Source organism: Rossellomorea sp. y25 (assembly GCF_038049935.1).
Lineage (GTDB): Bacteria > Bacillota > Bacilli > Bacillales > Bacillaceae_B > Rossellomorea.
Genome location: NZ_CP145886.1, coordinates 2,005,780 through 2,063,450, shown reverse-complemented (window position 1 = coordinate 2,063,450; position 57,671 = coordinate 2,005,780). Strand labels below are relative to the sequence as shown.

The 57,671-nt window shown below is 40.6% G+C and carries 53 protein-coding genes (2 of these 53 only partly in view); all 53 read right to left on the bottom strand.

What is annotated here, in order from left to right:
• On the bottom strand, positions 1 to 1,359 hold the 5' portion of the coding sequence (gene rny, locus AAEM60_RS10290) for a ribonuclease Y (protein WP_341357873.1). 201 nt of this gene lie to the left of the window's left edge; 1,359 of the gene's 1,560 nt are visible here — the first part of the coding sequence; its start codon is at positions 1,357 to 1,359; the stop codon falls past the left edge of the window.
• A gap of 448 nt (positions 1,360 to 1,807) precedes the next feature.
• On the bottom strand, positions 1,808 to 2,845 hold the full coding sequence (gene recA, locus AAEM60_RS10285) for a recombinase RecA (RefSeq protein WP_044337332.1): 1,038 nt from the start codon (positions 2,843 to 2,845) through the stop codon (positions 1,808 to 1,810).
• Positions 2,846 to 3,144: 299 nt separating this feature from the next.
• Positions 3,145 to 4,380, bottom strand: coding sequence for a competence/damage-inducible protein A (locus AAEM60_RS10280; protein ID WP_299740990.1), 1,236 nt, complete (start codon positions 4,378 to 4,380; stop codon positions 3,145 to 3,147).
• 71 nt (positions 4,381 to 4,451) lie between these two features.
• Positions 4,452 to 5,030, bottom strand: a complete 579-nt coding sequence (pgsA, locus tag AAEM60_RS10275) for a CDP-diacylglycerol--glycerol-3-phosphate 3-phosphatidyltransferase (RefSeq protein ID WP_149155565.1) — start codon at positions 5,028 to 5,030, stop codon at positions 4,452 to 4,454.
• 82 nt (positions 5,031 to 5,112) lie between these two features.
• Positions 5,113 to 6,009 (bottom strand): helix-turn-helix domain-containing protein, encoded by an 897-nt coding sequence (locus AAEM60_RS10270; protein WP_299740986.1) that lies wholly within the window; start codon positions 6,007 to 6,009, stop codon positions 5,113 to 5,115.
• 16 nt (positions 6,010 to 6,025) lie between these two features.
• Positions 6,026 to 6,817, bottom strand: coding sequence for a DUF3388 domain-containing protein (locus AAEM60_RS10265; RefSeq protein ID WP_113968160.1), 792 nt, complete (start codon positions 6,815 to 6,817; stop codon positions 6,026 to 6,028).
• 263 nt (positions 6,818 to 7,080) lie between these two features.
• On the bottom strand, positions 7,081 to 7,338 hold the full coding sequence (locus AAEM60_RS10260; RefSeq protein WP_044337337.1) for a DUF3243 domain-containing protein: 258 nt from the start codon (positions 7,336 to 7,338) through the stop codon (positions 7,081 to 7,083).
• 89 nt (positions 7,339 to 7,427) lie between these two features.
• Positions 7,428 to 8,144 carry an SDR family oxidoreductase gene (locus tag AAEM60_RS10255; protein ID WP_299740980.1) on the bottom strand — a complete coding sequence of 239 codons (717 nt, stop codon included), beginning with the start codon at positions 8,142 to 8,144 and terminating at the stop codon, positions 7,428 to 7,430.
• A 61-nt stretch (positions 8,145 to 8,205) separates the two neighbouring features.
• Entirely contained in the window at positions 8,206 to 9,495 is a 1,290-nt protein-coding gene (locus AAEM60_RS10250) for a pitrilysin family protein (protein WP_299740978.1), read from the bottom strand.
• A 2-nt stretch (positions 9,496 to 9,497) separates the two neighbouring features.
• Entirely contained in the window at positions 9,498 to 10,772 is a 1,275-nt protein-coding gene (locus AAEM60_RS10245; RefSeq protein WP_299740976.1) for a pitrilysin family protein, read from the bottom strand.
• A 257-nt stretch (positions 10,773 to 11,029) separates the two neighbouring features.
• Entirely contained in the window at positions 11,030 to 11,989 is a 960-nt protein-coding gene (locus AAEM60_RS10240; RefSeq protein WP_299740974.1) for an ABC transporter permease, read from the bottom strand.
• Positions 11,990 to 13,039 carry an ABC transporter permease gene (locus AAEM60_RS10235; protein WP_299740972.1) on the bottom strand — a complete coding sequence of 350 codons (1,050 nt, stop codon included), beginning with the start codon at positions 13,037 to 13,039 and terminating at the stop codon, positions 11,990 to 11,992.
• The gene (locus AAEM60_RS10230) at positions 13,032 to 14,567 is read right to left on the bottom strand and encodes an ABC transporter ATP-binding protein (RefSeq protein WP_299740970.1); all 1,536 of its coding nucleotides are present in this window, start codon (positions 14,565 to 14,567) and stop codon (positions 13,032 to 13,034) included. Before AAEM60_RS10230 ends, AAEM60_RS10235 begins: the two co-directional genes overlap by 8 nt.
• A gap of 215 nt (positions 14,568 to 14,782) precedes the next feature.
• Positions 14,783 to 15,880 carry a BMP family protein gene (locus AAEM60_RS10225; RefSeq protein ID WP_299740968.1) on the bottom strand — a complete coding sequence of 366 codons (1,098 nt, stop codon included), beginning with the start codon at positions 15,878 to 15,880 and terminating at the stop codon, positions 14,783 to 14,785.
• Between the two features lie 49 nt (positions 15,881 to 15,929).
• Complete coding sequence (locus tag AAEM60_RS10220; RefSeq protein ID WP_299740966.1) at positions 15,930 to 16,655, bottom strand: GntR family transcriptional regulator; 726 nt, start codon at positions 16,653 to 16,655, stop codon at positions 15,930 to 15,932.
• A 425-nt stretch (positions 16,656 to 17,080) separates the two neighbouring features.
• Positions 17,081 to 19,444: a DNA translocase FtsK gene (locus AAEM60_RS10215; protein ID WP_299740965.1), complete on the bottom strand. Its 2,364-nt coding sequence runs from the start codon at positions 19,442 to 19,444 to the stop codon at positions 17,081 to 17,083.
• Between the two features lie 190 nt (positions 19,445 to 19,634).
• Complete coding sequence (locus tag AAEM60_RS10210) at positions 19,635 to 19,841, bottom strand: YlzJ-like family protein (RefSeq protein ID WP_299740963.1); 207 nt, start codon at positions 19,839 to 19,841, stop codon at positions 19,635 to 19,637.
• Complete coding sequence (locus AAEM60_RS10205) at positions 19,838 to 20,572, bottom strand: ATP-dependent Clp protease proteolytic subunit (protein WP_149156060.1); 735 nt, start codon at positions 20,570 to 20,572, stop codon at positions 19,838 to 19,840. Before AAEM60_RS10205 ends, AAEM60_RS10210 begins: the two co-directional genes overlap by 4 nt.
• A gap of 155 nt (positions 20,573 to 20,727) precedes the next feature.
• The gene (locus AAEM60_RS10200) at positions 20,728 to 22,395 is read right to left on the bottom strand and encodes a ribonuclease J (RefSeq protein ID WP_299740961.1); all 1,668 of its coding nucleotides are present in this window, start codon (positions 22,393 to 22,395) and stop codon (positions 20,728 to 20,730) included.
• 376 nt (positions 22,396 to 22,771) lie between these two features.
• Positions 22,772 to 23,644, bottom strand: a complete 873-nt coding sequence (gene dapA, locus AAEM60_RS10195) for a 4-hydroxy-tetrahydrodipicolinate synthase (RefSeq protein ID WP_299740959.1) — start codon at positions 23,642 to 23,644, stop codon at positions 22,772 to 22,774.
• Between the two features lie 22 nt (positions 23,645 to 23,666).
• Positions 23,667 to 24,905, bottom strand: a complete 1,239-nt coding sequence (dapG, locus tag AAEM60_RS10190; protein WP_299740957.1) for an aspartate kinase — start codon at positions 24,903 to 24,905, stop codon at positions 23,667 to 23,669.
• Positions 24,906 to 24,993: 88 nt separating this feature from the next.
• Positions 24,994 to 26,040 (bottom strand): aspartate-semialdehyde dehydrogenase, encoded by a 1,047-nt coding sequence (gene asd / locus AAEM60_RS10185; RefSeq protein WP_299740955.1) that lies wholly within the window; start codon positions 26,038 to 26,040, stop codon positions 24,994 to 24,996.
• A 215-nt stretch (positions 26,041 to 26,255) separates the two neighbouring features.
• Entirely contained in the window at positions 26,256 to 26,849 is a 594-nt protein-coding gene (gene dpaB / locus AAEM60_RS10180; protein ID WP_299740953.1) for a dipicolinate synthase subunit B, read from the bottom strand.
• Entirely contained in the window at positions 26,846 to 27,748 is a 903-nt protein-coding gene (gene dpaA, locus AAEM60_RS10175; protein ID WP_299740951.1) for a dipicolinic acid synthetase subunit A, read from the bottom strand. Before dpaA ends, dpaB begins: the two co-directional genes overlap by 4 nt.
• Before the next feature lie 229 nt (positions 27,749 to 27,977).
• On the bottom strand, positions 27,978 to 28,211 hold the full coding sequence (locus AAEM60_RS10170; RefSeq protein ID WP_299740949.1) for a YlmC/YmxH family sporulation protein: 234 nt from the start codon (positions 28,209 to 28,211) through the stop codon (positions 27,978 to 27,980).
• A gap of 136 nt (positions 28,212 to 28,347) precedes the next feature.
• Complete coding sequence (locus AAEM60_RS10165) at positions 28,348 to 29,589, bottom strand: pitrilysin family protein (protein WP_299740947.1); 1,242 nt, start codon at positions 29,587 to 29,589, stop codon at positions 28,348 to 28,350.
• Between the two features lie 45 nt (positions 29,590 to 29,634).
• Positions 29,635 to 30,624 carry a polysaccharide deacetylase family protein gene (locus tag AAEM60_RS10160; protein WP_299740945.1) on the bottom strand — a complete coding sequence of 330 codons (990 nt, stop codon included), beginning with the start codon at positions 30,622 to 30,624 and terminating at the stop codon, positions 29,635 to 29,637.
• 262 nt (positions 30,625 to 30,886) lie between these two features.
• Positions 30,887 to 33,010 carry a polyribonucleotide nucleotidyltransferase gene (gene pnp / locus AAEM60_RS10155; protein ID WP_299740943.1) on the bottom strand — a complete coding sequence of 708 codons (2,124 nt, stop codon included), beginning with the start codon at positions 33,008 to 33,010 and terminating at the stop codon, positions 30,887 to 30,889.
• A gap of 339 nt (positions 33,011 to 33,349) precedes the next feature.
• Positions 33,350 to 33,619, bottom strand: coding sequence for a 30S ribosomal protein S15 (gene rpsO / locus AAEM60_RS10150; RefSeq protein ID WP_034760125.1), 270 nt, complete (start codon positions 33,617 to 33,619; stop codon positions 33,350 to 33,352).
• A 135-nt stretch (positions 33,620 to 33,754) separates the two neighbouring features.
• Positions 33,755 to 34,699 (bottom strand): bifunctional riboflavin kinase/FAD synthetase, encoded by a 945-nt coding sequence (gene ribF / locus AAEM60_RS10145; RefSeq protein ID WP_299740938.1) that lies wholly within the window; start codon positions 34,697 to 34,699, stop codon positions 33,755 to 33,757.
• 18 nt (positions 34,700 to 34,717) lie between these two features.
• Complete coding sequence (gene truB, locus AAEM60_RS10140; protein WP_341357872.1) at positions 34,718 to 35,626, bottom strand: tRNA pseudouridine(55) synthase TruB; 909 nt, start codon at positions 35,624 to 35,626, stop codon at positions 34,718 to 34,720.
• Between the two features lie 99 nt (positions 35,627 to 35,725).
• Positions 35,726 to 36,094, bottom strand: a complete 369-nt coding sequence (gene rbfA, locus AAEM60_RS10135; RefSeq protein WP_044337361.1) for a 30S ribosome-binding factor RbfA — start codon at positions 36,092 to 36,094, stop codon at positions 35,726 to 35,728.
• Between the two features lie 55 nt (positions 36,095 to 36,149).
• Positions 36,150 to 36,428: a DUF503 family protein gene (locus tag AAEM60_RS10130; protein ID WP_299740933.1), complete on the bottom strand. Its 279-nt coding sequence runs from the start codon at positions 36,426 to 36,428 to the stop codon at positions 36,150 to 36,152.
• A complete protein-coding gene (infB, locus tag AAEM60_RS10125; RefSeq protein ID WP_299740931.1) occupies positions 36,425 to 38,596 on the bottom strand; it encodes a translation initiation factor IF-2 in 2,172 nt (723 codons plus the stop codon). Before infB ends, AAEM60_RS10130 begins: the two co-directional genes overlap by 4 nt.
• 4 nt (positions 38,597 to 38,600) lie before the next feature.
• Positions 38,601 to 38,918 (bottom strand): YlxQ family RNA-binding protein, encoded by a 318-nt coding sequence (locus AAEM60_RS10120; protein WP_299740929.1) that lies wholly within the window; start codon positions 38,916 to 38,918, stop codon positions 38,601 to 38,603.
• A 10-nt stretch (positions 38,919 to 38,928) separates the two neighbouring features.
• The gene (locus AAEM60_RS10115; RefSeq protein WP_299740927.1) at positions 38,929 to 39,198 is read right to left on the bottom strand and encodes a YlxR family protein; all 270 of its coding nucleotides are present in this window, start codon (positions 39,196 to 39,198) and stop codon (positions 38,929 to 38,931) included.
• 12 nt (positions 39,199 to 39,210) lie between these two features.
• Entirely contained in the window at positions 39,211 to 40,344 is a 1,134-nt protein-coding gene (gene nusA / locus AAEM60_RS10110; RefSeq protein ID WP_299740924.1) for a transcription termination factor NusA, read from the bottom strand.
• Between the two features lie 35 nt (positions 40,345 to 40,379).
• Positions 40,380 to 40,850: a ribosome maturation factor RimP gene (gene rimP, locus AAEM60_RS10105; protein ID WP_113968189.1), complete on the bottom strand. Its 471-nt coding sequence runs from the start codon at positions 40,848 to 40,850 to the stop codon at positions 40,380 to 40,382.
• A 186-nt stretch (positions 40,851 to 41,036) separates the two neighbouring features.
• Complete coding sequence (locus AAEM60_RS10100; RefSeq protein WP_299740919.1) at positions 41,037 to 45,356, bottom strand: PolC-type DNA polymerase III; 4,320 nt, start codon at positions 45,354 to 45,356, stop codon at positions 41,037 to 41,039.
• A 93-nt stretch (positions 45,357 to 45,449) separates the two neighbouring features.
• A complete protein-coding gene (locus AAEM60_RS10095) occupies positions 45,450 to 47,159 on the bottom strand; it encodes a proline--tRNA ligase (protein WP_341357871.1) in 1,710 nt (569 codons plus the stop codon).
• 147 nt (positions 47,160 to 47,306) lie between these two features.
• On the bottom strand, positions 47,307 to 48,563 hold the full coding sequence (gene rseP / locus AAEM60_RS10090) for an RIP metalloprotease RseP (RefSeq protein WP_299740915.1): 1,257 nt from the start codon (positions 48,561 to 48,563) through the stop codon (positions 47,307 to 47,309).
• A gap of 114 nt (positions 48,564 to 48,677) precedes the next feature.
• The gene (locus AAEM60_RS10085) at positions 48,678 to 49,820 is read right to left on the bottom strand and encodes a 1-deoxy-D-xylulose-5-phosphate reductoisomerase (RefSeq protein WP_341357870.1); all 1,143 of its coding nucleotides are present in this window, start codon (positions 49,818 to 49,820) and stop codon (positions 48,678 to 48,680) included.
• A gap of 36 nt (positions 49,821 to 49,856) precedes the next feature.
• Positions 49,857 to 50,642: a phosphatidate cytidylyltransferase gene (locus tag AAEM60_RS10080; RefSeq protein WP_299740911.1), complete on the bottom strand. Its 786-nt coding sequence runs from the start codon at positions 50,640 to 50,642 to the stop codon at positions 49,857 to 49,859.
• The gene (locus tag AAEM60_RS10075) at positions 50,642 to 51,433 is read right to left on the bottom strand and encodes an isoprenyl transferase (protein WP_299740909.1); all 792 of its coding nucleotides are present in this window, start codon (positions 51,431 to 51,433) and stop codon (positions 50,642 to 50,644) included. The genes AAEM60_RS10080 and AAEM60_RS10075 overlap by 1 nt, the downstream gene beginning before the upstream one ends.
• 284 nt (positions 51,434 to 51,717) lie before the next feature.
• Positions 51,718 to 52,275 (bottom strand): ribosome recycling factor, encoded by a 558-nt coding sequence (frr, locus tag AAEM60_RS10070; RefSeq protein ID WP_299740907.1) that lies wholly within the window; start codon positions 52,273 to 52,275, stop codon positions 51,718 to 51,720.
• Positions 52,275 to 53,000 (bottom strand): UMP kinase, encoded by a 726-nt coding sequence (gene pyrH / locus AAEM60_RS10065; RefSeq protein WP_299740905.1) that lies wholly within the window; start codon positions 52,998 to 53,000, stop codon positions 52,275 to 52,277. Before pyrH ends, frr begins: the two co-directional genes overlap by 1 nt.
• Positions 53,001 to 53,087: 87 nt before the next feature.
• A complete protein-coding gene (tsf, locus tag AAEM60_RS10060) occupies positions 53,088 to 53,969 on the bottom strand; it encodes a translation elongation factor Ts (protein WP_299740904.1) in 882 nt (293 codons plus the stop codon).
• A gap of 149 nt (positions 53,970 to 54,118) precedes the next feature.
• The gene (gene rpsB, locus AAEM60_RS10055) at positions 54,119 to 54,826 is read right to left on the bottom strand and encodes a 30S ribosomal protein S2 (RefSeq protein WP_044337376.1); all 708 of its coding nucleotides are present in this window, start codon (positions 54,824 to 54,826) and stop codon (positions 54,119 to 54,121) included.
• Between the two features lie 159 nt (positions 54,827 to 54,985).
• The gene (locus tag AAEM60_RS10050) at positions 54,986 to 55,510 is read right to left on the bottom strand and encodes a hypothetical protein (RefSeq protein WP_299740899.1); all 525 of its coding nucleotides are present in this window, start codon (positions 55,508 to 55,510) and stop codon (positions 54,986 to 54,988) included.
• A gap of 135 nt (positions 55,511 to 55,645) precedes the next feature.
• Complete coding sequence (locus tag AAEM60_RS10045) at positions 55,646 to 56,404, bottom strand: FliA/WhiG family RNA polymerase sigma factor (RefSeq protein WP_299740897.1); 759 nt, start codon at positions 56,402 to 56,404, stop codon at positions 55,646 to 55,648.
• 100 nt (positions 56,405 to 56,504) lie between these two features.
• Positions 56,505 to 57,002 (bottom strand): chemotaxis protein CheD, encoded by a 498-nt coding sequence (locus AAEM60_RS10040; RefSeq protein ID WP_299740895.1) that lies wholly within the window; start codon positions 57,000 to 57,002, stop codon positions 56,505 to 56,507.
• On the bottom strand, positions 56,999 to 57,634 hold the full coding sequence (locus tag AAEM60_RS10035; protein WP_299740893.1) for a chemotaxis protein CheC: 636 nt from the start codon (positions 57,632 to 57,634) through the stop codon (positions 56,999 to 57,001). The genes AAEM60_RS10040 and AAEM60_RS10035 overlap by 4 nt, the downstream gene beginning before the upstream one ends.
• Before the next feature lie 15 nt (positions 57,635 to 57,649).
• Positions 57,650 to 57,671, bottom strand: partial view of a chemotaxis protein CheW gene (locus tag AAEM60_RS10030; protein ID WP_341357987.1) — the final stretch only. The gene runs 404 nt beyond the window's last position; the window shows 22 of its 426 coding nt (coding positions 405-426); the start codon falls outside the window, past its right edge; the stop codon is at positions 57,650 to 57,652.

The window sequence follows — 57,671 nt, the reverse complement described above, 5'->3', positions numbered from 1 at the left end:
AGACTCTGAGATTTCTTCCAGCTTCTCCAATCGACGGATATAGTTCTCTAACGTCTCGCTTCTTGCTCCAGGTCTTGCAGCAGATAAAGCATCAGCTGCAGCTACCAGAACAGCAATGATTGACGTAGGCTCTGTATCTCCGTGGTGTGAAGCAATACTGTTAATGACCACAGGGTGTTCTTTATACTTCATTGCAAGTTCTACACCAATTTCTACGTGACTTCCTTCTACTTCATGGTCAATCGCTTTTCCGATATCGTGAAGTAATCCGGCACGTTTAGCGAGTCTTTCGTCTTCACCAAGCTCAGCTGCCAGTAGTCCAGAAAGAAACGCCACTTCCATTGAGTGTTTTAAAACGTTTTGACCATAACTAGTACGATACTTCAAACGTCCCAGGATTTTAATTAAATCCGGGTGAAGTCCGTGAACGCCAACTTCAAACGTTGTTTGTTCACCAATTTCACGAATGTATTCGTCCACTTCACGTCGAGATTTATCTACCATCTCTTCAATTCGTGCAGGGTGGATACGTCCATCCTGTACTAATTTCTCTAATGCAATTCGAGCCGTTTCTCTACGAATCGGATCAAAACCAGAAAGAATAACTGCTTCAGGAGTATCATCAATAATCAGATCAATTCCTGTTAAAGTTTCCAGCGTACGAATGTTACGTCCTTCTCGCCCAATAATTCGACCTTTCATCTCATCATTCGGTAGGTTCACAACACTAACCGTTGTTTCAGCCACATGTTCTGCAGCACAACGTTGTATAGCCAGTGAAAGGACTTCTTTCGCTTTCTTATCTGCCTCTTCTTTCGCACGTGTTTCATGCTCTCTGACCATAATGGCGATATCATGGGAGAGTTCATTCTCAACGCGGTCAAGAATAATTCCTTTCGCTTCGTCACGAGTCAAGCTCGAGATACGTTCTAGCTCAGTTTGCTGTGATCGTACCATCTCGTCCACTTTGCTTTCCATCTCTTCAATATGTTGTTGTCTCTCGTTAAGAGTTCCCTCTTTTCTTTCAAGTAAAGCTTCACGCTTATCAAGCGTTTCATCTTTCCGATCGAGGTTTTCCTCTTTTTGCATCAAACGATTTTCTTGTTTTTGCAATTCATTTCTTCGTTCACGAAGGTCATTTTCCATTTCAGTGCGAAGTTTATGATTTTCATCCTTTGCTTCCAAAAGTGCTTCTTTCTTCAGAGCATCTGCCTCGCGCTTCGCATCTTCTAAAATCTGCTCCGCTGAACCTTTAGCACCAGCAATCTTTGCTTCAGCAATGGACTTACGAATTAGGTATCCAACAACTACACCGACGATTAGGCCAAGCAAAATGAAGATGATTGTAATAGGTTGCATTATTTCACCTCCTCTTGCTATGAACTGTCATCATGTCTTTTACATGTCGGCTTGTACATTGCTCACTAGAACAAAATATACAGCGCTAGGCTTTCAAATATTCATTCGAAAAATTTGTAAAATATACATGTTAATTTTAAATCTCTGAAAATTTATTGTCAAGGGGTAGAGCCCTCTATCACTAGATTTCTCAAGGGATTTTTTCCAATCGACATGAATTGACACTGTCGCTCTGGGGTTATGAATGATTTTCAAGCAAAACCATCTTTTTCAATTTTTTTGTTTGGTTGTAAGTACTACTCCAAAAACCTGGATTCGCATTGGTTCATTAATACCAATCAAAAATAGTCTTTGTGAAAAGGGATAGTCACTATTTTCTACAAATAAGTTGTTTGACATACATAATAAAGAGAAGCAAACCAAAGTGGCTGCTTCTCTTATTTGTGGATCAGTCCTCTAAAAGACTTAATTCACTTTGATCATCCGTTTCGGCACGACCTGTGTCCAAACCGTAATGTTCACGGATTTTCAACATGATTTCACTGCGGATCTCAGGATTTTCTTTAAGGAAAATCTTCGCGTTCTCGCGACCTTGACCCAGACGCTCTTCGTTATAAGAGTACCAGGCACCACTCTTTTGAACAATGTCCAGCTCAGACCCAAGATCGACGATTTCACCTTCTTTAGAAATCCCCTCTCCGTACATGATATCTACTTCAGCTACACGGAAAGGTGGAGCTACTTTATTTTTAACGACTTTGATCTTCGTTTTATTCCCTACCATTTCATTCCCTTGCTTAAGTGTTTCAGCGCGACGGACTTCTAAACGTACAGATGAATAGAATTTCAGTGCGCGTCCACCAGGAGTCGTCTCAGGATTTCCAAACATGACTCCAACCTTTTCACGAATTTGGTTAATGAAAATCGCGATGGTTTTCGATTTGTTAATTGCACCTGAAAGCTTACGAAGAGCCTGTGACATTAAACGGGCTTGAAGACCTACGTGAGCATCTCCCATCTCTCCTTCAATTTCTGCTTTCGGTACAAGCGCCGCAACCGAGTCAATAACGATTGCGTCTACCGCTCCACTACGTACTAAAGCTTCAGCAATTTCCAGTGCCTGCTCACCTGTATCCGGTTGAGAAAGTAATAATTCATCTATGTTTACCCCAAGCTTTTGAGCATATTCAGGATCAAGTGCGTGCTCTGCATCGATAAATGCAGCCTGACCGCCTTGAGCTTGAACTTCTGCAATGGCATGAAGTGCTACTGTTGTTTTACCAGACGATTCCGGACCATATACCTCTATAATTCTTCCTCGAGGATATCCGCCAACTCCCAAAGCTGCGTCCAACGCTAATGAACCACTTGGGCATGTTACTACTTTTCTATCAGTTTGCTCCCCCAGTTTCATTATAGAGCCTTTACCAAACTGTTTTTCTATTTGTTTTAACGCCATATCTAAGGCTGCTTTACGATCGCTCACAAATCTTCCTCCTTTGAATATATAACTTGAGATAGACAATTTATCAGCTTGTCTCAAATCCAACCTATCTATACTATAAACGTTTTTTTAATAGAAAACAAGAAAAAAATCGAACATTCATTCGGTTTTTTTCAAGGGTCTATTCAATTGAATTGAGAGTGATTTCACTAGAATACTTGAAGGTGAATGGAGGTGGTCGGTATATGTTAAGCTTTGATATCCTATCCCGGGATATCAAAACTTTTCTCCACCCATAAAAAAACTGCCTTCCCTATGCTTGAAGACAGCCTGTCTTGCACCTAACTCAATTCCTTGATCAAATAATGCCACCCGTATTTCGCCGTTCTCTTTCGATTAGCATTCCTTCCACCGCCGAGATTTAATAGAAACGCTTTAGTTGGTTGATCTTTTATAGACAATCCAATCCACACGGTTCCTGCAGGCTGACCTTCGTGTGGTCCCGGGCCGGCTACTCCTGTAAAGCTGATTCCAATATCTGATGAGAATAGCGCCCTTACATTTTCAGCAAGTTCACGTGCACACTGTTCACTTACTGTTGTATGTTCGTTCAATGTACTCTCTTTCACGGATAAAATCGTCGTCTTAACTTCATCCTGGTAACAAACCACCCCTCCATTCAGGATAGAGGAAGCTCCAGGTAACGATGCTAATTGAGCTTGAAAGAGTCCACCGGTTAAGCTTTCTGCACAGGATAAGGTGAGACCTTTCTCTTTTAGCAACTTGAATCCTACCTCAACGAGAGAATCCTGATTATAGCCGTAGAAGTAATCTCCTGCAATAACCATAATTTTTTTTTCTACTGTATCCAAAAGGGAGGTGGCAATATCCTTTGACTCGTGCTTCGCCGTCAACCTCAGGGTCACTTCCCCATCGGCCGCCAATGGCGCGATGGTCGGATTGGTTTGTTTGTCAATCAAGTCTTCCAGTTCTGTTTCCAACTGAGCTTCCCCAATGCCGAAAAAGCGCAGTACCCGGGAATGGATGATTTCTCTCTTCTTTAATAAAGTAAAAATCGCTTGCTTGCCGTATTTACTAAACATAGGTTTCATTTCAGATGGGGGACCGGGTAAAAGCATGTATGCTTTACCATCCTTTTTCAATAACATGCCAGGAGCCATACCGTGTTCGTTCTTCAATACTCTGGAACCCGCTAAAATGAGAGCCTGCTTTTCATTGTTGGGGGTCATCTCCCGATTTACTTTGTTAAAGTAGCTTTTTATTGATTCCAACGCATCTTCGTCCATGGTCAATGTTGTACCTAATGACTTCGCTATTGTTTCTTTCGTTAAATCATCCTTCGTCGGTCCAAGTCCACCCGTGAAAATTAACAGGTCTGCTCTTTCTTGAGCTACTGTAATCGCATGATGCAACCGCTCTGGGTTGTCTCCCACACTAGTGTGGTAATAGACATTCACACCCATTTCAGCTAGTTGCTCTGATATGTATTGAGCATTAGAATTGACGATTTGACCTAATAGTAGTTCAGATCCGACCGCTATGATTTCTGCATTCATCCTTATTCCCCCTGTTGGTGATGTGAAGAAGGGAATGATTCTAGTTGAATCATTCCCCTTGTTAAAACGCCTTATTTCGAATTTACAAATGCTTTTTTGTTATGTTTGAAATAATCCCAGCCTGACCAAATAGTAAAGAACATGGCTACCCAAAGGGCAATAGTCGCAAATGGGAGGTTGATCAGTTCAAAAATGGCATTATGCAGAAGCAATGCTGAAATAGCGATAATCTGTGCCCATGTTTTGATTTTCCCTAGTTGGCCCGCAGCAACCACTTCCCCTTCACCGGCTAATACAAGGCGAAGGCCGGTTACAGCAAACTCCCGGCTGATAATGATAATAACAATCCATGAAGGAGCAAGACCGAGCTCAACAAGCACAATCAAGGCAGCGGATACAAGCAATTTGTCCGCTAATGGATCTAAGAATTTCCCAAGGTTAGTCACAAGGTCAAGCTTTCGGGCATAATAACCGTCGATCCAATCAGTTGTTGCTGCAATAATGAATATTAAAGCTCCTACAAAATGTTTGACTGGCATTTCTGCCCCAAGAAACATCATGTCACCCCAATTTAATGGAGCAAGCATAATGATTAAAAACAATGGAATTAAAAATATCCTTGAAACTGTAATCTTATTAGGTAAGTTCACCTTTCTACCTCCAATACTTAAAAAACACGTTCTACCTATAGTATGTAAGAAAAAGGAGTTATTAAAACTCCCTCCATCTTAATTATTGTGTTGCTTGCGGTTCATAGTTAATGACAATATCCTGCCTTACAACATCAGTGGCTGATACTTTATACTCAAGCTGTTTGCCGTTTACCAAAATGTCTGTGTTCGCAGCATTTCCAATTACAAGATAAGCAAGTTTATCCGATGAAAAATCAAAGTCCTTTTTATTTCCCTCTTTTAGTAAACCTTCGAACAATAATTCATCCTTGGTGTTATAAACCCCAATCCATGTATCGCCCTTAGCCGATAATTGCAACTTGAATTCATCAGCATTTTTAAGGTCATAGGTTGTTTTCTTACCAGCAGTATTAACTGCCTCCAGAGATTGTTCAGGCTTTTGCTCTTGTTCTTCATCAGCTTTTTCATCATCTGAAGGTTTGCTTTCTTCTTTATCTTCGGTTTCTTCTTCAGGCTTATCGCCTTCAGCGGTTTTATTTTCATCTACCGCTACTTGCTCTTGATTTTCAGACCCTTGTGTTTCCGGAGCTTTATCTCCTACTTTCCCTTGCCAAAACACCCATACTGCAATCAACGCACCAATGACGAATAATGCTATAAGGAGCTTAGGAAGGAAGTCAAACACCTTGGTAGAGCTTTCTGAAACAGACTTTCTCGATTGGACCCTGGAAAGTGAAACCGGTATTTCATCTTCATAAGTTGTCGGAATTTCATCTTTATGCTCCTCAAAAATCACTTCAGGAGGAAGACCGACCGCTTCACAATACTGTTTAATAAATGCACGCACATAGAACTTCCCAGGCATCGCATCATACGAGCCTTCTTCGATTCCAATCAAATAGCGTTTTTGAATCTTTGTTATCTTTTGCAAATCATCGAGGCTATAACCTTTAGATTCACGAGCTTCCTTTAAACGATTTCCTAATTCCGTCACCACTTAACACCTTCCAATATTAAAAATCAAAACCTCCAAAATCGGAATTTTGAAATAGATTATTTTGTTCTACTAGTTCGTATGTAATTTCTTCATCAGGATCGTTTCTAAGTTCAATGATATAATCAAAATCTTCAAGTGAATATTCAGAGTTTTGAACGAATACATCAGGATGTTCAATTACTTTCACTGCTGGTAATCTCATGATTTCCCTTACAAGCTGCCAGTGCTTCTCACTTGCACGGCGTGTTGAAACGATACCGTCGATAATAAATAAATTCTCGGATGAGTACTCGTCTTCAATCAGCTTACTTCTTATTGTTTGCTTCAATAATGTAGAGGAGACAAAGAGCCATTTCTTATTTGCACATACACTTGATGCCACGATGGATTCGGTCTTCCCTACCCGGGGCATCCCTCTGATCCCAACAAGCTTATGTCCCTCTTGCTTAAATAGCTCAGCCATAAAGTCTACTAATAAACCCAGTTCATCACGAACAAACCGAAACGTTTTCTTGTCATCGGCATCACGCTGAATATAACGGCCGTGACGAACGGCAAGACGATCCCTTAATTTCGGTTCTCTGAGCTTTGTCACATTAATTGTATCCATCGTTTGTAAAATGGACTCTAACCTTGTGATCTGTTCATCATTATTCGCAAGAAGAAGCATTCCCCTTCTTCCTTCATCTACTCCATTTATCGTCACTATATTTATAGAAAGCATTCCTAATAATGAGGAAATATCACCTAAGAGGCCAGGACGATTTTTTTGAATTTCATATTCTAAATACCATTCTTTGCGTTCCATTGGTTACCTCCTGAAAGATCCGTGACATTTCAATTCGATAAAAATTGACATAATTCGAAAAATCTTTTAAACATCTAGGTATTATAATAAATGATTTTCCGGTAATAGAAAAGCAAAACCTACATAAATATGTACAATTTCTCATTTTATGCCTTATAAGCTGATTATAGTTATGATGTATAAGTCTTCACGCGAAAAAATGACTCCAAGTGATTTTTTTGAAAGAGTATATATAAGAAAAAGGAGAGGAAAAATCCCTCTCCTTAACGAGTACCATTGTTATTTACAAGTTTAACCATCATGTTCGCAATGGCATGTTGTTCTTCAGGAGAAGCGACAGACCATAAATCCGCTAACACTTTTTCCTGATCGTTCTTAGCTTCGACTTGATTCGCTAAGTAGTCACCAATTTGGTAAGCTAAATCAGATACCGTTTCATTTTCCATCCCACCATGTTGAGCTTGGTGAAGACGATCGCCTAAGAAGTTTTTCCAATCAGACCAATTATCTAATACAGACATGTGTCATGACCTCCTTTATTGAAATACAACCTTAGTTTGTATCCCGGAAAGAAAATTATGCGCCCTAATCTTATGACTGAAAAAACTTTTTAAGTATGCCAACCACCATTGATGGAAAGTGTTTGACCTGTAATATAGGAAGCTTTAGGTGAAATAAGAAACTGGATTGAGTCAGCGATTTCTTCCGCTTGGGCGAGACGTCCCATTGGTATCTCTTCGGTCAGCGCTTTTAAATCTCCTTCAGAAAAAATGCTCATCATTGATGTATCGACGGCTCCTGGAGCAATTGCATTAATCCTTACCCCACTTAAGGCAAGCTCTTTACTTAATGATTTCACAAATGCCAATTGAGCACCCTTTACGGTTGAATATATAACCTCACAGGCTCCACCTATTTGTCCCCAAATGGAACTTATCATTACAATATTCCCCTTACGCTCAATAAGCTTAGGCAATAATTTTTGAACGAGAAGCAAAGGACTTTTCACATGCACGTTAATCATATAGTCCATCTCTTCTTCAGTCTGATCTTGAAACATCCCCCAGTTTGAATTTCCGCTGCAATAAATAATTGCATCAAGTTGAAAGATATTGTCTACAACATTCCCCACTTCTTCTGGGAGGGCAAGATTTGCTCGAATGGGGGTTGCCTCAACCCCATACTTTTCAATTTTATGTAGTAATTCTTTCATAGCTTCTTCATTCGAATAGTAATGTAAATATAAATTCCATCCCTCTTCTGCCAAGCTTAATGCCGTACTGCTTCCAATTCCCCCTGAAGCCCCCGTTATTAAAGCATATTTCATCTATTTCCACCTCAATGTCCACATAAAGAGAGGAACTACCCTAAAGCAGCTCCCTCCGATATTATGATTTTGGTACTACCTGACACACGGTAAAGCGCTCTTCACTGATAATGGTACTTGCAACGGTTTGAATATCATCATACTTCAATGATTCAAGTGTAGGTACAACTTCAAATAGATCCATTTCATTAAAAGCATAGCGTGTGAATTGATTTGCAATAAACTCTGGAGAATTAATGGCACGTAAAAACGCACCAATTTTCTTTTTCTTTGTTCTTTCTAATCCTTCTTCTGTAAAGAGTGATTCTTTCTTGGCTTTAAGTAACAGCGATTGTACCTTCTCGGCCAACTCATCCGGCTTTTCCGTATCCCCGCCGACGGTTAAGAACCCAAAGCCATTTTCTTGTGTATAGTCATAGTGGAATGTCTCATCGATCAATCCATCATTGTATAAGTCAGAATAATACGTTGAGCTTTTCCCAAATAACATATCCAGGAAAACGTTCATCGAAAGCTCTTGTCTAAGCATTTCCTTGCCTTGCTGATGCGGTTCAGGTGCTTTAAGACCTACCAGGCACTTAGGGCTTTGCACATTCATCTTAAGGACCTGCTTCTTCTCAGCAACCGTTTCTGGTTCATCATCAAATCTCCGCTTGATCTCAGGCATTTTTTCATAATCCTTCTTTTCTTGATTCGAACGAATTTGTTTCATGATTTGATCCGGGTCTACAGATCCCACTACAAAGAGAAGCATGTTGCTTGGATGGTAGAATGTGTTGTAGCACTGATACAACATGTCCTTCGTGATTGGTGTGATGGAATCAATCGTTCCTGCAATATCAATCTTCACAGGGTGATTTTTGTACATATTCTGGATCACACCAAAGTATAATCGCCAGTCAGGGTTATCATCATACATTGTGATTTCCTGTCCTATGATGCCTTTTTCTTTTTCGACTGTCTTTTCTGTAAAATATGGGTCTTGAACAAAATCTATAAGCGTTTCTAAATTTCGTTCTACATTGGTAGTACTTGAAAATAGATAGGCGGTTCGTGTAAATGATGTGAACGCATTAGCCGACGCTCCCTGGCGGCTGAATTGCTGGAATACATCACCGTCTTCCTTTTCAAACAATTTATGCTCCAAGAAGTGGGCGATTCCATCTGGTACCTTAACGAATTCTTCTTCGTTCAGAGGGACAAAATGATTGTCAATGCTTCCGTACTTCGTCGTAAACGTGGCATATGTCTTATTGAACCCTTTTTTCGGGAGTATATAGACGTCCAATCCATTTGACATTTTTTCATAATATAAGTTTTCCTGTAGTTGATCGAAGGAAATTTTCTTCATCTTTATCCCTCCATTCCTGTTAAAAAGTAGATGGTATCAAGCTCAACTTTATTTGCTGCTTTCACGATGTCTTCTTTCGTCGTCTTCTCTATTTCATCAAGCCAGTGTTTTAAATCTATTTCTTCATGGGCGACTGCATTATGATAGAGGACCTCAACCAAACCACGGGACGTATCAATGGTTTCAAGCAGTTGATTGCGGATGACCGCTTTCGTTTGTTCGATTTCACCATCCGTAAAGTCTCCATCCTTCATGGCTTGCAGCTGATCATTGATGATTCCGACTGCTTGATCATATTTCTCAAATTCTATTCCGGACATAACCATCAATAATCCTTTATGACTTTCCAGTCTACTTGCTGCATAGTAGGCTAAGCTCGCTTTTTCTCTCACATTTATGAACAATTTAGAATGAGAAAATCCACCGAATATGCCATTGAACACTTGGAGGGCAAAGTAATCATCATCGCCATATTGTGTATGAGTCCGGTATCCCATATTAAGCTTACCCTGCTTCACATCCTGCTTTTCTTTCACGACGTTTTCCCTTTCTTTTTGTTCCACTTCCGATGAATCGACTTCAAGAGGGGTACGTTCGTTTAATTGGAGGAGTTGATCACACAGAGTTTCAACTTCTGCAACATCTACATCGCCGATGACATAAAGATCAAATTGATCTTCATTCATGACTTTTTGATAATACTCATACAAACTCTTGGCCGTTATGGACTCTACTTCTTCACTAATTCCATTAACATGTAGGGCAAATCGCTCCCCCTTACACATTTCTTCTACAAGCCGTGAATTAGCATAGCGCATTTTATCGTCATAAACTGCCTGTATTCTTACCTTCTGGTTTCGTTTTTCTTTCTCGACTGTTTTCTGATCGAATTCGTTATTTTCAATATGTGGATTTTGAAGGACATCTGCTAAAAATTCTAATCCTTTTTGAAGTAAAGGATCTGAGTCCCTTAAAAATTTTTCGTTGGCGATTTCCACGGACATGCTGACCACGTGGTATTCACCTTTTTTACCTAAATCCGTAAAAAAGTTAGCACCATATAATTCATCCAGGTAGGACCTTAATTCCGTTGTACTCGGATAGGTCTTTGTACTGCTTTGCATCACATGAGGGAGTAATCCGCGTAAGGTCACTGTTTCTTGATCTAAAGGAGCTTTCATTTTCAAAATCAGACTGTTGGTTTTAAACTTATCCGTTTGAACGATATGTAGCGTGTACCCTTGTTTCTTTTTTACTATTTCATTTATGGCTGTCATCGTACCGTCCTCCTTAGTTCCACACTTCCGTCATTTTTGAAATCAATAAAAGATATAAACACCCTTATTGTGCGGTATTTATGTATAACTATACATGTACTGAGATGTTGATTTCAAGCATCTTCCTCTATTGGAAAAATACCCATAGAGTAAACTATTATATGTATGGAAAATATTCAATATGTCTCATTCTTTTGTTTCACCAAAAAAGGTACCTCGAATGCCGAGATACCTTTTTCGTGTATTGCTCATGAAAATTAACGATTTCCTTTGATGTACGGTGTGCCAAGCGCTTTTGGCGCATCTGCACGGCCGATGAAGCCGGTAAGTGCAAGGATTGTTAACACGTAAGGAGCGATTAACAGATATACACTTGGAATGTTCTCAAATAATGGAATGCTCGATCCGATGATACTTAAACTTTGAGCGAATCCAAAGAATAATGCTGCACCCATGGCACCTAATGGATGCCACTTACCGAAGATCAAAGCGGCTAAGGCCATGAAACCTTGTCCACTGATCGTGGCGTGACTAAAATCTGAAGAAATCGATTGAGCATATACTCCCCCGCCAATTCCTGCAAAAGCCCCAGAAATGATGACACCGATATAGCGCATTTTCGTAACGTTGATTCCCATTGTGTCTGCTGCCATTGGATGCTCACCGACTGAACGAAGTCTCAGCCCGAATGGTGTCTTAAACATAATGAACCAAACAATGATGGATACTAGAATGGCTACAAATGGTGGCCAGTATGTGTTAGAGAAGAAAATATTTCCAATCACCGGAATTTTATTCAGTAATGGCACATCCACTTTCCCGAATCCTTCAGAAATAATATCAGTTTGACCTTTCCCGTAAATACGTTTCACTAAGAAAAGGGTTAATCCAATAGCAAGCAGGTTGATTGCCACACCTGATACTACTTGATCAGCTCTAAAGGTGATAGAAGCAACTGCATGTAAGACAGCTAGTAACGCTCCCATTGCCATGGCTATAAGCAGTGCTACCCAAGGAGTTGCATCACCGAATACATCTGCGAAAGCAAGGTTGAAAACGATACTTGCGAAAGCGCCTATGACCATTAAACCTTCAAGTCCAATATTAACGACACCAGAACGTTCAGAGAATGCTCCGCCCAAAGCAGTGAAAATAAGTGGTGATGCCCACAATAATGTTGATGGAATAAGGATTGTCAAGATATCAATAAAGCCCACTTACTTCACCCCCTTTTTACTAAATCGTTGAATTAGATAACGAATCATATAACCAGATGCTACAAAGAAAATAATAAGGGCAATAATAATGTCTACTAGTTCATTTGGAATACCTGCTTCAAGAGGCATATTCAATGCACCGACTTTTAGCCCTCCAAATAATAGTGCTGCGAACACAACACCAATGGCAACATTTCCTCCCAATAGAGCTACAGCAATCCCGTCGAATCCGACCCCTGTAAATCCTCCTTTAATAGAAGCATAACCAAATGTCCCTAAACCTTCCATAGCACCAGCCAGTCCAGCAAACGCTCCTGAGATGACCATGGAAAGAATAATGTTTCCGTTTACGTTCATCCCGGCATATTGAGAAGCGTGCTGGTTAAAACCAACAGAACGCAGTTCATATCCACGTGTTGTTTTCTCTAATAGGAACCACATGATGAATACACAAAGAAGGGCAATGAAAACTCCCCAATGCAGGCGGGAGTAATCCGTTAAGCTTTCGAAGAACGGAGACTTAAGTGATGCCGTTTCAGCGATATAATCCGTACGATCTTTACGCTCAGTTAGGACATCACGGATAATCGCATTGGTGACGTGAAGAGCAATATAGTTCATCATGATTGTTACAATTACTTCGTGCACACGAAATCTTGCTTTAAGCAACCCAGGAATAAAGCCCCATAACGCTCCAGCTAGTGCTGCTGCAATGATGGCAAGGGGCAAATGAATGATTTTTGGTAACTCATCGAAAGCAACCCCCACCCATACAGCAGCAAGCCAGCCTACAATCAATTGTCCTTCGACCCCGATATTGAATAAACCGGTTCTAAAGGCAAAGGCCACAGCCAATCCCGCTAAAATGTACGGTGTAACTTGACGTACCGTTTCCCCTACATAGTAGATTTCGCCGAAAATACCTTGCCATAATGCAGAATATCCGGCAATCGGATCATACCCGCTTACAAGCATGATAATGGTTCCGACAATAATACCCAAAAGGACTGAAATAATCGGGATTAATATATTTGTTAATCGATTAGACATGTTCGTTTTCCCCCGTTTCCTTCCTCTTTGATCCAGCCATCAGCAGTCCAAGCTCTTGTTCGGTCGTTTCTTTCGGATTCACAATCGCTACGATTTGGCCTTCATAAATAACGGCGATACGATCACTTACATTCATGATTTCATCTAGTTCAAATGAAAGTAATAGCACGGCTTTCCCGTTATCCCGCTGCTCGATCAGACGTTTGTGGATGAACTCAATGGCCCCTACATCCAAACCACGAGTCGGTTGAGCTGCAATCAACAAGTCCGGGTCACGATCGACTTCCCTGCCGATAATCGCCTTTTGTTGATTACCACCGGACAATGCCCGGGCAAGAGTATATTCCGAAGGTGTTCTTACATCAAACTCTGAGATTAGCTTTCTCGCTTGATTGTAGATGTTTTTATAGCTTAATATCCCTTTATTTGAATAAGGCTTTTTGTAATAGGTTTGTAGAACCATATTTTCACCTATTGGAAAATCTAATACTAATCCGTGCTTGTGACGATCCTGAGGAATATGACCTACACCTGTTTCGTATATCTTACGCGGCTTCATATTGACTATATCTTTTCCATTCAGCTTAATCGAGCCACCATCGGTTTTGTGTAACCCTGTAATGGCTTCTATCAGTTCACTTTGCCCGTTGCCGTCGACCCCTGCAATACCCAGTATTTCCCCGGCCTTCACTTCAAGGTTCAATCCTTTTACTACTGGTACATTCCGATGATCTTTCACGTTTAAATCACGTATCTCAAGTACATTGCCTGCAGGATTTGCTTCTATTTTCTCAGTTTTGAAGGTTACTTCACGCCCTACCATCAGACTCGCAAGATGGTTCGGGTCAGTCTCTGATACTTTCACTGTCCCAATCCCTTTACCTTTTCTGATAACGGTTACATTATCACACACTTCCATAATCTCTTTAAGCTTATGGGTGATAAGAATAATAGACTTACCTTCTTGAATGAGAGTTTTCATAATTTGAATAAGTTCTTTGATTTCTTGAGGGGTCAGTACCGCCGTTGGCTCATCAAAGATCAAAATTTCCGCCCCGCGATAAAGTGTTTTCAAGATTTCCACACGCTGCTGCATACCTACTGAAATTTCAGAAATTTTAGCCGTCGGATCCACTTTTAAACCATATCTTTCTGATATTTCCAAAATATCCTTCTCTGCCTTTTTAATATCCACCGTTGCACCGGACTTAGGCTCTCTTCCGAGAATAATGTTTTCTGTTACTGTAAAAGTATCCACAAGCATAAAATGCTGATGGACCATTCCGATTCCCAAGTCGTTGGCGATATTGGGATTGGTGATGTTTACTTTCTGACCCTTTACACGAATTTCTCCTTGCTCAGGTTGGTAAAGTCCAAATAATACATTCATCAGTGTGGACTTACCTGCTCCATTTTCACCAAGAAGCGCATGAATTTCACCTTTTTTGAGCTGGAGGGTAATATTATCGTTTGCTACGATGCCTGGAAACTCTTTACGAATATTCAGCATCTCAATTACATAATCCATTGCTATTCACTCCTTGCGTAGGCTAGGGATATTTATCTAGTAGTTAGAGGTCAGACCTTAACTTGCTAGAAAAAAAGGGTTTCCCCGGATAAAAATCTAAATGAAAGATAGAAAAATATTTCTATACTTCAATTAGATTTTTAATTATTATGAATATTCCTTTTAAAAAAGGGATAAGAGACCGGCTATCCTTGGCCCGCTTATCCCATTTAAAATTAGTTAGCTGAGAAAGATTCCGCTTCTTTAACAGATTCTGGAACTGTCACATCTCCGCTATTAATTTTCTCTTTCCATTCATCAACTTTTTGCATTACTTCATCTTTGTTAGAAAGCTCTTCATTTAATTCAGCAAGTCCTACACCGTCTTCTTTAAGACCGTATAAGATTTGTTCTCCACCAGGGAAATTTCCGTCTTGAGCTTTTGTTGCAAGGTCTTTAACCGCGTTGTCAACTCGTTTCAATGCAGATGTCAGAACAATGTTATGGTCGCCAACTTTACCTTCTGCAGCTTGATCAGAGTCAACACCGATTGCCCAAAGCTCACGGGAAGGATCTTTTTCTTTTAAGTCACGCGCTTCTTTGAATAAGCCATTACCAGTACCACCAGCTGCATGGAAAATAACATCTACATCTTGAGAGTACATTTTAGAAGCGATCGTTTGACCAAGTTCAGCTTTATCAAAAGCTCCTGCATAGTCTGCAACGATTTCCGCATCCGGGTTAACTGATTTAACACCAGCGATGAAACCAGCATGGAAACGTTCGATTACCGGAATCTCCATACCACCGATGAATCCAATTTTATTCGTTTTTGTAGCTAATCCAGCTGCAACTCCAGCCAAGAAAGAAGCTTCTTGTTCTTTAAACATGATGCTTGCAACGTTTGGCTGATCTACAACAGCATCAACGATTGCAAAATGAGAATCTTTTTGTTGTTGTGCAATGTCATTGATTGCACCTTCCATAAGGAAGCCGATACCATATACTAAGTCAAAGTCTTGACGAGCTAATGTGTTTAAGTTAGTAGCATAGTCAGCATCAGATTGTGATTGAAGGTAGTCATATCCTTCTTTACCTTTTTCTAAGTCATTTTCTTCACCGAAAGCTTTTAAACCTTCCCAAGCCGATTGGTTGAAAGATTTGTCATCTACTCCACCGACATCTGTAACCATTGCTACTGTAAATTGATCTTCTTTCTTGTTACCTTCACCACTAGATGCACCTTCTTTGTCCTCGCTTGTTCCACAAGCACCTAATAATGTACCTGCAGCTAGAACAAATGACAACGCTAAACCAAATTTACGTTTTTTCACCTAGAGTACCCCCTAATATTGTAATAATTAGTAGAAAGATTGATTGTTGTTATACACGCTTTCTTAATACGTGGAAGCTAAATTTGTCGGATCTGAAATAGTTTACTGAGTACAGAATCGGCTCATCGTTTTCATCAAAATGCATTTGCTTTAAAACGAGTAGTGCCGTTTCTGGTTCACAATTTAGAATAGGGGAGATTTTATCGTGATACCCCATAGGTTCAATTTGTGCAACGGCATGGGTAATTCTCTTATTCTCTCGTTTTTCTAAAACAGTGAAAATAGAGTTATCTTCATGGGTGAAATTACGTGGCATAACCTTTTCAGGAATTTTGTCCACACAATACACAACCGGTTCCCCGTTTGCCGTACGAACCCGTTCAATCAGAATCACGTCGTCCTCTTCATTGCAAGTAAACCTCTTCACATCATCCTCAGTAGCTTCTTGAGTTGTTGAGCTTAAGAAAATGGTCCCTGGCTCCATACCAGCCTGCTTAATCATGTTCGTTACACTGTTCAGTTGCTCAATACCAGAAGTAAAGAGCGGTTTAGCATTTACAAATGTACCTACCCCATGACGTCTTACGATGACACTTTCTTCCTCAAGAATCCTGAGAGCTTCACGGAGAGTAGCCCTACTCACACCTAGTTGTTTGGAGAGATCGAATTCAGATGGAAGTTTTTCTTTTTCTTTGTAAACTCCCGCCTCAATGTCTTTCTTCAAACGGTCAATCACTTGTAAGTATAAATGTCGATTGTCTGTTTTTATTGTCACTGGAACCACCACCAAATTTTCTCAAGACATCAGACCTCTGATGTATATCTTTCCTACTAATCGAAAATACTATAACACTTTTCTTTTCATAAATAAATAGCATTGTGTGATTTTGTCGAAAAAAATGATTAGAAAGACAATTTAAAATCCTTTTTTGTTAATAAGTAGTAATTTCATTGTGATGAATAGGTTTACATGGTGTATTTTTACAAATATTTTACAATAGAGAGTGTGTTCATTTTCATTCTTTACAATAGTTATACAATGACATTACATTTGTAAACGCTTTTAATAGTATAACACATTGGTGGATAAACTAGAATAAGATAAAATGAATCGCATTCATTTTAAGCTTTCCCCCTTAATTACTTACAAAAAAAAGGTGTGTAACCCCATTTGTTTTTAATAGGGTAACACACCTTTTATTAAGAGCTTTGCTCTTCTGAAGGCTTACCGATTAAGACGGTTCTTGGCTTACTTCCTTCATAGGGTCCTACAACACCTCTTACTTCCATTTCATCAATCAACCTGGCAGCTCTCGTATAACCGATCCTAAATCTCCTTTGAAGCATGGATACGGATGCCGTCTGCATTTCAGCGATTAATTGAACTGCATCATTATATAGTTCGTCTTCTGCTTCGCCCGTTTTCTCATCTTCCTGAATTTCATCTGGAATCATTTCTTCCTGATACTGTGCCTTTTGTTGGGAGATAACAAAATCAACGATTTCTTCTACTTCTTCATCAGATAAGAAGGCGCCTTGAACCCTTGTTGGCTTTGAAGCCCCTACAGGCATGAAGAGCATGTCTCCTCTGCCCAATAGTTTTTCAGCACCCCCGGAATCCAGAATGGTTCTGGAGTCGGTCTGAGATGATACGGCAAACGCAATCCTTGATGGTATATTCGCTTTGATGACCCCTGTAATAACATCCACTGAAGGACGCTGTGTCGCAATGATCAAATGTATCCCTGCGGCACGGGCCATCTGTGCGAGTCTTGTGATGGCATCTTCAACATCGTTAGAAGCAACCATCATTAAGTCGGCTAATTCATCTACTATGACCACAATGTAAGGAAGCAGCGGCTGCTTTTCTTCGTTCTCGAGATTCTGTCTCTTGACGTAGTCGTTGTAGCCTTCAATATTTCTTGTTCCTGTGTGGGAGAACAATTCATATCTCCGTTCCATTTCGCTTACAACCTTTTTTAATGCCTGTGAAGCTTTCTTCGCATCCGTTACTACGGGAGCTAATAGGTGCGGCACCCCATTATATACATTTAGTTCCACCATTTTTGGATCAATCATCATGAGCTTGACTTCATGTGGTTTAGCTCTCATAAGTATACTGGTGATAATTCCATTAATACAGACACTCTTTCCACTTCCTGTGGCCCCGGCCACAAGTAAGTGAGGCATTTTATTCAGTTCTGCAAGTACGGCTTCACCCGTAATATCCCTTCCTAATCCAATTTGGAGCTTGGCATCCGGTTTATTATGTTCCTTGGCTTCAAGTACCTCTCGTAAAGAGACCATGGCAACCTCTGAGTTAGGAACTTCAATACCGATAGCCGATTTTCCTGGAATAGGAGCTTCGATTCGGATATCTTTAGCCGCAAGAGCCAAGGCTAAATCATCACTAAGATTCACGATGCGGCTTACTTTCACACCTACATCCGGGTGTACTTCATATTTGGTGACGGCTGGACCCAAGTGAACTTGTGTCACTTTCGCTTTTACTCCGAAGCTTTGGAAGGTTCTTTCAAGTTTGGCTGCGTTGGCATGAATCAGTTGATATTCATTACTCTGATCTGTTTTTCTAGGACTCTTTAATAACGAAATAGACGGTAGTTTATAATCCTTATTTTCTATTTCAGTAAATGTAATTGGTGGTGCAGAGTCCGCTTCCCCTTCTGAATCGGACTTTTCGTTAGCGGCAGCATCGTCTTTTTCACCATTCATTCCCGCTCCTGAAGAGGATGGTTCTTCTTTCGTCTGAGCCCCTCCGTATGCACGTTCCGCGAAGTTTGAGATAATCGGTTCACTTGTTTCCTCTTGCTGAGGCACCTGGGTTTCAACCGCTTTCTCCTGCTTCACTGGAGCTTCTTTCTTTTTCTTTTCTTTCACTTCTTTTTTCTTTAACTGATCTTCTCTCCAGTCATTCATATCCTGTTTGAATGCGGACCATTGTCCGCTTAAGAATGCACCAAAGCGCTTTCCTGCTCTTCCCAGCACATCCCCGATGGATTTACCTGTCACTAGTATGATTCCGATCAATATGAATGTTGCACTAACAATTCTTGCTCCTTGCGAGTCAAATAGAAAATAAGAAACGGCAAATAAAACGCTCCCTATCATTCCACCACCAAGATCAGATGTGCTCGTTTCCCCGCCTACATCCATCCAATACAAATCCCACGTATTCATGATGACACTTGGATTATCGAAAGAACCATCATTTGAGAGCAAATCAAATAATTTCACATGACTCAATAGTAAGAAGCTCGCAATGATGATATAAATCCCAATAAGCCTGCGACTAAATAACATAGGAGTCTCTCGTTTAATCATGAGGTACCCGGCCACATACAGCATCCACAGGAGGGCAACCATATACCATTCACCCAGAAAGAATCGATAGAAATATACCACTGCTTTCCCTACAGCTCCAAGCTCTATGATTGAAATCAAACTGAGGGCAGCAAGGATCATTCCTGTAATTTCATACTTGATGGTTTGTTTTAAGGTTGAACTTGTTGCAGATCGTTTTTTTCTTCTTTTTCGTTTTGCCAATCCAATTCACCTAAATTCTATTGAAGTCTTTCTTCTTATGTACATAAAGATGAAGAAAGGGCTGATCCTTTGGGGCAATCTATGTGCCTAAGGTGTCAGACCCTTCCCGTTAACTTAAAGTATCATTATGATTATCTCTTCCAGTAATATTATAGCATATCCACTATTTCGGGAAAATCCTCTTTCTCTCTTAATTGTTGATAAATTCACCCGGGCAAATCTGATTATCGAGATAATGTGCAGGGTCACTACTCATGACCCTCACAATTCGATACCGGTTCTCCTCCTGCTGAACGAGGACCGGAACACCCTGATATTCCATCATCATTTGACCACTGAATTCACTTGCATCTGTTGGAAATACAACATCATTGGGAACAACTGTATAAAGGATCATTGTACTAACCCTTCTTGTTGATCCGATTGCTTTTTCATCTCAATTAACTCGTTAATCTTTTTAATGGCTGTCCCAATGCCACCTATCCCATCTATCAGGCCGTATTCAACGGCATCGTCACCGACCACATTCGTACCGATATCCCGTGTAAGGTTACCTTTTGCAAACATCAGGTCTTTAAAATCTTCTTCCGAAATATTACTATGCTTCGTTACGAAACTAACTACCCTATCCTGCATTTTATCTAAGTACTCAAATGTCTGCGGAACCCCGATCACTAATCCCGTCAAGCGAACCGGGTGAATGGTCATTGTTGCAGTGCTCGCAATGTAGGAGAAATCGCAAGAGACGGCAATCGGTACACCAATACTATGCCCTCCTCCTAATACAACGGATACTGTAGGTTTAGAAAGGGAAGCGATCATTTCAGAAATGGCGAGTCCGGCTTCCACATCACCGCCTACCGTATTTAAAATCACTACCAAACCCTCTATTTTCGGGTTTTGTTCGATTGCTACAAGTTGAGGAATAACATGTTCATACTTCGTTGTTTTATTTTGAGGTGGAAGTTGCATATGCCCTTCTATTTGACCCACTATCGTTAAGCAATGGATATTGGAATCCTGAGAGAGTTGCGGGACATTGGTTTGCCCTAATTGCTGAATCTTTTCCATTAATCCTGATGGTTTATCTTTATTATCATCCTGGCCTTTATTTGGCTGATCCTGCATACGTTCATGATTTTCTTCCATGAAAACATCTCCTTTTCATTTCCATTCTCTTGTTATTATTTTAATAAGGGAGTGTTTTCATACTTTATAGTTTAGTCCAAATAATAAAAGTGAGGCTATTTGTTCAAACATACTCAAACAAATAGCCTCACGTATTATACTTCCATGATGATCGGTAAAATCATTGGTCTTCTCCGTGTTTTATTGAATAGATAGTAATTGAGTTGATCTCTGATATCTTGTTTGATGGTTGTCCATTCAAAAGAGCCTTTTTGTAAATAGGAATGTACCACATCAGTCACGATACCTCCTGCTCCTTCAATCAACTCTTCTGATTCCCTCACGTAAACGAAGCCGCGTGAAATGATTTCAGGACCGGACACAATCGATTTGGATCTGCGGTTGATCGTCACAACGACTGTAAATACACCGTCTTCTGATAATAGCTTACGGTCGCGAAGGACGATATTCCCTACGTCCCCTACACCAATTCCATCGATTAACACATTCCCTGCCTGTACCCGTCCGCTCATTCTCATCTTGCCGTCCTTGTATTGAAGCACATCTCCCTTATCCAAAATGAAAATTTGCTTATACGGAAGACCGATATCGTGTGCGATCTGGGTATGCGCCACCAGCATTTTATACTCACCTTGTATTGGAATGAAATACTTCGGCTTCATGATATTTAACATGAACTTTAGATCTTCCTGACTCCCATGCCCTGAAACATGAACCTTCTTATTAGCCGTCAAGACGTTTGCTCCTGCTCTGTAAAGCATGTCAATTGTCTTCCCTACAATGACTTCCATGCCAGGTGAAGGGGAGGCGGTAATAAGGACTGTATCACCTTCTTCGATATTCACAAGACGATGGGAGCGTTTTGACATCCGCTGCAGTGCTTCAAACGGTTCTCCTTGTGTCCCGGTTGCGATGATGACGACTTCATCTTTAGGATATTCACCAATCTCATCAATTCCGATGATCATCTCATCCCGTACGTGAAGATAGCCTAATTTTAATGCTACATCATATACTCTCTTCAAACTCTTACCCACTACGGCCACTTTACGATTATTTTGCTCTGCTGCATCAAAAACTTGCTGAAGCCGAATTAAATTAGATGCAAAGCAAGCTACAATCACTCTTCCGGATGCCTTCCGTAAAGCGTCTGTTATATGCTGTTCAATGACGGCCTCGGAAGTTGTGTAGCCGGGTCTCTCCGCTTCGGTGCTGTCAGACAATAAACAAAGTACACCTTTCTCACCGATTTGAGCCATTTTGCCTAAATCCGGGCGATAAAGGTGTTTAGCTGATTGATCAAATTTGAATTCCCCGGTATGGACGATGCCCCCTTCAGATGTATGTATACAAACACCAACAGAATCTGGAATACTATGTGTGGTTTTAAAGAACGTTACATTCACTCCATCAAAGGTGAGATGGCTATCAGAGTGAATCGTATAGAATTTCACATCTTCCCGGATATTATCATCCTTCAATCGTGCCTTTACGAGGGCATTGGTTAACCGTGTGCCATAAACAGGTGCCTTTATCTTATTAAGTACGTATGAAATTGCTCCAATGCTATCCTCATGCCCATGAGTCAAGAAGATTCCTTTCACACGTTCTTTATTTTCAATGAGGTATTGAATGTCAGGAATCACGATATCAATTCCGAGCATTTCATTTTCAGGGAACATCAGCCCGGCGTCAACCACGAAAATTTCATGATCCACTTCAATCACGTACATATTCTTACCAATTTCTCCCACTCCTCCGAGCGGAATGATCTTAATACTTTCATTCTTTGTCTTACTCACATTATGTCCTCCTATGCTGTGCCTTTCCCGATCTTCAATCAGTTACATTTATTATACTTGATAATATTTTGGGAGTACAACCAATTTTATCCTACCTATAACAAGATTAGGAAAAAGACTGCATTCATTTTTACTACATTACTATTTCGATACAATGTGACTAAATCCTTCTTCTTTAAAATAAATTAATCTATTACTGATTTTTGGGCATAATTTTCCTTTTTCATATGAAAAGACTGTGGGGGAATGGCCTCCACAGTCTTTTTCATTGGATATTTTGTAAACGGTGTTGATAAGCGAGCATTGGTTGATTTCGGCTCCAATCAACTTATACAAATTCACTTTCAGTAACAAAGGGCTTTCTGAAAAAAATTTTCTAAGATAATACGTTCAGCAGTTGAGACAGCTTTGCTCTTTCCACTTCAGTTAGTGGAATTAATGGTAAACGGACAGATCCAACGTCCATGCCCTTCATCTGCAGGGCTGTTTTTACTGGGGTAGGGTTTGGACTTGTGAATAACCCTTTCATGATCGGAAGAAGTTTTTGATGCAGACCGGCTGCCTGCATTGGATTTCCACCTATGAATGCAGTAACCATTTCCTGCATTTCGTTTCCGATGATATGTGAGGCAACAGACACGATACCAGTTCCACCTATAGACAATACAGGCAGGGTAAGACCGTCATCGCCACTATACAGCATAAAATCGTCTGGCGTATGTGAAATGATTTCAGTCATGCTATCTAAGTCACCGCTTGCTTCTTTAACAGCTACGATGTTTTCAATCTCTGACAATCGAATGATGGTTTCAGGAGAAACATTGACGCTTGAACGTCCAGGGATATTATACAGCATGACAGGTAAGCTTGTTGATTCGGCAATCGCCTTGAAATGCTGGAATAAGCCTTCCTGACTCGGCTTATTATAGTATGGAGTCACCAGCATGATGGCATCTACGCCTGCATCTACTGCCTTTTTGGTAAGCTCGATTGAGGCATGCGTGTTATTGCTTCCCGTCCCGGCAATCACAGGTACTCTTCCGTTTACTACTTTTACTACATGTCGAAATAAAGCAATCTTTTCTTCTTTTGTTAAAGTAGGAGACTCACCCGTCGTCCCGGCTACTACTAACGAATCTGATCCATTTTCAATCAAATACTGTATTAATTGGGTCGTCTTGATGAAATCAATATTTCCTTTACGGTCAAATGGGGTAACCATCGCCGTAGAAACGCGGCCAAAATTCAATCTTGTCACTCTCCTCTTATGTTTATCCTACCCTGAATGTAGCGGTTCTCTCTTGTAGTTGAAATGTATCATGAAGTGCATTAATCGCATTAATCAGGTCCATCTCTTTCACCAGAACCCAAATAGTCGTATGACTATCTGCTGACTGGAGGATTCGGATTCCTTCGTTGGAAAGCGACGATACAATGGCTGAAGTCACCCCAGGAACCCCTGTCATCCCCGCTCCCACTACTGAAATCTTAGCACATTCAGACTCTACAATCGGTTTATGACCTATATTTTTCAGAACGGTAATCGCTTCTTCTGCAACCGATGAGGCAACAGTGTAAACAACTCCCCGTGGTGAAATGTTAATGAAATCAACGCTTATTCCCTCTTTAGCCATCGCTTTAAAGACTTCGGCTTGAAGATTGTATTGATCTTCCTTAGCGAATACTTTAATTTGGGTAAGATTGGGAACATGAGCGATTCCTGTTACGGGATGACTCCGAAATTCTTTATGTGCTTTCGAATTTTCAAGTGTGGTCACAAGCGTGCCTTCACCATTTGAGTATGTGGAACGGATTCGAATTGGAACGTTCGAATTCATTGCAATTTCAACGGCTCTTGGATGAATCACCTTTGCTCCCTGATATGCCATATTACATACTTCATTATAGGAAACAACCGTTATCGGTCTTGCTTTCGATGAAATGCGGGGATCTGCAGTCATGACCCCTTCAACATCGGTAAAAATATCGATGAATTCAGCCTTTAATGCCACTCCTAAAGCAGAAGCGGAAGTATCACTCCCCCCTCTGCCTATCGTGGTGACATCACCATCTTTCGTTGCACCTTGAAACCCGGCAACGACCACTGCATCGTGAATTTCCAGCTCTTTTACCAAACGGCTGCATTTCATTTCCATAATCTTCGCATTGTTAAAATCATTATTTGTTCGGAACCCAGCTTGAGCACCCGTTAAAGCGGTAGATCGGATTCCATGTTCAAGCAGCATGTTAGAGAAGACCAGGCTAGAAATGATTTCTCCACAAGATAATAATAAGTCTTGCTCTCTCTTACTAATTGAAGTATTTCTGCCACCGATTAAGGATAACAGGGAGTCAGTAGCGTAAGGTTCGCCTTTTCTACCCATAGCTGAAACAACTACCACCACTTTATATCCCTTATCAATCGCTTGCTTTGTGTGGGCAAGTGCCTTTAAGCGACTTGCCTCATCACGTACAGACGTTCCACCAAATTTTTGAACGATCACTTTCATGACTACACCTCATTGTCATATGTTCAAGAGGTATGTGAGAACGAATAGTGGAAATATACAGATCAATTGCTGGCATGGTCCCTCTTAGTTACTTAATTAAACCAAGTTTCATTAAACTTTCTGCGATTTGAACAGAGTTCCAAGCCGCTCCCTTAAGTAAGTTGTCAGACACAACCCACATATGGAAACCCTTGTCTTCGTCAAGATCCTTACGCACTCTACCTACAAATACATCCGGTTTTCCTACAGCATGTGCAGGCATCGGATAAATTTGTTCATCCGGGGCGTCTTCCAAGGTTACCCCGGGAGCATCTTTTAACAGTGAGTGTATATCTTTCACTGAAACAGAATCCTTCTCAATTTCAATATATACACTTTCAGAGTGACCTGTTACAACAGGTAATCTAACACATGTTGCAGACACCTTTAAAGATGGCATGTGCATAATTTTTTTCGTTTCATTGATCATTTTCATTTCTTCAAATGTAAAGCCGTTCTCCTGGAATTTATCAATTTGTGGTATGGCATTATAAGCAATTTGATAATGCTTTTTATCCCCTTTTACAGGCAGGACACTTGGCTCAAATGATTCACCTGACAGTATGGCTTGTGATTGCGCGTGAAGCTCATCGATTGCCACTGCACCTGCCCCTGAAACTGCCTGATAAGTTGACACGATAACTTTCGATAAGCCATATTTTTTACGAATCGGTTCAAGTGCTGCCACCATCTGAATAGTAGAACAGTTAGGATTCGCAATGATTCCGTTATGAAGTTTGATATCTTCTTCATTCACTTCTGGAACAACTAGAGGAACATCTGGATCCATTCGGTATGCACTTGTGTTGTCGACGACAATCGCCCCACGTTTAACGGCTTCAGGAGCAAGAAGTTTGGATACACTCCCACCTGCACTAAATAAAGCAATGTCGACTCCTTCAAAACTTTCAGGCTTCGCTTCTTCAACCGTCCATTCTTTCCCTTTGAAGCTAACTGTAGACCCGGCAGAGCGTGCTGAAGATAATAATGTTAATTGTTTTATTGGAAAATCCCTTTTTTCTAATGTTTGTAGCATTTGCTGTCCCACTGCACCAGTAGCACCGACAACCGCTACATGAAATCCCGTTGTATTCAAATTCTTCTCTCCTTCCAACCATTCAGTATTCTCATAGTAGGTATAACCTTTTAGTCTATTACTATAATAAAGAATATTTTAACATAAACAATTATTCGACAATAGGGAATTCTTTATATAAGTTTTGATTATTTTAATTTAATGAGAGCCATATCCTTCTATATGCATGAAAAGAAGGCCATCTTAACAGTGCAAGGTGATAGCCTTCTAAAGTATTAATCTAAATATCTTTCGATTACGACAGGCTGAAGCTGTCTTCCTTCAATTGCCTCTTCAATGGTTTCCTGAATTAACGTCATTCTAGCTACCATCGATTTTGGTTTACTAACAGGCGCATCCTGACCGAATGGGATAAAGTAAATATCTTTCGTTGATATTAATCTCATTAGATTTACACCATTTAAACCAAGAGCATCATTTGTTGAAATCCCCAGTACTACCGGTCGGTGATTACGAAGAGTCGCTTTGGCAGCCATTAATACCGGAGAATCTGTCATTGCATTTGCGAATTTACTCATTGAATTTCCTGTAAGGGGAGCGATCACCATGCAATCCAATGGAATTTTAGGACCGAGTGGCTCCGCCTTTACGATTGAATCGATCACCTTATGACCCGTCACGTCCTCAATCCGCTTGATCCAGTCTTCTCCCTTACCAAATCTCGTTTCCGTATTCATAACGGTCGAAGTAACAATCGGCATCACTTCCGCACCGTTATTCACTAATCGTTCGATTTCGGGGAATACGGCATCGTACGTACAATGAGACCCTGTCAGACCAAACCCGATTCGTTTTCCTTTTACGCTCATGATGAACTCTCCTTTCCTAAATCAAAATCGTCCTCTAGCAATTGACAAAGAACATTCGCCAGAATCTGCCCGGCTGTCTTAGGTGCCACGATTCCAGGCAACCCTGGGGCTAACAATGCTTTAATGCCCCGCTTTTCTGCATAACGAAAATCTGTACCTCCAGGCTTTGAAGCCAAATCAATAATTAATGTATGAGCTGGCATTTTTGCTATCACAGCAGCCTTGACTATATGCACTGGAATTGTGTTTATACATATATCACAATTCTCAACCTCTTTTTCTAAGTTATCCAAGTGGAATGGCTCTAGACCCATTTCGGTCACCCTGGCCAGATGCTCACTTCTGCGAACACCTACCTTCACCTTTCCCCCTAAATGATGAAACGTTCTAGCTACACTCATACCTACCCTACCCAGACCTAATATGACAATGGTAGATCCGTGAATGGTAAAGTCTGTATGTTGAATAGCCATCATAATCGTTCCCTCTACTGTAGGGATGGAATTATAAATGGCAACATCATCTCTCTCAAACAACTGAACAAGTTTCCGGTGCGTTGAAGACATCACTTGATCCAAGTACTTATTACTAATTCCTGAATAGATCGTACAGTGCTCTGGCGTCTGTGACACGATTTCTTCTGTTAAAATGATTTTCTCGTTGGAAAAAATCGTATCAATTTCTCCTTGTAGATTCGTGCCGGGTACAGGTAAGATAATGGCATCAATCATCGAAAAGTCCACTTCACTCAGCTTTTCTTTCGTAGCCCCTGTAAAGGCATGATCTAGTTGTTCAAAACCTACGAGTGAGATCTTAGCATCCAACTCCGTAAGCTTCCGAATAATCTCAAGTTGACGAGCATCTCCGCCTAGAACTGCGATCTGCATTCCGGTCAGCATCACTGATTTCACCTACTTTTTACATAATCGCTATTCTAAATCCCTTTTCACTTCAACAGTGTATGTTGCTCATACCTAATGGGTGAGAACAAAAGCGATGGAAGGATGTTTAGGGTGTAGGATTGTTTTGAAGGGGGAATTTTGCGGGAGGGTGTGGGTTGTTCATAATTTAAATGAAAGTCCAATAAAAAAAACGGGGAAGCCCCGTTTCATCAAACTTCTTCTTCCGTTAATCATTCGATACTTCCAGAATGATCATATCAGCTCCGATGGTTCTTATTTGATGCCAGGGTACTCGAATTTCCCCGCCTTGCTTCCGCAGCCATTTTCCGGTTGGAATGATAAGCGCATTGATATTTCCTGACTTATCATTAAATTCAAGATCGGTTTGCCCAAGAATTCCTAGTCGTTCTGCTTTTTTATAATCGACGATTTCTTTTCCGCTTAACTCGCTTAATCTCATGAAGGTTTCCCCCTTAAAAAGCTCTGTATTACAATGTATACACTGTCCACTTTTTTTAGAAGGATTTCTTCGCTATTTCCTCCAATGTGATGAATCATTCAAAAAAAAGCAGACTAAAATAGTCTGCTTTCTCCTGTTATTTTCTCATATTTTGAGGAAGATTCCCATCGGGACTGATGAGGGATATTGCATAATCATCTTTAAAGATGTCCAGGGCCAACTGATTCACTTTATCCATCGTAACTCCGTCGATTTCTTCGACGATCTCATCAAGCGTCCGGTGTCGTTTTAGTAACAGCTCATTTTTACCATTACGACTCATGCGGCTATTGGTGCTTTCTAAGCTGAGCATAAGGTTACCCTTTAATTGCTCTTTGCTGTTAAGTAATTCTTTAGAGGTTATACCATCAGCTTTTAAGGCTTGCAGGGTACTGTCGATTGTATCGAATAACTGATCTAACTGATTTGCCCCTGTCCCTCCATAGATGGTTACCATTCCACTATCTTCATAAGCGGAGTGATATGAAAATACGGAGTAAGCAAGTCCTCTTTGCTCTCGAACCTCCTGAAACAGACGGGATGACATACTGCCACCTAACACGTTGTTTAATACAATCAGGTTATAGATGTCTGGATGCCCAATCTGCAGACCGTCAAATCCTAAGCATAAATGAGCTTGTTCTGTATCTTTTTTACGGGCAAGCTTATTGTTGTGAAAGGCAGGCTTAACACGGTCCTCAGGTCCTTTACCGCCTTCATAAGATCCGAATAGCTTCTCTACTTCTTTGATAAAAGTTTCATCTACATTTCCTGCCACAGAGACCACTACTTGCTCTGGTGTGTACATGTCATGCATATATTCCTTTAATTTAGCTTGATTGAATGAGTTCAGGGTTTCTTCCGTTCCCAGAATCGGATAGCCAAGGGGATGCTCTTCATAGACTGCCTTGCTGAGCAGGTCATGAACGATATCGTCCGGCGTATCCTCATACATTTTAATTTCTTCATACACTACATTTTTTTCCTTATTCAATTCCTCTTCTACATAGGTAGAATTAAAGAACATGTCAGAAAGTGTATGTAGTGCATAATCTGCATGATTGTCCAAAACCTTTGCATAGTAGCAGGTGTATTCCTTTGAAGTAAATGCATTTACTTGTCCGCCAATGCTATCAAAGGACTCTGCAATTTCACGTGCTGTTTTTGTTTTAGTCCCTTTGAAAAACATATGCTCCAGAAAATGGGAAATACCATTATTTTGTTCCGTTTCATTTCGTGAGCCTGTTGCAATCCAGACCCCTATCGCTACTGAGCGAACATGCGGAATTTCTTCCAGCACGATTCGTAGTCCATTTTGGCAAGTATATTTCTTTATCAAAAAAACTTCCTCCTATTCATGATGCAAAGTTACTGCTTCTCCTTACTATTTCCTTGCCCGGGATGAATTATCGACGTCTTCTACGATTCGCTCTTCTTTAACCAGACTTGAAATCGTACCCAGTCTCAAATCTTTTTCTTTTACTAGAAGGATTAACGAATTTAATGAATTGGCTGTAGAAGCTGTAGGGTGCATGAGAACTATTGCTCCCTTATGCATCTTACCCATCACACGTTCCACTAACACATGAGGCTGTGGTTTTTGCCAGTCAATGGTATCCACACTCCACATTATTGTTCTCATGTGCATTTCGTCTGCAATATTTACAACTTCATCACGATAGCTTCCGCTAGGCGGTGCAAACCACTTCACTTTTTCACCAGTAGTGACCTCAATAATCTCATTCGTCTTTTTCAATTCTTCCCTTACTTTGGCTGACTCCAACGTTTTCATATCCGGGTGAGAATATGAATGATTACCTACTTCATGTCCCGCATCAACAATCATCTTTGCTAAGTCCGGGTTATTTTTAACCCATCTCCCCTCTAAAAAGAAGGTAGCATACACTTGATGCTTTTTCAAAGTTGCAAGCATATCTGGAATATATTCATTTCCCCATGCTACATTTATGATAAATGAAACCATGGGTTTATCTGGATTCCCTCTGTATACAGGAGATGCGGGCAAATCCGGTAAATGCTTTTCAGGAGGGATCTGTTTGTAGATCAGTTTATCTTCATCAAATGATTTCTCTTTTTTCATGTTTTGAAGGGACGCTTCTACATCCACTTTTAAACCGTTATAGCCTGGTGTAGCTTTCCAAACTGTATCTATTACAGCATCTTGAGCTGGGATTTCTCTCAATTTTGCTTCTTCTTTTATTTTGCGAGTTAGATCATTGGGTTCGCTAATTCCATTTACTTCTAGTGATTCTTGTTTTAGTCCTGTCACATACTGATCTGTTAACGGATTTTCAACAACTACTAAAGTCAGAATAGCAATGAGACTAATTCCAATCAAGTATCTTTTTTCCATACCTGTCCACCTTCCTTCTCCTAAAAACATATGTTAGGAAGGGAAAAGGTAGAACAAAAGCGGAGGGGCTTTGCTCGAGAGGCGACAAGCATAAGGCGAAGATATCGGAAAGGCGTTTTTTGCCTTTTTGATATCTTTGACTTATGACCTCGAGCCTCTAAGCCCCGGAGCTGGATGATACTCCTCCAGCCAACCAAAGATAAAAAAAGCCATCCCGGAGGAGAGTTTGCTCCTTACAGGACAGCCTGCCAATCTTAAAAGATTATGCCTGGTTTTGTTCTTCCTTTTCGCGCTGCTCTTTAAGAACGGCTTTTCTTGACAAGTTGACTCTTCCCTGGTTATCGATATCCAGAACCTTAACAAGGATCTCATCGCCGATCGCTACCACATCTTCAACTTTGCGAATACGCTCTTCTGCAAGTTCAGAAATGTGGACAAGTCCATCTTTACCACTGAAGATTTCTACAAATGCACCGAATTTTTCAATTCGTTTTACTTTACCAAGGTACATTTGTCCAGCTTCAACTTCTCTTACGATATCTTCGATTGTTTTCTTGGCCACTTTGTTCATCTCTTCATCAGTAGATGAGATAAAGATTGTGCCGTCCTGCTCAATATCAATCTTAACGCCTGTTTCGTCGATGATTTTATTGATTTGTTTACCACTTGGTCCAATAACATCACGGATCTTATCAGGATTAATATGCATGGTTAAGATTTTCGGAGCGTATTGAGAAAGGCTCGTTCTTGCTTCACCGATTGTTGCTAGCATGCTATCAAGAATCTGCATTCTTCCTTTTTTGGCTTGTTGAAGTGCTTCTTCAAGAATCTCTCGAGATAACCCATCAATTTTGATATCCATTTGAAGAGCGGTTACACCCTTAGAAGTCCCTGCTACTTTAAAGTCCATGTCACCAAGGTGATCTTCCATTCCTTGAATGTCCGTTAAGATGGAGTAGTTTTCACCAGACTTGATCAGACCCATTGCAATCCCGGCTACAGGTGCTTTAATAGGAACACCGGCATCCATCATCGCGAGGGTACTTGCACAAATGCTTGCTTGAGAAGTTGAACCGTTTGATTCAAGTACTTCCGATACAAGACGGATTGTATAAGGGAAGTCTTTTTCGTTTGGAATAATTGGATCCAGAGCTTTTTCTCCCAGTGCTCCATGTCCAATTTCACGACGGCCCGGTCCTCTGATTGGTCCTGTTTCCCCTACACTGAATTGAGGGAAATTATAATGATGCATGAATCGTTTTGATTCTTCAATTCCTAAACCATCAAGAACCTGAACATCTCCCAGAGCCCCTAATGTACAAATGCTTAGTGCTTGAGTTTGTCCACGTGTGAATAGTCCCGAACCATGTGTTCTAGGCAGTAATCCAACCTCTGAAGAAAGTGGACGGATTTCGTCAACTTTACGGCCATCAGGACGGACTTTATCTTCAGTAATCAAGCGACGGACTTCATTTTTCACAAGCTTGTCTAACACTTTCTTCACTTGCTTCAGGGTAGCTTCATCGGCTTCCTTCTCTTCTTCATATACAGCCATCACTTTATTCTTTACTGCTTTAATTGCTTCTTCACGAGCATGTTTTTCTTGAACTTGAATCGCTGGAATCAGTTCACTTTCACATAATGAACGAACCTCTGCTTCGATGTCTTGATCCAATTCCACAAGTTGAATTTCTGATTTTTCTTTACCGACTTTAGCGACGATTTCCTCTTGGAAAGCAACTAAACGCTTAATTTCTTCATGACCAAACATGATTGCCTCAAGCATTGTCTCTTCCGGTACTTCGTCTGCACCTGCTTCAACCATGTTGATAGCATCTTTAGTACCAGCTACAGATAAATGGATTTCGCTCTTTTCAAGTTGCTCTACTGAAGGGTTAATGATGAATTCTCCATCAATCAAACCAACAATGACCCCAGCAATTGGGCCCTCAAACGGGATATCAGAAACAGATAGTGCTAGTGAAGATCCAAACATAGCTGCCATTTCAGATGAACAGTTTTGGTCTACACTCATCACTATACTGATTACTTGTACTTCATTACGGAATCCATCAGCGAACAGTGGACGAATAGGACGGTCGATCAAACGGCTCGCAAGGATCGCTTTCTCACTAGGGCGTCCTTCACGTTTAATAAATCCTCCGGGAATTTTACCCACCGCATATAATCTTTCTTCATAATTTACAGTTAACGGAAAGAAATCCAAAGGTTTTGGTTCTTTAGAAGCTGTGGCACTGCTCAGTACCGCAGTATCTCCATAGCGTACCATTACCGCTCCATTCGCTTGTTTGGCAAATTGACCAACTTCGACCGTTAATTCTCTTCCGGCCCATTCAATGGAAAAGGTTTGTTTAGTTTGTTCCATAAAGTGTACCCCTCTCTTTATATATCACTAAAGGGTTCGGTCTGTACCCAACCCGGATAAAACTTAAATAATCTATATCATGCACATTTGCGCTGTTATATTCGTTTGAATGAATCACATAAGTGACTATGTAAATATAGGACGTTCGGCAGATCCTTAATCTTCGCAAGTAGGCCTGGCCTCAACATTTATGTACATATTATGTATTTTAGACAAAAACGATAAAATTGAATACTTAAAATGAAGAAAATGTTTAAAAAGAAGTGGCGAATCATACAAAGATTTCCACTTATGAAAGCTAAAGAAAAAGCGGGAAATAATCCCGCTTCCTTTGTCTGTTTATCGACGTAAACCTAATTTGTTAATTAACTCACGGTAGCGTTGTACATCTTTCTTACGTAGGTAAGATAGAAGATTACGACGGTGACCTACCATTTTTAGAAGACCGCGACGAGAGTGGTGGTCTTTCTTGTGAACGCGTAAGTGATCGTTCAGGTTGTTAATTTCTTCAGTTAGGACAGCAATTTGAACTTCTGGAGATCCAGTATCGTTCTCATGTACTTTGTATTCACTGATAAGTTCGTTTTTACGCTCTTTAGTGATAGCCATCCTTTTCACCTCCTAATAATTTCTTTCAAATCCCCTGTTACTGAGCAGCCGTTGGTGAATCGTGATGCCAAGCAAAGGTTCATTTCATACGCTATTTAGAATACTACTATTTTCAACAAAAATCAAGTATAATCCTCAAATTTCCGAAAAGTAGTGAATCGCTTTGTCTTTATCTTTTTGAATTTGGGAGATTAATTCCTCTATCCCGGAAAATTTCTGTTCATCTCTAATTCTTTCATACCATTCGATATACACTTCTTCGCCATATATTGAAGCATGAAAATCAAAAATATGAACTTCAATTGATAGAGAGTATTCATCAGGATTTTTAAAAGTGGGCTTGTATCCAATATTACATACACCATCAAACCATTTATCATGAATTTTCATTTTAACAGCATACACTCCCACTTTAGGAGTCAGATAGTCGTCGGCTAATTCAATATTGGCAGTAGGAAAGCCTATTTTTCTGCCTCTCTTATCTCCGTGTATGACTGTCCCTTTCATTTTAAACGGTCTCCCCAGGAGTTGATGAACCTTCTTTACGTCCCCATCTTTGAGGCTTCCTCTTATTAAGGTTGAACTTACTTTCAAATCATCGTCTGTCAATTTCGAAATTGTAGTGGATGTAAACATATCCCTGGAGTGGAATGGAAGAGTTTCCATCGTCCCTTTTCCCAACCTTCCATATGAGTAATCGAATCCTGCTACTACATGCAGTGCATTGAGTCCAATAATATATTGATCAACAAAGTCCTGGGGAATCAGACTTGCAAATTCTGATGTAAAACGAACAATAAATAAATAATCTACTCCCAGCTCCTCTATGATTTCTTTCTTATCTTCCAGAGGAGTTATGTAGTGAATATGTTTGTGTTTATGACCCAGTACAACTGAAGGATGGGGATCAAATGTCATGACCGCACTACTCACATTGAGTTCCTTCGCTTTTTTTACTGCTGTCGTGATGACCCTTTGATGTCCTCTATGTACTCCATCGAAGTATCCAAGAGCCATTACAAGGGGAGGAAAATCATTCTTACTAATTGAATGGGGATGATGTACAGTTATTACTTTCACAGTATTTCACCTTTTTCACTAGTCGTTGAAAAGCACCTTAACAGGCTTGATAATCCCAGGTTTGTCCGGATGACGCTGATAGATGGCAATGACCTTGCCATGGTACTCCATCACTACCTCTTTGCTTTCTGGCCAATCCTCAGGCTCTTCTAAGCGTGCTCCGTTCTTCACTTTCTCTGCTAATGTATCACTAATTGCCATTTTCGGCAAATGAGAAAGTCCCATTTCCAACGGGAGAAGAAGTCCCTTTGGGTTTTCATTTTCAACAAACTCTTTTACATCTTCTAAGGTATAACAGTCCTCTTTTCTAAAACTAGCTGATTGCGTACGGGTAAGGGCGGACATATGAGCTGGATATCCAAGTCTTTTTCCAATTTCAACTGCAAGGGTTCTCACATAGGTCCCTTTGCCACAAACTACTTCAAAAGTAAAAGATGGATCATCACTGTCTAATTCATTCCAATTCTCCAGTAATTGAAGATTATGGATATGAACAGTTCTTGATGGTCTGTCTACTTCTATCCCAAGCCTTGCATATTCATATAACCGTTTGCCATTTACCTTTACCGCCGAAAACATTGGAGGCGTTTGAACAATGTCGCCTGTTAAACTTCGGAGTATCTCCTCAACCTCTGCCCTAGTAATCGTGCGGTCCACCTTCTTTTCTTCCACGAGCTCACCCCAGGCATCTTCCGTAGTAGTCGAAAAACCGAGAGTGACTTCCCCTTCATAGGTTTTTCCTGATGCTGTAATGTATTCAGCTATCTTCGTTGCCCTTCCAATACAAATAGGCAGTACGCCAGAAACCTCTGGATCAAGGGTACCTGTATGGCCAACCTTTTTCGTTCTAAGGAGCTTTCTTAATTTAAATACACAATCATGGGACGTCATGCCGCGAGGCTTCCATAAGGGCAGGATTCCATTCATCTTACTACCTCCACTGATATACATTCTGTATTTCACAAATAGAAAACAAAAGGACCGATCCATTGGAATTGTACTTCCGTCCGGATCAGCCCTTTCTAGTTACTCTTCTGTATCTTTAGACTCTTCTGGTTCATCTTGAACTTTTCTTAATAAAGATTCAATATGATTACCATAATCAATCGATTCATCAAACTCAAAAATAATTTCAGGTGTTTTGCGGAGACGGATTCGCTGTCCTACTTCAGAACGGATGAACCCTTTTGCCTTCGCCAGACCTTTAAGCGTGTTTTCTCTTTGGTCTTCTCCACCCAGAACGGTAATATACACTTTTGCCTGTTGTAAATCTCCAGTTACCTGCACATCTGTAACCGTTACAAAGCCAATGCGTGGATCCTTTATTTTTCGTCCGATAATATCGCTGAGCTCTTTCTTCATTTGCTCGCCAACACGATTCGCACGATGGCTCATCAATATCACCTCTTATATATCGTTAATAGTTATATGTTGGAACATAAGCAACTCTCTATAACGACTCGATTTGGGTCTCCAGTCTCTCCCACTCTGGAAAAGAATCAATGAATTTCAATGCATGCTCAATTTCTCTTTCACTGGCTCCTTTAGAAGAAGCGACGGTGACCATGGCAATCCTGGTTCGTTGCCATACATCCTGATGGCCGATTTCAGAGACAGATACATTAAATTTTTGTTTGAGGCGTGACAAGACCCTCTGCAGGACCGCCCGCTTTTCTTTTAAAGAGTGAGAATCATAAATCATACACTCACATTCAACATACGTGATCATTTACGTGTAATTTCCTCCATGATGAAGGCTTCGATAACGTCGCCTTCTTTCACATCATTAAAGTTCTTAATCGTAATACCACATTCGTAGCCTTTGGCTACGTCTTTCGCATCATCCTTAAAGCGTTTAAGGGCATCGAGTTCACCTTCAAAGATAACAATTCCATCACGAATCAGACGAACGCCGCTGTCGCGAGAAATTTTACCTTCTGTTACATAGCTTCCCGCAATCGTACCAACTTTAGACACTTTAAATGTTTGACGAACTTCTGCTTGACCAATGATTTTTTCTTCGAATTCAGGGTCCAGCATCCCTTGCATAGCAGCTTCAATTTCCTCCATTACCTTATAGATAATACGGTGTAATCGAATTTCTACTCCCTCGGTATCAGCCGTACGTTTCGCATTTACATCAGGACGAACATTAAAACCTATAACAATGGCGTTGGACGCTGCTGCCAGTGTAATATCTGATTCGTTAATCGCTCCCACACCAGTATGGATGATACGAATATTTACACCTTCAACTTCAATTTTCAGCAATGAAGCTGCAAGAGCTTCTACTGAACCTTGAACGTCTGCTTTAAGAACAAGGTTCAGGTCCTTCATTTCACCTTGTTTCATTTGTTCAAACAGGTTTTCAAGACTTACTTTAGACTTCTCTCCACGCTGTGCTTGCAGAGCTTGAGATGCACGAGCTTCACCAACAGAACGAGCCGTCTTCTCGTCTTCAAATACAACGAATCGATCTCCTGCTTGAGGAACATCATTTAAACCTGTGATTTCAACAGGGGCAGATGGACCTGCTTCTTTCACACGGCGACCAAGATCATTGACCATTGCACGCACACGACCGAACGTGTTTCCTACAACGATTGGATCTCCAACTTTTAAAGTACCGTTTTGAACAAGTAAAGTCGCTACAGATCCTCGGCCTTTGTCTAATTGTGCCTCAATCACTGTACCTTGTGCAAGACGATTTGGATTCGCTTGAAGCTCTTCCACTTCACTTACAAGGACGATCATTTCAAGTAAATTATCGATACCTTCACCAGATAATGCAGATAGCGGAACGAAGATTGTGTCCCCACCCCACGCTTCAGGAACCAATTCGTATTCAGTCAGTTCTTGCATTACACGATCTGGATTTGCAGCTTCCTTATCCATTTTATTAACGGCAATGATAATCGGAACTTCAGCAGCTTTCGCATGGTTGATTGCTTCAACTGTTTGAGGCATGACACCATCATCAGCAGCTACAACGATGATCGCAATATCCGTTACTTGAGCACCGCGGGCACGCATTGTTGTGAAGGCAGCATGTCCAGGAGTATCAAGGAATGTGATTTTCTTTCCATCTACTTCTACTTGATAAGCACCGATATGCTGAGTGATCCCTCCAGCTTCTCCTGCCGTTACTTTCGTGTTACGGATAGAATCAAGCAGCGTCGTTTTACCATGGTCAACGTGACCCATGATTGTCACAACTGAAGGACGCTCTTCTACTTGCTCTTGTGTATCTTCAGTGAAGTATACTTCAAGATCAGTAGCATCTACTTTGATCTCTTCCTCTACTTCCACTCCATATTCTCCTGCAATCAGCTCAATCGAGTCTTTATCCAACTCTTGGTTGATTGTTGCCATTACACCAAGCATGAATAGTTTTTTAATGATTTCAGATGGCTCTTTGTGAAGCTTTTTCGCAAGCTCTGAAACCGTTAATGACTCAGAGAAAGTGATTTTTGAAGGTAGTTCCTTTTTCTTGGCAGGCTGCTGTTGCTGTGGAGCCTGTTTGAAATTTTTATTTTGCTTATTTTGTTTGTTATTTTTGTTTTTGTTGTTGTTATTATTGAAGACCTTCTTCTCCTTTGACTGGTGCTGTTGTTCGTGTTTTTTTCCTTCACGACTTTTCGGTGCTGATTTTACTTTTTCCTTGTTAGGAGCTTCTTCTGACTTTGATGCACTTGCCTTTGAATCCTTTTGGCCAGGTTTATTCCCTTGACTGCCGGAATTCCCTTTGTACATCGCGTCTAATTTTGTTACTGCGTCGTCTTCTATAGTTGCCATATGGTTTGATACCTCAATATTCAGTTGCTTTAATTTCCCGATAACATCTTTGCTTGAAACATTGTATTTTTTTGCATATTCATAAACACGCGTCTTGCTCATATGTTCACCCCCACTGAGATTCATCGAGCAGTTCGGATAATTTCCCGGCAAAGCCTGCATCCATTATAGCCACCACTACCCTGGCTTCTTTTCCAATGGCCTGACCTAAATCATTTCTGCTATCCACCAAACTAACCGGGACATTGTAGGAATTACATTTGTCCGTGATTTTCTTGTACGTATTAGCAGAAGCATCTTTGGAAAGAATGACAAGTTTTGCTCGTCCATTACGAACTTCTTTAATAACAAGCTCTTCACCTGAAATAATCTTACGTGCCCGATTCGCCAATCCTAAAAGTGACATCCAACGATTTTGGTTCATACGCTAAACGTTACTCCTTCTCCACAAGGCTAATCAATTCATCGTAAAGAGATTCATCTATTTTCGCTTGTAATTGATTGGCTAAAGTATTTTTCTTTTTAGCTTGTAAAATGACGTCTTTATCCTTTGAAAGATAAGCTCCCCGTCCTGATTTCTTACCGGTAGGATCGATGGAAACCTCCCCTTCTTTCGAGCGGACAATCCGGATCATTTCTTTCTTAGGTTTCATTTCACCCGTTGCTACACATTTACGCAATGGTACCTTCTTATTTACACCCATCTTGGTCACCTCTTAATCTTGATTTTCGAAATCAATATTTAAAGGTTCGTTATCATACTCTTCCTCTTCATCCTGAGGCAGGAAGGCATCTTCACGAGGATATAATCCCAGTTCACGTGCATCTGTTTCACTCTTGATATCAATCTTCCAGTTTGTCAATTTCGCTGCAAGGCGAGCGTTTTGACCACGTTTACCGATTGCAAGTGAAAGTTGATAATCCGGAACAACTACCCTTGTTGCTTTATCTTCTTCATTTACCTGTACATCCAGCACTTTAGATGGACTCAGTGCATTGGCTACGAATGTTACAGGATCTTCTGACCATTGAACGATGTCAATTTTTTCACCTTTTAATTCGTTTACAATTGCTTGCACACGCGCACCCTTGGTTCCTACACAAGCACCAACGGGGTCTACCTCTGAATTTTCTGCATGAACAGAGATTTTAGATCGGTCACCGGCTTCACGTGCAACAGATTTGATTTCTACCGTTCCATCAAAGATTTCAGGAACTTCGATTTCAAATAAACGTTTCAGTAATCCGGGGTGTGTTCTTGAAACAAAGATTTGAGGACCTTTTGTCGTCTTCTCAACCTTTGTGATAAACACTTTAATGCGATCATGAGGTTTATAAGTTTCATTGGGCATCTGCTCACTCACAGGTAAAAGTGCCTCAATCTTACCTAATGCCACATAGATAAAGCGATTGTCCTGACGTTGAACGATACCTGTCATGATATCTTCTTCGCGATCCACGAATTCGGAATAGATAATTCCTCTTTCAGCTTCTCTTACTCGTTGAGTCACAACCTGTTTAGCCGTTTGGGCAGCGATTCGGCCAAAGTCCTTTGGTGTAACCTCCAACTCAACAACGTCTCCAACCTCATAGCTAGGGTTGATTTCCCCGGCGTCCTCGACAGAAATCTCAAGGCGGGAATCAAATACTTCGTCTACAACTTCTTTACGAGCGAAGACTCTCATCGTACCCGTTTCAAGGTTAAGGTCTACACGGACATTTTGTGCTTGGTTAAAATTTCGTTTATAAGCCGACACAAGTGCAGCTTCAATTGCTTCAATGATGACATCTCTTGCAATGCCTTTCTCTTTCTCTAAAACAGTAAGAGCATCTAATAACTGAGTGCTCATGGTGGTTTCATCCCCCTTTATAGTGCGGTTAGTTCCTATGAAAATGTAACAGCTAATCGTGCGATAGCTATCTTATCTGTTGGAATTTCAACCTTCTTTTTTCGAGTCTTAATGGTTACTTCCAATGCTAATTGGTCTGAAGTATAGGAAAGAAGTGTGCCTTCGAAGGCCTTTTCACCGTTCAACGGCTCATATGTTTTCACATAAACGTTTTTGCCGATGGCCTTCTCAAAGTCCTTTTCTTTCTTTAAAGGACGTTCAGCGCCCGGTGAAGAAACTTCTAAAAAGTAATTATGAGGAATTGGGTCAATTTCATCCAACTTTTCACTAAGTCTTTCACTTACTATTCCGCATTCTTCAATGTCCACACCTGAATCCTTGTCAATAAATACGCGAAGAAACCAATTGGAACCTTCTTTCACATATTCCATGTCAATGAGTTCTAAAGACATGTCGTCTAAGATTGGTGTAACAAGTTCTTCTACAAGTGTTGTTATTTTGCTCATACTTACCTCCTGGTCTATATGAAAATCTTGCACCAAGACTAGAAATGATAGTTCAAAAAATCTCCATGTAATAACGAAAGAGTGGGGTGCGACCCCACTCTTCTACCTTTAGAGCTATCTTTAGTATTTCCAATAAAAATATACCATAATCAACATTTTTATGCAAACAATTCCCATGGTATCAGCTTAGAATAGAGATAGTTGGTTCTTATCCGGCAAGGCTTCCAAGCAGCCGTGATTATCCAGGTACTCGATAATTGTCTTGGAGACGCGACCTCTTTGTTGAAGATCCTCTTTAGAGAGAAACTCGCCATCTTGTCTTGCATTCACAATATTGATGGCCGCATTCGTCCCGAGCCCGGGAATCGAGTTGAACGGCGGAATCAATGAATCTCCATCTATAACAAATTCAGCCGCTTGTGAACGATACAGATCTACCTTTTGGAATTTGTATCCCCGTTCACACATTTCAAGGGCCAACTCCAATACTGTTAACGTGTTCTTTTCTTTCGGAGATGCATCCAGGCCTTTGCTGTTGATTTCTTCTATCTTAGCTCTGACGGCTTGTGATCCCCTCACCATGGCTTCAATATCGAAATCCTCTGCACGAACGGTGAAGTAAGCAGCATAGTACAAGAGAGCATGATGCACTTTAAAGTAAGCAATACGAACAGCCATTAATACATAGGCAGCTGCATGTGCTTTAGGGAACATATATTTGATCTTCAAACAAGAATCAATATACCAGTCCGGTACCCCATTCTTCTTCATCTCTTCTACCCATTCATCCTGGAGTCCCTTCCCTTTACGTACAAATTCCATGATTTTAAAGGCAAGTGAAGGCTCGAGTCCTTGATAGATGAGATAGACCATAATATCATCACGACAACCGATTACTTCGCTCAGATTACAAATATTATTATGGATAAGCTCTTGCGCATTGCCAAGCCATACATCAGTACCATGCGAAAGACCTGATATTTGAACAAGCTCAGAAAATGTAGTCGGTTTCGTATCCTCAAGCATTTGACGAACAAATCGTGTACCAAATTCCGGGATTCCGAGCGTCCCGGTCTTACACATGATTTGTTCTTCTGTCACTCCGAGCGATTCCGTCCCACTGAAGATTTTCATTACTTCAGGATCATCTGTTGGAATGGTTTTAGGGTCTACACCAGATAAATCTTGAAGCATGCGAATCACGGTTGGATCATCGTGCCCCAGGATATCAAGCTTTAAGAGATTATCATGAATAGAATGGAAATCAAAATGTGTTGTTTTCCATTCCGAGCTTGAATCGTCAGCAGGAAATTGGATAGGGGAGAAATCGTAGATATCCATATAGTCAGGGACTACAATGATACCTCCAGGATGCTGACCAGTTGTCCTTTTTACTCCGGTACACCCGCTTACCAATCGATCGATTTCCGCTCCGCGGATTTGCAGCTGATGGTCATTCGCGTACCCTTTTACATACCCGTAGGCGGTCTTTTCTGCCACTGTACCGATTGTACCCGCTCGATAAACATTGTCTTCACCGAACAAAACCTTCGTATAGTTATGGGCATTAGGCTGATATTCACCTGAAAAGTTCAAATCGATATCAGGGACTTTGTCTCCTTTAAATCCAAGGAATGTTTCAAAGGGAATATCATGACCATCCTTTTTATAAGGAATTCCACATTCAGGACAATCTTTATTAGGCAAATCAAACCCGGACCCTACCGATCCATCATCAAAGAACTCAGATTTCTTGCAAGATGGACATACATAGTGGGGAGGTAAAGGATTTACTTCCGTTATTTCTGTCATCGTGGCTACAAAAGAAGATCCTACTGATCCACGGGATCCTACAAGGTACCCATCATCCAATGACTTTTTCACGAGCTTATGTGAAATTAAATAGATGACTGCGAATCCATGCCCTATAATACTCTTTAATTCCTTTTCCAGCCTCGCTTCTACAATTTCAGGAAGCTCTTCTCCGTAAATGTTTTTTGCCATGGAATAACTCATGCGCCGCATTTCTTCATCTGCCCCTTCAATTTTAGGCGTATAAAGATCATCTCTGATTGGTTTAATTACGTCTACGAGATCGGCTATTTTATTGGAGTTATCCACAACAATTTCTTTCGCTTTTTCTTTCCCTAAGAAAGAGAATGCATCCAGCATCTCATTCGTTGTTCTAAAATGAACATCAGGAAGTTCATGTCGGTTTAACGGATTCGCACCGCCTTGAGAACCGACGAGAATCTTCCGGTAAATCTTGTCGTTCTCATTTAAGTAATGTACGTTACCGGTAGCCACTACAGGCTTATTCAATTTCTTACCAAGATCCACAATGTTTTTTATGATATCTTCTAGGTTCTTCTGACTTTGCACCAAATCCAACTCTATTAAATGCTGATATACTTCTTTTGGATGAACTTCCAGGTAATCATAGAATTGAGCCGTTTCCTCAACTTCTTCTTTCCCTTTTTGCATCATCCCTTCGAACACTTCGCCCTTATCACAGCCTGAACCAACAAGAATTCCCGTGCGATATTTTTGAAGCTGAGATCGGGGAATGCGCGGGACACGGAAAAAATAATTCATGTGAGATATGGATACTAGTTTATAAAGGTTCTTTAAACCTTCTTCCGTTTGAGCAATCAGTGTACAGTGATATGGTCTTGACCGCTTGTACGCATCGCCTTTCCCCATATAATCATTGAATTGATTATGATTGGTGATTCCTTTTTCGACGGCATCTTTCAGCATTTTCAATAACAGGTATCCAGTTGTTTCCGCATCATATATGGCTCGGTGATGCTGGGTCAGTTCAATATCAAATTTCTTGGCTAACGTATTTAAACGATGGTTTTTGAATTGAGGATACAATAGTCTGGCAAGCTCCAGCGTATCGATGACAGGGTTAGTCGCTTTAGGGAGTCCTGCTTTCTGATACCCTGCATTCAAGAACCCCATATCAAAGGAAGCATTATGAGCAACTAATATATCTTCTCCTACCCATTTATGATAGTCGTGAAGAACATCGTTTATTTCAGGTGCCGTTTGCACCATATCATCTGTGATCCCCGTTAATTCAATGGTAGTAGCGGATAATGGATGATGAGGGTTGGCAAACGATTCAAATTTATCAATGACCTCACCATTCTTGATTTTCACCGCGGCAAGTTCAATGACGGTATCGTAAACTGCCGAAAGTCCAGTCGTCTCAACGTCAAAGACAATAAATGTACTATCTTCTAAAGGAAGATCCCGGTCGTTATAGGCAATTGGTACTCCATCATCTACAAGATTAGCCTCTACTCCATATAGCAGTTTAATATCGTTCTTCTTGCTTGCGCTATACGCCTCAGGGAACGATTGTGCAACGGCATGATCTGTGATGGCAACCGCTTTATGACCCCATTTTTTTGCTTGAGACACTAAACTTGATACGGAAGATACAGCATCCATCTGACTCATGGGTGTGTGCATGTGAAGCTCTACCCTTTTCTCATCGGCAGGGGCTGTATCAAGTCTCAGAACAGGTTTGATTTCGTTTACATCATTGGCAATCATCACAAGGTCACGCACGAACGTATCATTTTGAATACTTCCACGGCATCGAACCCACATACCTTTTTTCATAATGTTCATAATTGCAGCGTCCTCTTTATCCCTCGAGAACATTTTGACCAGGATCGAACTGGAGTAATCAGTTACTTTAAACGTTAGTAATGTACGACCGCTTCGTAATTCACGTGTTTCACAATCAAAGACATATCCTTCGATAGCGATTCTTCGTTCCTCATCGTAAATTTCTTCAATCTTCCGGAAGTCAGCATCATCTTTAATTGTAAGACCAAGCATGAATGGACCACTAGGTGCATCACTTGCTTCCTCTTTTTCAGCCTTTTCCATTTCAATAAGAGCCTGTTTCGCTCTTTCTTGATCTTCTTTAAGCTTTTCTTCTAAAAATTTCTCATACTCATTGCTCTGTTCCTCGACCTGACTAACTTCTGCATCCAGAACCAGTTTAGGGAAGCCGAAGTTCTCGAAGGTAGAGGTGATCATGTCACCATATTTTCTCTTTAACTGAGTTGCTTCTGTATCATTGGATGCCTGAACAATGATTTTGTTTCCATTGATTTTTGGCTTTTGAGTATTTAATAATTTTAATAATGGCGGTGATATCCCTTGGATTTCTTTCACACAGTCCTGCCAATAATCTAAAATATGCTGTTCTGTGATTTGGGTATTCAACACTTTAATGGTAAATCCCACGTTTGCAATATGTTTAAAGGATGTTTGCAGTGAAATTGAGAATTTACTCCACACGTTACACGGAATGATCTCCTCAAAAGTAAAGTAAAAATGCCACTTCTTCTCCTTGCGAAACACCGCTAGTTTTTCAATTTCAGCGTTTTGAAAGTACTTTACAAAGGCATCCTCTGTTAACCCTAATTGCTTTAGCAACAGTTGGAACCTTTCTCTTTTGCCCAGGGGCTTTTCTTCCATGATTCTTTTCCCCCATTTCTAATCGTGTTATTTACAGTAGAAAAAGGGCTGACAGCTAAGGATTGCCTCCTTCAAAGTCGAGCCCTTTTATGTTTAAGAAAGAGTCTTGAATAGTTCTTGGAGCTTTGGTAGAAGCTCGTCTTTGTGCACTTCCAGCATATCTCCTGATTTTCTTACTTTTATTTCAACGATGCCTTCCCCTGCTTTCTTCCCGACTGTTATACGAATAGGAAGTCCTATCAGGTCTGAATCGGCGAATTTAACACCTGGACGCTCAGCCCGGTCATCCATTAATACATCATAACGATTTTCCTTTAATGAGTCATATAATTCGTTTGCGAGTTTTGCCTGTGCGTCATCCTTCATATTAATTGGAATTAAGTGAAGGTCATAAGGTGAAAGGTTCGTTGGCCAAACCAGACCATTACCATCATTAAATTGCTCTGCAACCGCTGCAAGGGTACGTGATACACCAATGCCATAGCAGCCCATGATGATTGATTGAGATCGGCCATTTTCATCTAAGAATGAGCTACCTAAAGCATCTGAATATCTTGTCCCCAATTTGAATACATGTCCCACTTCAATTCCTTTTGCGAAAACGATCTTACCATTTCCGTCTGGTGAAGGGTCACCTTCTTGAATAAAGCGAAGATCAGCATATTGAGAAACCTCAAAATCACGTTCAGGATTCACGTTTATGAAATGGTATCCTCCTTCGTTTGCTCCGGTAACGCTGTTGCGGAGGTATTTAACTGCGTGATCGGCAACAACTCTTACCTCTTTATCCAATGAGCAAGGTCCAATCGATCCGATTTCACATCCGATGAACTCTTTCGTTTCTTCTGCAGTCGCTAATTCAACCACACTTGCATTCAAAAGGTTCTTCACTTTAATATCATTAATTTCGTGATCACCACGAGATAATACCAGTACGTAATCATCATCTACTTTAAATAGCAGCGACTTAATGCACTGAGCTTTCTCCATGGATAGGAAAGAGGATACTTCATCAATCGATTTACTATCTGGTGTTGAAACCTTTTCCAGATCAAGCATATCTTCATCCGATTTCTGATAGGAGTCAACCACTTCTGCCATTTCTATATTCGCTGCATAATCGGATGTATCGGAGTATGCAATCGTATCTTCTCCGACTTCAGATAACACCATAAATTCATGCGTATCCTTGCCACCCATCGCTCCAGAGTCGGCGATAACTGCTCTGAAATTAAGCCCGCATCGGCTGAATATATTTGAATACGCTTGAAATAACGCATCGTATGTCTCGTCCAGGCTTTCAAAGGAAGAATGAAATGAGTAGGCATCCTTCATAATGAACTCTCTTCCTCTAAGAAGACCAAAACGTGGACGCTTTTCATCACGGAATTTAGTCTGAATTTGATACATCGTAAGGGGCAGACGCTTATACGATTTAATTTCGTCCCTGACTAAACTTGTAATCACTTCCTCATGTGTGGCTCCAAGGGCAAATTCGCGATCATGGCGATCATTCATTCGCATTAATTCTGGACCATACGTTCCCCAACGTCCTGATTCTTTCCAGAGCTCAGAAGGTTGAAGAGCAGGCATAAGCATTTCGACAGCCCCCGCTGCATCCAGTTCTTCACGAATAATCTCTTCTACTTTTTTTAAAACTTTATTCCCCAATGGCAAAAAGCTATAAATACCACTGGCATTTTGTCTTATAAATCCTGCACGCAAGAGAAGCTGATGGCTCTTAATTTCTGCATCAGCCGGAGTTTCTCTAAGTGTAGGGATGAATGTATTACGTTGCTTCATCTATTAGCACCTCAGTTACCATATAAATTATTTATGTAGTGTGGGAATTTCCTTCTCACTATTTTATCTTAAATTAACAGGCAGTAACACCCTCATTTTTTTATTCTGGAGGGAGAAACTGCCTGTTCATGATTCATACGTTAAATTTTATAAGAAAAATCGTTGAATGTCATTCCATGTAACAACGAGCATCAGAACCATGAGGAGGGCAAACCCGACAAAATGGACCATTCCTTCCATTTGGCGATCCACCGGCTTTCCTCTTACCGCTTCAACAGCGAAGAAAAGAAGTCTGCCTCCGTCTAGGGCAGGGATTGGCAGAAGGTTCATAATACCCAGGTTGATACTTAAGATGGCCGCCCATCTCATCAGGTAGTATATACCTGATTTAGCCACAACATCTGTTGACTGATAGATTCCGACCGGTCCTGATAAAGCATCGATTGAGAACTCACCGGACACAAGCTTTCCTAGTAGAACAAAAATCATTTTGGTCCATTCATAGGTTTGTTGTGCACTATTGGTCACCACTTTGAGAGGGGACTTTTCAACAGGGCTATGAACTCCAATGATCCCTATTTCTTCCCCTTCTATTTCTTGAGGCTTAGGTGTGACAGGAATCTCAGTGTTAGAGCCATTACGATCCACATTAAATCTCAGCTCATCCCCTGGGTGTTTCTGTATGATTGTAACAATATCTTCCCATGTTGAAATCTCTTTACCGTCTATACTTAAAACAACGTCATTTTCCTGAAGGCCAGCTTCTTTGGCTGCCCCGTCTTCTGTCAGTTCGCCCAGAACGGGATCATTCGTTGGAACCCCTTGCAATAGACCCACAAGGATGAAAATGAAGAAGGCTAGAATAAAGTTAAAAAGAGGGCCTGCAAAAATGGCCATGGCTCTTTGAGGCAGAGATTTAGACGCAAATTGCCGATCCCAAGGTGCAATTTGTGTTTCCACTCCATCTTCAATGAACACGGCATCCCTGGAGATCGAGAAGGTTTTCAGTTCCTCCTCATCTTCCTCGTATCCACGAATATGTAGTCTATGCTCTAAATCTGCTTCTTCTACTTCAATGACACGAATGTTCGGATATCGATCTTTGTTATTCAAGACAATTTTTCTTATATTTTCATCCTGATCGAGTACAAGACCAACCCGATGTCCAGCCTTTAACTCGACCATTTCCGGATCTTCCCCGGCCATCCGCACAAAGCCCCCAAGAGGCAGTAAGCGAATCGTATAGGTTGTTTCATCCTTTTTGTAAGAAAACACTTTAGGACCAAATCCAATGGCGAATTCACGGCATAGGATGCCTGCACGCTTAGCAAAAATTAAATGTCCAAGCTCATGGAAAAAGACTAAAGCTCCAAAAATAACAACAAAGGCAATCACCGTTTGCAAATAAAAAACCACCTTTTTTATAACCTGTCGGTAACAGATCTAAATGTTTAAAGTCCAGGCAAACACGTCCACTATCATACTACGTTACAGATCATGTAAACATGCCCAAGTACTCTACAACCAACTTGAAACGAGTTGTCGAGTCTGTTGATCAATCTCATGTATGGTTTCAAGGTCAGGTCTATGTATCACTTGATGGGAATTCAAGGCCTTTTCAATATACGTTTCAATATCAAGGAATGATATTTTATTATCCAGGAACAAGGCAACAGCCGCTTCATTTGCAGCATTTAAAACAGTTGTCATACTACCGCCAATCCGACCAGCTTCATATGCAAATGCCAGACATCGGAATCGATTTAAATCCATTTTCTCAAAATGAAGCTTACCCATTTCAACTAAGTCCAATCTATTACCTGGTCTTCGAAACCTGTCCGGATATGTTAAAGCATATTGAATCGGCACACGCATATCAGGTGTCCCCAATTGAGCCATCACAGATGAATCATGGAATTGAATCATCGAGTGGATGATGCTTTCCCTATGTTGTACAACATCAATTTGATCATAAGGAATATCAAATAACCAATGTGCTTCAATAACCTCTAATCCCTTGTTCATCATAGAAGCAGAGTCGATGGTGATCTTCGCTCCCATTGACCAGTTAGGATGATTCAGAGCCTCTTTAACCGTGACACCAACTAATTCTTCTCTCGTACGGTCTCTAAAGCTGCCCCCGGAAGCTGTAATGATCAATTTTTCAATGTTCTTATCTTGTTCTCCCTGGAGAGCCTGGAAGATAGCAGAATGTTCACTATCAACAGGTAATAGAGTGCTGCCCTTTTTCCGGGCCGCTTCCATCACCAGGTGTCCAGCTGTTACAAGAGTTTCCTTATTGGCGATGGCTATCATTTTTCCTGCCTCTATGGCCTGCAGTGTAGGATAGAGTCCCACACTTCCCAGCACTGCATTAACGAGTATGTCAGCTTCCTGATGACAGGCCACCTCCACAAGACCTTCTTCCCCATACAGGACCTTAATGGAAGAAGGTACCTCTTTGGCTAATAATTCAGCATCTTCTTTATTCTGAACAGAAACCAACTGAGGATTGAATTCTCCAATCACTTTTCTTGCTTCTTCTATATTTCTGCCAACAGACATAGCTGTCAGTTTGAATTCTTCAGGATGCTCCCGAATTACATCAAGGGATTGTGTTCCAATAGAACCCGTAGCCCCCATTAAGCTGATCTTTTTCAATACTACACTCCTCCCGCTAGAAGCCTTCTACCTTTTTTATAAAAGAAAGTGAAGAAGGGGAAATACAAATAATAAACTATCAAAACGATCAAGCATTCCACCATGTCCAGGTAATAAATGACCAGAATCTTTTACTTTGTAATGTCTTTTCAAGGCAGATTCGACTAAGTCTCCCACTTGTCCAAAGACAGAAAGAATCCCAGTCACGATAATGAGTTTGGGAATGGACATATCAAGATCTGTGAAGAATGTCATGATGACACCGACTACGATGGCACAAATGATCCCACCTACAAAACCTTCAATGGTTTTATTCGGACTGATTTCAGGCCATAGCTTCTTTTTCCCCATCGCTCTTCCGATGAAATAAGCACCTGAGTCTGTCGCCCATATAATAAATAAAGCATAGAAAACAAACTGTACTCCTTCATCCAAACGGATCTCCATGAAGTAATAGAATCCAATCCCTACATATAAAATGCTTAATAGAGCAAATGCCACATCATCGAATGTGTAACGGTTCTTGGTTGCCACTGTATATGTTAAAAAGAGCAGCACGGCAAGAAAAGCCATTTCAATTTTGGAATAGCCAAAGTCAGCTATGATCCCAATTGCATCGGTTGGGATCAAGAAAACCCACAAAAGGGCCAGAGATAATAAACCAGGAATGGTAAAAATCCATTGCCCCCTCATCTTTAATGCCTCATATAAACTGATTGAAGCAATAAGATACATTAAAATAATAAATGGTGTTTCACCAAAAATGATGATCGGTAAAAATATCGCTGCAGCTACCACTGCTGTAATAATTCTTTGTTTCATTAGGATTCCTCGCTTTGTAACCCACCAAATCTTCTTGAACGACCTTGATATGCTTCAATTGCTTCTATTAAATGCTCTTTGCCGAAATCCGGCCACAGTACGTCTGTAAAAAAGAACTCTGTATAAGCTAATTGCCATAGCATAAAGTTACTTAAGCGGATTTCTCCACTCGTTCGAATAAGCAGGTCTGGATCTTTTAAATCTTTCGTCATCAAGTAACTCGAAAACACTTCTTCATTTAATTGGTTCTCATCTAGTATTCCATTCTGAACATCTTTTAAGACATGCTTCATGGAATCTATAATTTCTGAGCGGCTGCCATAATTTAAAGCAAAGTTTAATATTAGTCCGTTATTATGCTTCGTAGCTTCCATCGCTTTCGTGACGGCTTTCTTCGTATGGTTCGGCAGTGCATCAGGAGAACCCATCATTTTAACTTGAACATTTTCTTCTACCAATTCAGGCAGAAAAGTTCCTAGAAATTCCTCTGGCAACTTCATCAGAAACTCAACTTCCATTTTTGGGCGTTTCCAGTTCTCAGTTGAAAAAGCATAGAGTGTTAAGGCCTCTACACCTAGTTCGTTTGCCAATTTAGTGATTCTCCGCACACATTTCATGCCTTCATGGTGTCCGGCCACTCTGGGCAATGCCCTTTTTTTGGCCCATCGTCCATTACCATCCATAATAATTGCTATATGACCCGGAATAGGGTGTTTTATTAATTCTTGAAATCGATCATCCACTTCCTCGGAAGTTTGCTGTCGTTTCCATTGCTTAAGCTTGTTTAGCATAAAAAATCCTCCACCAACAATCCAAAAAATATTTACCCTTACTATCATATCAAAAAATAAGGAAGATATCTTCAAGAAAATAGATTATGTATATTCATATAGGTATCTTGAACGTTTTATACGAAGTTGTTCCGCCCCATCACAACTAATATAAACGTTCTATCAGAGAATACGAGAAGCTTGCTATCATTACGCATACTCTAAACAAGCATAAACAAAGGGACTGTCCCATAAGGAATATGAGTTCACTTATAGGTCAGTCCCTTAGGATTAGAATATGATCATTAAACTTCTAACATTTCTTGTTCTTTATCTTTGGCAATGCCATCGATCTTGACGATGCTCTCGTCTGTTGCTTTTTGAACATCATCAGAGTATCCACGAAGATCATCTTCTGTTATGTCTCCGCTCTTTTCTTTCTTCTTAAGATCGTCATTTGCATCACGACGGATGTTACGAATCGCCACTTTTGCATCTTCAGCTTCTCTTTTCACAAGCTTCACGAGTTCTTTACGACGTTCTTCCGTTAAGGCAGGAACTACGATTCGGATAATATTCCCATCACTGGTAGGTGTAATTCCAAGATCTGATTTCAAAATCGCCTTCTCAATATCACCTAAAGCAGATTTGTCATAAGGTTGGATTACAAGCATACGAGCCTCTGGAATGGAAATTCCCGCTAATTGATTCACAGGTGTAGGTGCACCGTAATAATCAACTGTGATCTTATCAAGTAGTGATGCGTTAGCTCTACCGGCACGGATACTTGCTAACTCACGAGAAAATGTTTGAATTGCTTTTGTCATTCTTTCTTTTGCATTTGCAATGATCGTATTTGGCATTATGATTTCCCCCTAACGATTGTACCTATATTCTCACCAGTGATGGCTCTCTTAATATTCCCATCCTCCATAATAGAGAATACAATAAGTGGAATATCATTGTCCATACAAAGGGAAGAAGCTGTTGAATCCATTACAGCTAAACCTTCTTTCAGAACATCTAGATAGGAAAGTTCTTCATATTTAACAGCCGTTTCGTCCTTCTTAGGATCTGCTGAATATACTCCATCTACGTTGTTCTTAGCCATAAGGATCACTTCTGCTTCGATTTCAGCTGCTCTAAGTGCGGCAGTTGTATCTGTCGAGAAGTAAGGATTTCCAGTACCTGCTGCAAAAATCACAACACGTTTCTTCTCTAAGTGGCGGATCGCTCTTCGTCTAATATAAGGCTCTGCCACCTGACGCATGTCAATCGATGTTTGAACTCTTGTTTCAATACCCAGCTGTTCAAGGCTGTCTTGAAGGGCTAAAGAGTTCATAACGGTAGCAAGCATCCCCATATAGTCTGCAGATGCACGATCCATGCCCATTTCACTACCTATCTTACCACGCCAGATATTACCTCCACCAACTACAACTGCCACTTCAACATCAAGTTCAGCAATTTCTTTTACTTCTTCTGCAACATTTTTAATGACAGAAGGATTGATTCCGAAGCCATCATCACCTGCTAATGCTTCTCCACTAAGTTTCAGAACGACACGTTTGTATTTTGGAACGCCCATGGGAACCTCCATAAAATAGAATTTTTCTTGAAAAATAGGGAACACGCTAGGTGTTCCCTACTTATAGATGTTTAACTTTAGCTGATCTTATTTGTTTACTTGGTTCATTACTTCTTCAGCGAAGTTTTCTTGACGCTTCTCAAGACCTTCTCCTACTTCGTAACGGGTGAAGTCAGTTAAAGTAGCTTTATTTGCTTCAAGGTATTGACGTACTTTTTGATCTGGATTCTTAACGAATGTTTGATCTAAGATACAGATATCCTCGAAGTATTTCCCAAGGCGACCTTCCACCATTTTTTCAACGATGTTTTCAGGTTTTCCTTCATTTAATGCTTGTTGCTTAAGTACTTCACGCTCACGCTCTACTTCTTCAGCAGAAACCTGATCACGTGAAACATATTTAGGATTTAATGCTGCAGCGTGCATAGCAACGTCTTTCGCAACATTAGCATCTGTAGTGCCTTCAACCACTGTTAGAACAGCGATACGGCCACCCATGTGCAGGTATTCACCGAAAGCAGCGTTATCATCTTTAGTACGGATTTCAAAACGACGCAGAGTGATTTTTTCTCCGATTTTAGCGATAGCAGCATTGATGAATTCACTTACAGTTGAACCATTTGTCATTTTTTGCTCATGAGCTTCCTCAACAGAAGCTGGTTTGTTAGCAAGTAAGTGGTCAGATAATTCTTTTACAAGGTTTTGGAAGTTTTCGTTTTTCGCAACGAAATCTGTTTCTGCATTTACTTCAAGAATAATTGCAGTGTTTCCTTCGCTCGCAATGTAAGTAGTACCTTCTGCTGCGATACGGTCAGCTTTCTTAGCTGCTTTCGCAATTCCTTTTTCACGTAAAAAGTCAATTGCTTTGTCCATATCTCCATCAGTTTCTGTTAACGCTTTTTTACAGTCCATCATTCCAGCGCCAGTTTTTTCACGAAGTTCTTTAACCATTTGTGCAGTAATTGCCATAGTGGGTTTCCTCCTTAGATTAACTATGTAGACTATGTCACCAATAGGTGAGAGTCAAAAATGTACTGTCTCTATAATTGAGGACAGTAAATGTGAATACTCTTTAAAAAAAGGTGATAAGGGTAAACCCTCTTATCACCTTTCATTCATTACTCAGCTGCTACAGCTGCTTCTTCACCTTGCTTAGCTTCTAAAATAGCATCTGCCATTTTACCTGTAAGAAGCTTAACTGCACGGATCGCATCGTCATTCGCAGGAATAACTACATCGATTTCGTCCGGATCACAGTTTGTATCAACAATACCCACGATAGGGATATGAAGTTTACGAGCTTCAGCTACTGCGATACGCTCTTTACGAGGATCGATGATGAATAATGCATCAGGTAGCGTGTTCATATCTTTGATTCCGCCTAAGAATTTCACTAAGCGTTCATGTTCTTTTTTAAGTTGTACTACTTCTTTCTTAGGTAGTACTTCAAACGTTCCGTCCTCTTCCATTTTTTCAATTTCTTTAAGACGGGAAATACGCTTTTGGATTGTTTCGAAGTTAGTAAGAGTTCCACCCAACCAACGTTGGTTGATGTAGTACATACCTGCACGTTCTGCTTCTTCTTTAACAGACTCCTGTGCTTGCTTTTTCGTACCGACGAAAAGAACTTTACCGCCGTTACCAGCTAATTCTTTAACGAAGTTATAAGCTTCTTCAACCTTTTTAACTGTTTTTTGAAGGTCGATGATGTAGATGCCGTTACGCTCAGTGAAGATGTATCTCTTCATTTTTGGGTTCCAACGGCGGGTTTGGTGTCCGAAATGTACACCAGCTTCTAGCAATTGTTTCATAGAAATTACTGACATGTGTGTTTCCTCCTAAATGGTTTTTGTTTTCTCCTCCGTTTCCGTCATCTTGTAGTAGAAACTATTTATCAAAAATAGCACCATCTACCTCAATCGAGAAACGTGTGTAATCACACCATGAATACTATAGCATACCTATTCAGACCAATCAAGAACTTCCTACATAATTTGACGAAATTTTAAAAGAAGCTCAATTTCTGTTTGACCTTTTCCGACAGTTTGAGCTATTTCTTCTACGGTCAATCCTTCTCTCTTTAGTGAGAGAACCTGTTGAAGAAAGGGATCTTCATTGGTTTTTACTGTTGGTTGCACCTCAAACTTTTTTTCGCCGGCTCCCATTTGTGGTGTTAATTTTTGCTGATAGGCCTTTGAAGCTTGCTTATATCCTGCTCCTGACCACTTGGGATTGGTTTGAAGCGGGGAACTGTTTACATTCTCATCATCCGTATTGTCAGTGATACGTTTTTCACTTTTAGCATGTTGATTAAATGTACGCATGAACTCTTCATTCTCTTCTTTCATTTCGATCAGATAAGTAGAGATGACCTCTTCCAATTCCTTGATCATTTTCTTTTGTTCTTTTTCCATGTTAAGAAAACGATTTTGCCTTGAGTATAAAATGACGATTGCCAGCAATGCAACGATATTAAGAAGAAAAGATATAAAAAGCAGGAATGTTACCATGAAATCACCTTAGTTTAGTTTGATTTTAGTCTTTCTTAAAACTATAAAGGACTGCCCCCTTAAACTGCATTTCGTCGGAACAGTCCATCAACATCTATTGGTTTGGCTCATTTACTGTTCTGTCAATCGAGAGGGTCAAGAGCCTAATAAATTGCGCAGTTTAAAGATGGCCTTGGAATGTATTTGTGAAATACGCGATGTTGATAGTTTCATTACTTCCCCGATTTCCGTTAACGTTAATTCTTCTTTGTAGAATAAGCTTAATACAAGCTGTTCCTTTTCAGAGAGGGTTAGAATCGTTTTCTCTAACTCCGATACTTTTTCACCCTTCAACACTTCTTCTTCAGGAGAGATCGTCTTATCATCTTTAATAGAATAGCTCTGAGATTCATGATCATCATCGGTTAGTTGCTCATCCATGGAAAGAATATTGGCAAAGAAATGTTCATTGGTCGTTTGGTAAACTTCTTCCGGAGCGATTTCTAACGAAGCAGCCACTTCCTCAGCCGTCACGTGTCGCAATAAAATTTGTTCGAGTTCCACTGTTTTGGCTTCAATTTTTTTCGCCCGGTCCCTTGTTGATCGCGGAAGCCAGTCTTCTTTTCTTAGTCCGTCAAGAATTGCTCCCCGTACTCTGAAGGAAGCATATGTATCGAACTTTAGATCTCTCGTTGGATCAAACTTCTGAAGTGCATCCAGTAATCCCATCAACCCAAGACTCTTTATATCTTCTCTCGAGACGTTTCTTGGCAGCCCAACGGAAATTCGCTGAACATGATACGACACAAGTGGCATATACTTTTTCACTAACATGTCACCTGCCCGGGTATCACGACTGTTTATCCATCTCTCCCAATATAGTTGTTCATCTGTTCGAGGGGGTTGCTGAGACATAAGTATCCTCCTTGCTTACTATTTTCTTTCTTGAAATCTACTTTAAAGTATAAAACACCTTGAGTATGAGCAAACGAACTTTTTGAAACTGAACGTATACTCACAATTCCTTAGTTCCTTCATTAACTGTGCGAACATGAAGGATTCCAGTCGATGTGAAGAATTCAATGGTTCTCCCTTTATTACCACCAATGTCCTCTGCTACAATCGGAACTCGATGCTTCAAGAGGGCCACCTTAACTGCATCCGCATTCCTCGGACCTATTCTCATCACATCGCTTTTTGCCTGAAATTGAAACATTTGTGCACCTCCCGCCATTTTGCACTTAAGTCTCCCCATATTCGCTCCCCGTATTCCCAGTTGTCGAATGAGTTCCTCTATTCCCGTGTCTGCGTATTTGGCTAAGTTCATCAACGGCTCTTTCCCTATCGTAGAATGGGGGAGCATAACGTGGACCATACCTGCCAATTTGATAAGGTCATCGTATAGTACAACTCCAATGCAAGAACCCAAGCCCGATGTGCGAATTGAACTTCCATTACCCACGATATTCATATCTGCAATCCCCACCTTTACCACGGTGTGTAAAGCATTCATAACTTCACACCAAGTGATTGAAAGATGACCTCAAATGAATCCGGATCGGGTAAGAGGAAGAAATGACCTTTCACACTTTCTGATTTCTGAAATTCTTCTTCTTTCAAGGCAGTATCTATAACAATCGCATAATCACTTACCTGAGAAATTTCAAGTAATCCGAAACCGATGATGGCTCCGGCCATATCTACCGATAAAGCGGGGACTGAAGGTAATAGCTTAAGATTCGTAAAGTCAGATAGGGACGACAAATAAGAACCTGAGAGAATATTACCTAACTCTTGCATAGCTGATAATCCTAATTCTGAATACGGCGGTTCACTAAATGAAAAGGAACGATCCTGTATCATGGTCCGAATATAAATAGAGGCTTGTTCAAGAGGCAACAAAAAAAACATGCTTCCCGGTGCTTCCCCTTCAATCCTTAAGAATACACTTACGACCACATTATCCGGTCCCCCTGCCATCTCCATCATTTCATCGAATGTAACAACCTGCACACTGGGCACCTTCATATCAATCTTCTTACCCAGTAGAGTGGAGAGGGCAGTTGCAGCATGACCCGCTCCAATATTTCCGATTTCTTTCAAAATATCCAAGTGCATTGACGATATTTTCTTTTCATATCCCATTCGTATCTGACCCCCTTAAATGGATTCCAGAATTTTG

What these genes read in the sequence shown, in the direction of transcription:
- AAEM60_RS10265 (WP_113968160.1), bottom strand. Translation starts at nt 6,817, where the DNA reads ATGGAACGCAAAGAATGGTATTTAGAATATGAAATTCAAAAAAATCGT.
- AAEM60_RS10035 (WP_299740893.1), bottom strand. Translation starts at nt 57,634, where the DNA reads ATGGGATATGAAAAGAAAATATCGTCAATGCACTTGGATATTTTGAAA.
- pyrH (WP_299740905.1), bottom strand. Translation starts at nt 53,000, where the DNA reads ATGGGCGTTCCAAAATACAAACGTGTCGTTCTGAAACTTAGTGGAGAA.
- frr (WP_299740907.1), bottom strand. Translation starts at nt 52,275, where the DNA reads ATGCCAAATACGATCATTGCAAATGCAAAAGAAAGAATGACAAAAGCA.
- AAEM60_RS10280 (WP_299740990.1), bottom strand. Translation starts at nt 4,380, where the DNA reads ATGAATGCAGAAATCATAGCGGTCGGATCTGAACTACTATTAGGTCAA.
- AAEM60_RS10210 (WP_299740963.1), bottom strand. Translation starts at nt 19,841, where the DNA reads ATGATCCTTTATACAGTTGTTCCCAATGATGTTGTATTTCCAACAGAT.
- dpaA (WP_299740951.1), bottom strand. Translation starts at nt 27,748, where the DNA reads ATGCTGACCGGAATGCAGATCGCAGTTCTAGGCGGAGATGCTCGTCAA.
- AAEM60_RS10255 (WP_299740980.1), bottom strand. Translation starts at nt 8,144, where the DNA reads ATGAAATATGCTTTAATAACGGGGGCTTCAGGGGGAATTGGAAGCAGT.
- truB (WP_341357872.1), bottom strand. Translation starts at nt 35,626, where the DNA reads ATGAATGGAATCCTGCCCTTATGGAAGCCTCGCGGCATGACGTCCCAT.
- AAEM60_RS10250 (WP_299740978.1), bottom strand. Translation starts at nt 9,495, where the DNA reads ATGAAGAAAATTTCCTTCGATCAACTACAGGAAAACTTATATTATGAA.
- pnp (WP_299740943.1), bottom strand. Translation starts at nt 33,010, where the DNA reads ATGGAACAAACTAAACAAACCTTTTCCATTGAATGGGCCGGAAGAGAA.
- AAEM60_RS10080 (WP_299740911.1), bottom strand. Translation starts at nt 50,642, where the DNA reads ATGAAACAAAGAATTATTACAGCAGTGGTAGCTGCAGCGATATTTTTA.
- AAEM60_RS10260 (WP_044337337.1), bottom strand. Translation starts at nt 7,338, where the DNA reads ATGTCTGTATTAGATAATTGGTCTGATTGGAAAAACTTCTTAGGCGAT.
- AAEM60_RS10100 (WP_299740919.1), bottom strand. Translation starts at nt 45,356, where the DNA reads ATGGAAGAAAAGCCCCTGGGCAAAAGAGAAAGGTTCCAACTGTTGCTA.
- infB (WP_299740931.1), bottom strand. Translation starts at nt 38,596, where the DNA reads ATGAGCAAGACGCGTGTTTATGAATATGCAAAAAAATACAATGTTTCA.
- dapG (WP_299740957.1), bottom strand. Translation starts at nt 24,905, where the DNA reads ATGAAAGTGATCGTTCAAAAATTTGGTGGAACGTCTGTACGTGATGAG.
- AAEM60_RS10050 (WP_299740899.1), bottom strand. Translation starts at nt 55,510, where the DNA reads ATGGTAACATTCCTGCTTTTTATATCTTTTCTTCTTAATATCGTTGCA.
- AAEM60_RS10115 (WP_299740927.1), bottom strand. Translation starts at nt 39,198, where the DNA reads ATGGGTGTAAATAAGAAGGTACCATTGCGTAAATGTGTAGCAACGGGT.
- rpsO (WP_034760125.1), bottom strand. Translation starts at nt 33,619, where the DNA reads ATGGCTATCACTAAAGAGCGTAAAAACGAACTTATCAGTGAATACAAA.
- nusA (WP_299740924.1), bottom strand. Translation starts at nt 40,344, where the DNA reads ATGAGCACTCAGTTATTAGATGCTCTTACTGTTTTAGAGAAAGAGAAA.
- AAEM60_RS10205 (WP_149156060.1), bottom strand. Translation starts at nt 20,572, where the DNA reads ATGCAGGATCAGCCAAATAAAGGCCAGGATGATAATAAAGATAAACCA.
- AAEM60_RS10130 (WP_299740933.1), bottom strand. Translation starts at nt 36,428, where the DNA reads ATGATCACGTATGTTGAATGTGAGTGTATGATTTATGATTCTCACTCT.
- AAEM60_RS10045 (WP_299740897.1), bottom strand. Translation starts at nt 56,404, where the DNA reads ATGTCTCAGCAACCCCCTCGAACAGATGAACAACTATATTGGGAGAGA.
- AAEM60_RS10095 (WP_341357871.1), bottom strand. Translation starts at nt 47,159, where the DNA reads ATGAAGCAACGTAATACATTCATCCCTACACTTAGAGAAACTCCGGCT.
- AAEM60_RS10235 (WP_299740972.1), bottom strand. Translation starts at nt 13,039, where the DNA reads ATGTCTAATCGATTAACAAATATATTAATCCCGATTATTTCAGTCCTT.
- AAEM60_RS10170 (WP_299740949.1), bottom strand. Translation starts at nt 28,211, where the DNA reads ATGAGATTAAGCGAGTTAAGCGGAAAAGAAATCGTCGATTATAAAAAA.
- AAEM60_RS10160 (WP_299740945.1), bottom strand. Translation starts at nt 30,624, where the DNA reads ATGGAAAAAAGATACTTGATTGGAATTAGTCTCATTGCTATTCTGACT.
- dpaB (WP_299740953.1), bottom strand. Translation starts at nt 26,849, where the DNA reads ATGAGCGTAAAAGGAAAACGAATCGGGTTTGGTCTGACAGGGTCTCAT.
- rpsB (WP_044337376.1), bottom strand. Translation starts at nt 54,826, where the DNA reads ATGTCAGTAATTTCTATGAAACAATTGCTAGAAGCTGGTGTACATTTC.
- rbfA (WP_044337361.1), bottom strand. Translation starts at nt 36,094, where the DNA reads ATGAGCCATCGTGCGAATCGTGTTGGCGAGCAAATGAAGAAAGAGCTC.
- AAEM60_RS10040 (WP_299740895.1), bottom strand. Translation starts at nt 57,002, where the DNA reads ATGAATGCTTTACACACCGTGGTAAAGGTGGGGATTGCAGATATGAAT.
- rimP (WP_113968189.1), bottom strand. Translation starts at nt 40,850, where the DNA reads ATGAGCAAAATAACAACACTTGTAGAAGAACTTGTTACACCAATCTTA.
- AAEM60_RS10245 (WP_299740976.1), bottom strand. Translation starts at nt 10,772, where the DNA reads ATGACAGCCATAAATGAAATAGTAAAAAAGAAACAAGGGTACACGCTA.
- AAEM60_RS10075 (WP_299740909.1), bottom strand. Translation starts at nt 51,433, where the DNA reads ATGCTAAACAAGCTTAAGCAATGGAAACGACAGCAAACTTCCGAGGAA.
- AAEM60_RS10230 (WP_299740970.1), bottom strand. Translation starts at nt 14,567, where the DNA reads ATGGATTATGTAATTGAGATGCTGAATATTCGTAAAGAGTTTCCAGGC.
- tsf (WP_299740904.1), bottom strand. Translation starts at nt 53,969, where the DNA reads ATGGCAATTACTGCACAAATGGTTAAAGAACTTCGTGAAAAAACTGGC.
- AAEM60_RS10120 (WP_299740929.1), bottom strand. Translation starts at nt 38,918, where the DNA reads ATGAACCAAAATCGTTGGATGTCACTTTTAGGATTGGCGAATCGGGCA.